This is a genomic window from Geomicrobium sp. JCM 19055 (assembly GCF_000698185.1).
Classification (GTDB): Bacteria; Bacillota; Bacilli; order Bacillales; family Marinococcaceae; genus Geomicrobium_A; species Geomicrobium_A sediminis.
The window spans coordinates 57,672-113,377 of sequence record NZ_BAXL01000004.1; the positions used below are offsets into that span (position 1 = coordinate 57,672).

A 55,706-nucleotide genomic window follows, 5' to 3' on the forward strand; every position below is an offset into this window, starting at 1 on the left:
TGAATCAACTCAGTGAAAAAGAATTGATAAGGAAACTTGAAGAACGTCTCGTGCAAGACATTACAGACACATTTATTCACGGCGTTGACCTTAATGTAGACATTTATAAACTCAATGAGAAAGCGTTCCGTTTCCATCCAAGAACATGGACGTATGAGCAATTAGAAAACCTTGATGAGAATTTTCTAGATCATGTTGACATTACCGTTGAAATACTTGATGAAGGGAATTACCAATAAAATAAAAAACTGAGCCATCACTCCTGCGATGGCTCAGTTTTATGATTCAAGCAATGTTACAGAGACGCTGACGTCAAGGTTCTGATTACCGCCACGGTAAACACCTTGTACTGGACTTACATCCCCGTAATCTCGGCCGACCCCAACTCTTATGTGATTCTCCAAGGCCTCAACGTTATTCGTCGGGTCTAGGCTAATCCACCCGATTCCTGGTGCCATAAATTCAACCCAAGCATGGCTCGCAGCATCACCGACTAATGCTGAGTCCTCTCCAACATACAAATAGCCACTCACATACCGGGCAGGAATTCCTTGTGCCCGCAAAACACCGATCATGGCGTGCGCAATATCTTGGCATACACCACTTTTTAACTCGATTGCTTCTCTTGCAGTTGTGTTCACATTCGTGGAGTTTGAATCATACGTAAAATGTGCATATAAATAGTTCATGAGCGATTTTGCAAATTGGACCGGATTCTGAATGTCACCAATTTCATTTTTCACGTTGGTCACTTGATGAGGTTCTAAATACGTATAGTTCGTCTGACTTAAGAATGGTAAATATTGATCTCGAAACAATTGTGAACTAAAGATGTCTTGCATCGCTTTTGAATATGTTAGTTGATCGACAAATGGGCTTCGTTGGATACTAACGACACTTGTTGTCTTCACTTCTAGATGGGTGTGAGGCTCAGCGATGTAGAAGCTCTCCACCGTATTTCCCCAAATATCCGTATAGTGAGATGTTAATGAATGTGGTGTGATTTCAGTATGATATACGAGCAACCGTTGACACTCATCCGTTTTTGGCTCTAATCGAATGCTATTCATACTTTGGTCAACAGGCGTCTCGTAGTCAAAACGATTGATATGAATGATCTCGTATTTCACTACGCTATTCTCCCTTGCTGTCGATTTAACCCTTACACTTTTAACGGTGTGTAGTAAGGTTGTATGTCTTGAAATGCTTGATCTAAGTCAACGTCCTCAAACGACAGCTGCATCACTCTTTCGATGATGATATTGATTTCTTGTACGAGAAGCTGCGTGTATGACGAACCTTGATCCCCTTCTAACTTTACGATGGCGTCCGTTGCCCGTTTTAAGCAATATTGAATTGAACCGGGGAAATTCGGCTCCGAGATCATGAAATGTAAAACATAACTCGGTTCAATTGAAGCGTTTCTATGTTGCAAAAACGCCTCACTCCCATTAATCATCTGTAAAGCAAGTCGCATGAAATACCGCGATGAGCTAGAATCTTCTTCTACTTTTTCACTGATTGCTTGTAGCATGCGTTGCGTGTATTCAGCACGCTCCACCCATTTACCAATCTTCATCATTTGGTAAGGCATTCCTCGCATCGTCGTAGACTCAATGACACCTTGCGCAGAGAGTGACGTCATTTTTACTCGTTGCAATAAGCGTTGCATCTGATAATCACTGTAGTCATCAAACTTCGCAAATTCAACGTCTAAGAAGAACACATTAATGATTTGCCATAAATCATCGTTAATATGATCACGGACACTTCTTGCATTCTCCCTCGCAACTCGTACACAGTTCATCACAGAATTAGGATTTTCCTTTGCGAATAACAAATACGACAAAACCTGATGCAGAGCAATTGTTCCTCTAGCCTTCAACCGATCGGCTTCTTCCTTTGATGCAGCCACATTTACAGCCGTATGCAACTCTTCTTGTACGAGCAAATCTTCTTCCTGGGATTCTAACACTTGTAGAACTTGAACAGACAATAAGCTTGCGGTCTTCTCCGAGCGCTCCAAATTCCTCGACATCCAATACAAAGCATCTGCTACTCGAATCAACATTATACTCTTACTCCCTTTTTAAGCACCCACGTATCTTTACCACCGCCACCTTGTGAAGAATTGACGACGAGAGAACCTTTCTTAAGAGCGACTCTAGACAACCCGCCTGGAATGACTCGGACTTTCTTTCCACTCATTGCATACACACGTAAATCAACATGGCACGGATAAAACTGATTATCTTGAAATGCAGGTGCCCGTGATAACTTGATTGTCGGCTGAGCGATGTATTGCTCTGGGTTTTCAATAATCTTCTCTCGAAATAAATTCAATTTCTCCCGGGTAGAATGAGGACCAATCAACATGTCATAGCCACCTGATGACCCGACATTTTTAATGACGAGCTGATCGAGTCGTTCTAACACCCACTTGCGCATAGAAGGTTTACGGAGTGAATACGTATCAACATTCTTCAAAATCGGTTCTTCGTTCAAGTAGTAGCGGATAATGTCTGGAACAAAAGCGTAAAGCGCTTTGTCATCAGCCACACCATTTCCCATTGCATTTACAATCGCAACATTCCCAGCACTCGCTGCACGATAAAGCCCTTTTACACCGAGTAAAGAGTCTGACCGGAACTGCTCTGGATCTAAGTAGTCATCATCAATTCGCCGATAAATAACATCGACTTGTCGCAGGCCATGAATCGTTCTCATGTACACAGATTCACCTTTAACAACGAGGTCACTACCTTCTACAAGCTGAATACCCATTTGTTGAGCTAAGAAGACATGGTCATAGTAAGCTGAATTGAATACACCTGGGGTCAGCAGGACTGCAACGGCGCTTTTCTTCCGTGAACTATAATCCATCAACGTCTGTCTTAAGGGGTCTAATTGCTGCTCAATCTTATACAGCGTATGTTCCTTAAAGAATTCTGGATAAACGTGACGCATCACGAAGCGGTTTTGGTACATATAGGAAAGTCCTGATGGATTACGTAAATTATCTTCGAGAACGCGGTACTCTCCACGATCGTCACGAATAAGATCAATACCAGCTAAAAAGATATGATTCGTTAACGGAAAAGGAAACCCTTTTAAATGCTCAATGTAATAAGGGTTATCTTTAATTAGGTATTCAGGAATAATCCCTTCCTTAATGATTCGCTCTTCACCATAAATGTCTTCTAAAAATGCGTTCAGACCTTTAATTCTTTGTTCAATGCCCCGTTCAATTTCGACCCAATCTTCACTCGAAATAATAATGGGAATAAAATCAAATGGCATCGTTCGTTCAGTACTAAGGTTATCTTGGTAAAGCGTAAATGTGATCCCTTGGCGCAAAAACGAGGCTTGCGCTTGTTCGTGTTTTAACTTTAGTTCTTCACGGTCAAAGGAACGAATGGTATTATGAAGCGTTCGATAATGAGGTTTCACCTTACCTTCTGAAGTAAACATTTCATCGAAATACGTTTCTGTTTGATAAGGTTTTAATTGTTCCACCGTATATTGTTCACTCCCTTAACGTACAAGTTACATTATGATTCCCTTTTTTTGGATAATCGAAACAATGATTCCGATAGTTTCTTATTATTTGAAATATCTTATTGTTTACCCGAACTCTTTTTCGGGTAAAGCATGGTGAATATCTCTGTTGAATGGGGTTGGATTGTGGATGGAAATTGCCTCTTCTCTTCTTATAGCTATTGCATATGGTACAATCCTATGGTCAATCTACCAAATATTATTCAAAGACGATGATACTGTAACTGAAGGTCTAGTCGGCATGTATTATATGATTTTACCTATATTTGTTGGGCTCCCAGCATTTTTGTTAGTCAGTCAGTTCTTGCATACGGTTACATTTCCTTTAACGATTGCTATCGTACTTTTACCGTTTCTTTCTATTCTTTCTACAATTATCATGATTTTATTCGTATACCGTCATCATTTCACATCATAAATGCATAATTCCCGTACCTTTTTGACAATCTATACGTCAAGGAGGGGATGAATCATGGGTCACAAAAGCAACAAAAATCATAAGCACGATCACCAATTCCGTGAAACGAGCAACCATGGCGAACATCGCAACGGTCGCCTCAGTCAGTTTAAGAATTCAACCTCAGGTGAGGACGATCACTATAATCAATACGTCAGCAGTAAAGACAACGATTAACAACGGACAAAAGCCCTCACACGCATGATGAGGCTCTTGTCCGTTGTTAATGTAAAGAGGCAAACCTTTGAGCAAACTGCTCTAATTGTTTCTTTAAATGCCATTGATCATTTGCAAGCATACGAATATGGATTCCACGGTCTTCTAAACGAGTGACCCCTGCTTTGCAATTACTTAACCTCATAAGCTCATCATGAAGCTCCTGAACATCAATCGAAGAGGCTTTTTCCGAAAAGAACCAGATTGAACCGACATACCGATACTCTCCAAGCACGCCAAAGCACTGAATCGCTTCTTTCTCTGGTTGAAACCGAAAGGCATCAAGCGCTAGCAAACGTCCGTCTAGGTAAACCTCCATACGTTGTTCAAGTTCATAATAACGAAAGCTCTCCCCTCGATGTTCTCGACCCGGTGCAATAAGATCTGCCCAAATTAACGAGGAATTCGAATGTAATTGTACGACGGTTTTCGTTTTGAATCTCGACTGTTCAAATGGAATCACTGCTTCAGGAAGATAGGTAACCGATGCCTCTTCACCTACGGTAATATGAAGTTCTTGTACACATGGCTGTTCATTGTGTGAAGGGTAGATCTTAGTAGCAGACTGGGGAATTAGTGTTACATTCGCTTTTTCTTTTGCATTTATGCGAAACGTATTGCAATCACCAGCAACCATTCCCCCGGATGATTCCATTAAGTACACATAAGCATGTCCAGGGTTCTCCTCATCAAGACGCAATACGCGACTGACTTTTAATGGTGGTTGCTGGAACGCATGGATCATCTTCGTTTTGTCTCGATGATAAGCAAATGAAGCTTCTAATACACCGTCATGCTTTGGTCTTTGCATATTCCATCCCTTCAAACAACAAATCCTTTTGGATCCACTCAATTATCTCCTCGACACCTGTCCCGCTTTTCACATCAGCGAATACATATGGGCGTCCATCTCTCGCTAATTTGGTATCGCTCTTCATGACCTGTAAGTCTACCCCTACGTGAGGTGCGAGTGTCGTTTTATTCACGACTAAAAGATCTGATCTTGTCACCCCAGGACCGCCCTTACGAGGAATATCGCCACCTTGGGCGACATCGATCACATAAATGAAAGCATCAACAAGTTCTGGACTAAATGTAGCGGATAAATTGTCCCCACCACTCTCTAAAAACAGAATCTCCAAATCTTCAAAGCGATCACAAAGCGTATCAATCGCTTCAAAATTCATGGACGCATCCTCTCGAATAGCTGTATGGGGGCACCCTCCCGTTTCAACACCTAGAATACGATCCTTCGGCAATACCCCGTTTTTCGTTAGAAACTGGGCATCCTCTGTTGTATAAATATCATTCGTAATGACGGCGACAGAATATTTCTCATGCATCTGACGTGTTAATTGTTCAATCATCGCAGTCTTTCCTGACCCTACTGGACCAGCTACACCAACTCTAACCGTTGCCATCGTTGTCTCCTCCTTATGAAATAAATAATCTAGATCGTAAAAACTGATGGTTCATCGATGAAATATCAATGAGTAATGCATTGTTAGCAATGTCATCAATCGACTGATTTTGAACCCTTGTTGTAAGCTCATAAATTAGCGGAAACATCGCGTGAACCGTACGAACACCCGCTTGCTGCCCAAGAGGAATCGCTCTCACTGCATTTGTGATGAGACTATTCATCGATGAATACAAAAACGTAGAAATAGCAACATCAATAGAGACCCCTAAAAGGCTCGTATACATCCCAAACACGACCGGATAATGACCGTCAATTTGCTTTTGCTTTAATCGCTCTCTAAACGCTACGAATTGGGCGTCATCATGCAATGGAGTAACCGTTTTAATGAATTGCCTTCCCATCATTGCAGATCCTTTTCTAGCTTCTTCTGTTATTTTGAAAGCATGACAGCGACGATCAAGCTCTATGAGTTGCTCCAACTCGCTTTTAGAAGCTCGTTGATAGGCTTCTTGCACAAATAATGCGTCTCCTGTTGCAACACTGTTCGTTAAATAACTCGACAAATACTCCACAAGCTCATGTTCATTCGTAATTGCTTCGTCTTGTATGAACGTCTCCATTCCAAAAGAGTGTGTATACCCGCCAATCGGAAAGGCAGAGTCAAGGATATGGAGCAATTGCAACATTTGCCCATTAGTGGTGGTGGCTTCTGTATTTGAATGGGGCATTAAATCGTTGTGATTCTTGCTCATACTGCACCCCTATCTCATCAAATAATCGTTCGAGTGTAGCATCGTACCGAACCGTTATCCGATCTTCTTCGACCAAGCACGGTGTATGACGATTGCCTAATTCAAATGAAGCTTTACCCATTTCTTGCATCGATTTAGGATATACGACAAACACAGGCTCCATTTTCGTACGTAGAACAATTTGCACGTCATGATCTTCATACAAAACATCCCCGACATGTAAATGCTGTGCATCCTCTAGCTTAATTGCTATCTCTCTTCCTTGATCTGTCGTTCTGCGCATTCTCCGTTTGTTTAACTCTTCCCACTCAACTTCAAGCCATTCTTTCATCTCTTTTTCTGGGTGTCCGTTCTGAATATTTCCAAGTACTTCAGTAATAATCATGTTCGATCCTCCACTATCAAAATAAAAAGTATCGTTGTGCTAGTCCGACTTTTTCAACCGGCTCACACGTCATAAGCTCACCATTCACTCGTACCTCATACGTTTCAGGGTTAATCGTAATCTCTGGCGTTGCGTCATTTAACTTCATCGATTTCTTCGAAATACTGCGGCAACCTTTCACAGCTACAACACGCTTTTTCAGTTGTAGGCGTTCAGGTACCCCAAGATCAACAGCACTTTTTGACATAAACGTTATACTCGTTTGCTCTTTCGCTTTCCCATAGTTCCCAAACATCGGTCTCATATAGACCGGTTGAGGTGTCGGATGGACGCATTTGGATCACCCATTTGGCGTATGCAATCATTCCGCCTTTTATAATTTGTTCTGGTTTTACGCCGAAGAACGCTGGTTCCCAAAGCACCAGATCAGCTAACTTACCTACTTCTATAGAACCTACCTCATGACTAATTCCATGTGTAATTGCAGGATTAATCGTATACTTGGCGATATAACGCTTTACTCTCGTGTTATCATTGCCACTACCTTCGTCTTCAACGAGTGAACCACGTTGAAGCTTCATTTTATCTGCCGTTTGCCACGTTCGGATTAACACTTCGCCGACTCTGCCCATCGCTTGAGAATCTGACGAAATAATGCTTAAAATGCCTAAATCATGAAAGATATCTTCAGCTGCAATTGTTTCTGGGCGAATGCGAGAATCCGCGAATGCAACATCTTCAGGAACATTGCCATCTAGATGATGACAAACCATTAACATATCAAGGTGCTCGTCGATTGTATTTACGGTGAATGGTCGAGTTGGATTTGTAGATGATGGCAACACGTGGTCAAGACCGGCTATTTTCATAATGTCAGGAGCATGCCCTCCGCCTGCACCTTCTGTATGGTACGTATGAATAACACGACCATCAATTGCAGCAATTGTGTCCTCGACAAATCCAGCTTCGTTTAGCGTATCCGTATGAATAGCAACTTGAATATCCATTTCGTCAGCGACTGTAAGGCAATGGTCAATTGTGGCTGGCGTTGTTCCCCAATCTTCGTGTAACTTCAAGCCAATGACGCCAGCATCAATCTGTTCTTCCAACGGTGCGTGACCAGAAGCATTGCCTTTCCCTAAAAACCCTAAATTCATTGGGAAATCTTCTGCAGCCCGTAACATTTGATGAATGTTCCATTCCCCTGGAGTAACTGTTGTGGCATTTGTTCCCGTTGCAGGTCCTGTACCTCCACCAATCATCGTTGTTGTGCCTGATGCAATGGCCGCTTCAATTTGTTGAGGACTTATAAAGTGAATGTGTGCATCAATCGCTCCTGCTGTGACGATTTTGCCTTCGGCAGCAATAACTTCCGTAGCAGCACCAACAACCATATTGTCCGTCACACCAGTCATTACGTCAGGGTTTCCTGCCTTGCCGATTCCGACAATTCGTCCATCCTTTACACCGATGTCCGCTTTTACGATGCCACTATAATCAATGATTAAAGCGTTCGTAAAAACTAAATCCAATACGCCATCTTCTCTCGTTCTCGTACTATTCTGTCCCATCCCATCGCGAATGACCTTGCCGCCACCAAACTTAATTTCATCACCATAATGTGTATAATCATGCTCAACCTCAACCCAAAGGTCCGTATCCGCAAGGCGCAGCTGATCACCGGTTGTTGGTCCAAACATACTACTATAGGCTTTACGAGACATCTTCATGAATGATCACCTTCCGCAATGAACTGACGCTCTTTTGCACGCCTCACGAATTCTGTTACGTCGCTACTTCCCGCCGTTAAATCGTTGAACCCATGAACAACTCCAGATCCGCCAAACATGACGAGATCTACCTCCCGTTCTTCACCTGGTTCAAATCGTACAGCGGTCCCTGAAGCAATATTAAGACGCATGCCAAACACCAATTCTCGATCAAATGTAAGCATCCGATTCACTTCCGAAAAATGATAGTGGGAACCTACTTGAATCGGACGATCACCCTCGTTTCTTACTCGAATCGTTACTGTCTTACGATTTACATTGCATTCAATGTCTTCCTGACGAAGACGATATTCACCTGGTATCATCGACATTCTCCTTATTGAATGGGCTCGTGGACTGTGACGAGTTTCACACCGTCTGGGAATGTTGCCTCGACTTGTACGTTTTCAATCATTTCTGGAATTCCTTCCATTACATCTTCAGCCGTTAAGACATGTTTCCCTTCTGACATTAACTGTGCAACGGTTTTCCCATCTCTTGCTCCTTCAAGAATAAAGTTGCTAATCAGTGCAATTGACTCTGGGTAATTCAGTTTCACTCCACGCTCTTTACGCTTTAATGCCAGCTCACCTGCTACAAATAACAGCAGTTTATCTTGGTCGACTGGAGACAATTTCACTTCGATCACCCTTTATGTAAAATAAAAACATTCTAATTTGTTGATTTCTTCATCGTATCTTTCTGACGAAACTTTCTCAATATTTTTGTAAGATAATCTAACAATAGCAAACAAATGATAGATTGAGCAATAAATAGTAAGTTTTCAGTTATCTCGTTTCTATTTGTGATAGTATTCTAACTAAGTATTGAAAGGGAGGAAGAACATGACAACATTACAAGACGTATTTCCGAAGATCGTTGAGTGGAGAAGACATTTACATATGCACCCTGAACTCTCCTTTGAAGAGGTTGCGACACCTGAATACATCGCAGAAAAACTTGAATCACTTGGTCTCGAAGTTACGACACACGTTGGTGGTCGCGGCGTTGTAGCTAAGTTACAAGGTAAACATAATGGACCAACGATCGCGTTTCGTGCCGATTTCGACGCTTTACCGATTGAGGAAGAAAACGATACAGAATATGTTTCTAAAAACCCTGGCGTGATGCACGCTTGTGGTCACGACGGACACACCGCTGCATTACTAGGTGCAGCGACCATCTTAACAGAGTCCAAAGACCAACTAAGTGGCACGATCGTCTTCATCTTCCAACATGCAGAAGAGCTTCCACCTGGTGGAGCAAAAGAGATGATTGCTGATGGATGTTTAGACGGTGTGGACTACATTTTTGGAGCCCACGTACAATCTGGTCTTTCACTCGGGCAAGTGAATGTTCGTCAAGGTCCTTCAATGGCTGCTGTGGACCGTTTTAAGATCCGGATTCAAGGTAAAGGCGGGCATGGCGCTATGCCACATACGACTGTCGATTCAATCGTTGCGGGATCAAAGCTCGTACTTGATTTACAACAAATTGTAGCAAGAAGAATCGACCCGATGGACAACGCCGTTGTAACCGTTGGAGTATTCGAAGCAGGCAAGGCATTTAATGTTATCGCGGACTCGTCAACGATTCAGGGAACGGTGCGCACGTTTAAGCCTGAAACGAGAAAACAGATTGAAGAAGACATTCGTGGAATTGTACGAGGGCTTGAAGCAAGCAACCATGTCACGTGCGACATTGACTATTTAAATGGATACCCTGCTCTCGTAAATCACGCAGAAGAAACCGCACTTGTCGGTTCCCTCATCCAAGAGACATTTGGAGAAGACGCGTGGATTCAAGGTGAACCAGTCCTTGGTGGTGAAGATTTTGCGTATTATTTAGAAGAGAAGCCAGGTTGTTTCTTTCACGTCGGCAGTCAAACCGAAGAAGAATGGACAACATTCCCTCACCATCATCCACGATTTGACTTCGACGAACGTGCGCTACTAAACATCGGAGAACTATTCTTAAAGATTGCTCATCACTATGTAGTCGCTAAGTAGCTGGTCGTAAACTGTTCAACCGTCGTTTTATAGGGGGCTCCGCCTTGAGCAAGTTGCTTTTGGCCCCCTCCTTTTCCACCAATCGTAGCTAAAAAAATCTTTCAGACATTCATTCATATCTAGATCTACGTCGTTTCCTCTTGCGAACACACACTGTACCTTTTCGTGGGGTATGACAGTGAACAAGCGTACCGTAAGTGTAGGTTGCTCTTGAGTTGCTAGCTTCGCAAGAAGCTGCAAGTCCTTAATTGACCTATTTTCATATACCCGTTCAATAACCGAATGCGTCCCATCCACCCACTCGCGAACTTCATAGTGATGCAGTTGCTCGTGTGCTTGCTCAAGCTGATTAGACCGGTCTTCATTTACTCGGCGTAACTCTGTGAATTGTTCTTCCATTTTCTTAGTTTCTATATTCCAACGTTGGACGGCTCTTAGACCGCATACGAAGTGCAATCGTACGCTTTTTCGAACCTTTTCGGTTTTTAGTAGCTTGATGATGCCCACTTCACTTGTTGTAAGAGGATGCGTTCCTCCACATCCGTTATAGTCGTACTCAGGAACGATGACAAGCCGAATCTGTTCGTCTACCGTTGGCGCTTTACGTAATGGATAATGGTGCAATTGATCGTTTGTTACAAAGCGGGTTTCAACGTCCAGATTTTCAAAAACGATAGAGTTCACAACGCGTTCGACATGGACCATCTCTTCGTTTTGAAGCGAAGGAATATCAAGATCGATCGTGACCGTTTCTTTACCTAAGTGAAATCCGATCGTTTTATAGCCATACACATCGTCAAACGTTGCACTGAGAAGGTGTTGCCCTAGATGTTGCTGCATGTGATCAAACCTTCGGTGCCAATCGATGACACCTGTCACTGTAGCACGTTCTATCGGCTCCTTGATGTAATGACGAATCTCCCCATCAACTTCTTGAGTGTCATACACTCCAACGCCAGCCAAATGCCCGGTATCACCAGGCTGTCCGCCTCCTTCTGGATAAAATGCGGTTTGATCCAGTACAATGTAGTCACTCGTCGTTTTAATCACATTCGCTTCAAATTCTTTCAAGTAAGCATCATCATAATAAAGTTTGTGTGTCATCATAATCCCCTTTTCTACTAATTATTGGAGGTTTTTCAATGAGTTTTTCAAAGCGTATTCGACAGACTGCTGATTCAATTTGGCAAGCAAGTCATCAACATCCATTCGTTCAAGGCATTGGCGATGGTTCTCTAGATCTTGAATCGTTTAAGTATTACATGAAGCAAGATTATGTCTACTTGATTGATTATAGTAAAGTGATGGCTAAAGCAGTCGTACTTGCACCAGACTTAAAAACGATGACTCTATTCTCACATGCGTTACATGAAACGTTAGCCATTGAAATGGACTTGCATAGAGCCTACGCCAAGCGATTAGGAATTAGCGAGGAAGAATTAGAAAGCACAACTGCGGGTCCAATTACAATTGCTTATAGCGGTGCAATGCTCGCTGAAGCAGAAAAAGGATCACTTGCTGAATTAATCGTAGCCATTTTACCATGCGCTTGGAGTTATTACGAGATTGGCACAGCGCTCGCCAAAATCCCAGGTAGTACAGAGCACGAATTTTACGGGGAATGGGTTCAGATGTATAGCTCAGAGCAATTTGGCGAAATTGCTACACACCTTATAAACCTTCTCGATGAACTGACACAATACAAGTCTGAGAAAGAACTGGACAAACTTGAACAAATCTTCTTAAACACGAGTCGATATGAATATCTATTTTGGGATATGTCTTACAAACAAGAAGGTTGGCCAATTTAACTAAAAAGACTCCCACCAAAGCAACCTTTGGTGGGAATCTTACCATTTACGACGAAAGTTTTTGTTTTACTAATTGAGCTAATGGCTCATCTTCAGACAGAGCACTTACGTTCAAAAATGCCTCATAAGCGCCATGCTCTTCAATTAACGCTCGTAATTGTTCGCTTTCAGGATCATCGTCTGCATAGAACTCAAGCGCGTTCACAATCGCTTGTACGAGATGCTCTGGATTCCCTTTACGAGCAAAAGCTTTCGCAGGCTTTACGAGTCGATCATTAGGGCCAAGTTTGCGAATCGGTCCACGTCCAACACGAGCAACCGTATCTTGCAAATACGGGTTTTTGTAACGTTCTACAATCCGTTCAGCATATTTTCTATGCTCGTCTTCATCGAACCCATAATCTTCAACGAGTATGGTTGACGTTTCACGAAGCGCACCGCGGACATGTTCTTCAATATCGTGATCGAGCATCGCATCAACAATTCTCATTTTCCCTTGCTTCATTCCAGCGTATGCTGCTGCTGCATGACCTGTATTTACCGTAAAGAGCTTGCGCTCTAAATAAGGATCAAGTTCGTCAACGAGCTTCGCTTCCCCAAGGGTCAGATCGCCTACCAACATCGGCGCTTCTACAACCCACTCGAAAAACGGCTCAACAGTAACTGCTAGAACATCCTCCGAGGGAACACTCGGTACGATTCGGTCAACTGCAGCATCTGCAAAGCCAATCCAATCTGGAACTTCCGTTGCATGTTCAAGTACATAAGACTTCAACGTGCTCGTCGCACGAATTGCATTTTCACACGCTATAATATTTAACGGAGTCGCTGTGATTCGCTTCTCAATACCCTTTGCAATGACTGGAGCGATGCGTGGTAAAATGTTCGGTCCAACCGCAGTTGTGACGAGATCTGCATTCGTTATCGCAGCAATAACCTCATCTTCTTCCGTCAGGCTATTCAAACCGTCAACACCATTAACCTGAAAACTTGATTGCTCTTCTGATGCAATGGTTACGGTATACCCTCTTCTAGACTTAAGAGCGTTAATAACCTCTTCATTCACATCTACGAACGTAACTGTGTAGCCTGCTTGTTGCAAAAGCGCACCAATAAATCCTCGGCCAATATTCCCTGCTCCAAAATGCACGGCATTCATTTACGCATTTACCTCCGAGAAGAAGTTCAGAACATCTTCTGCAGATTTAGATTGTAGAAGTGCATGGACGTTCTCTTCTTCAGAACAAGCAATCGCAATCTTAGATAAGATCTCTAAGTGTTCGCCGTCTTTCCCAGCAATTCCGATAACAACTTGTACATCATTTCCATCCCACTGAACTTTTTCGTCAAGGAGTAGAATGCTAAGTCCAGACTCAATTACTTCATCTCTTGCATCTTCTGTTCCGTGTGGAATTGCAAGCAAGTTGCCCATATACGTAGATGTCAACGCCTCACGAGCATGCATCTTCTCAAGGTAGTCTTGTTTCACATACCCTTCTTGTACAAGCACTTCTCCTGCACGGTCAATGGCTTCATCTCTTGATACAACCTCTACGTTTAGTTGGATATTCCCAGCTTTTAAAATCATAAATTTAATCTCCTTCACGAATAAAATTAATGAGATACTGCTTTGCTTTTTCTTCTAATAAAGCAAGTAGCTCGTCTCGTTTCCCTTCACTAAAGACCTTTACATCTTGCTCTGAACCAATAAATAACGTACTCACGTAACTTAAAAAGGACAAATGATGAGGTGTAATCTCCTTTGGAGCTGCGTAAACAACGATTCGCTCCACCCACTCATGGCCATCCACCATCGACGGTAGTGATCTAGCTTCCTCTAAATCAATGACATTGAAAAAGGGGTCACGAATCGCATCATCACGTCCGTGATACAAGGCGATATCCGTGTTCGGAATGGCGAGGCCACCCACTCGTTCCCGATCTTTAAGCATCATCACAACTGCATCAATGTGATTAACATAACCAAGCCGGTGCATCTCTTTCACGCTCTCTTCAATTCCTTGCCACATGTCACGATGGGAGAAAAACCGAATCGAATCGAGTAATCGTTCCATCATCGTGCTTAACGAAGAGATATGTTGAAATGCGACCTTCGCCCCGACGGATTGATCATGAGTTTTTGAGGGATTCTTTGTTGGCAAGCCACGAATGTACTGTCGGATTTCTTTCACTTCCTGTTCCGTTAATACCGGACTTACATGAAAGACTGGATCCATATCATCAATATTCACCGTTGAGATAATCACATCGTAATTGGCTTTTTCCTTACTCAGTTCTAACAATGAAGCATTTTTAATTGTTGAGATTTCAGGAATTTCTTGCTCAATTCGACTCGCTAACATTTTTGCAGAACCGATGCCACTAGGGCAAATAACTAGAGCAGACACGTGGTGGCTACGCTTTCTCCTCTCAAGAACCGAACCAAAATGCAAACACAAATAACCAATCTCTTCGTCCGGTAACTGTAATGGCTCAAAAGCAACCTGTGCTTGTCCACGCACGATGTTGAACAACGTTTCATAATCATTTTGTAATCGTTGAAGCAATGGATTTGAAATGTGCATTCCTTGACGAATTCGATAAAGCGCAGGCTTTAAATGGGCGAGTAAGTCCTGAACAAGTGTTGGACCATAAATCGAAGTATTTAGCTCTTTTTCAACACCATAAATGAGTGTCTTAATTCGACCGATTAACTCCGCATTCTGTTCTTCAAATGGCAAGCTTTGACTCCCACTAATTCGAGCTCCTCGCAAGTGCATAGCAAGGTACCCTACTTCTTCATCTGGAATGCGAATGTTCATTTGTTTCTCTAACGCTCGGGCAAGCATCGAAGCCACTTCAAACTCTTCCATTTTGCGCAATGCTTCTAACTGATCGGCATCCATCATTATGATTTCTCCAAGTTCTAACCGCTTCACAGCAAGCGTCGTATGAACAACTAGAGCAATTAACGATTGATCAGCTATATGCGGAAACAATGCAGGCTTCTCTGTTTGAATGACATGGGAGACTTCTTTGACCCGTTCGACATCAACGATATGAAGTAGTCGTTCAGCAATTTGATTGTGAACCTTCTCTTCATAAAGCACCTCATACAATTCACTTTCATTGAAGTGAATTGAAATGATGCCACTAAGTGCTCGTCGTTTACGTTCTTCAGCACCTTGAATCTCAATGCCGTATCCCCTTTTCCTAACCACTTGTAGACCATATGTTTCGAGCCATTGTGACGCCTTATCTAAGTCTGAGCTGATTGTAGCAGCTGTCACACGTAACTCTGATGCAAGTGTAAAAAGCTTTACTGGCTCACGCTCTTGTAAGAGCCGAACAAGTAGCACCTGCTGCCGCTCATCACTCGTGTAATCACGATGGGTATCCGTTTTTACATACTGAGATAATACGTGTGTGTCGCCTCGAAGTTGGACGGTTTGGTCAGATAAACGTTCAAGGTTGACATTAATCTTTGCGAGCTCTTTTTCTATCCCTTTTAAGTCTCTTTGAATCGTACGTAAACTAACAGAAGTAGCCTCAGCAAGTGAGGCTTGAGTCAACGGTGAAGACGCTGCTAAAAGCAGTGTCACTACCTGTCTTTCTCTTGCGGTAAGTTGCATTTGGCTACCTCCTTTATTAGTTTTTCAGACGTTCAACGAGTTCCGTGTATCTCGGACTGTTTAAGAAGTTATCAACCGAGATATGCTCAGCATTTGGCTGTTGCTCTTTTGCTCTTGTCGTTAAGTCTTTATGCGTAATCACAAGATCCGCATCACTCGGAATATTGCTAATGGATGTGTTTGACACATGGATCTCTGTTAATCCTGCTTTTTTTGAACTTATCTTTTAGGATTGAGGCACCCATTGCACTTGAACCCATTCCAGCGTCACACGCAAAAATGACTTTGTTAATTTCTTTGTCATCCACCGCGTCACTCTCTTGAACAACCTCGTCTTCGTTGCCTTGTAACTTATCTATAATCTCTTTATAGCGAGGGCTGTTCATGAAATTATCGACGGATACGTGTATCGCATTCGGATGCTGTTCCTTCGCTCGTGTCGTCAAATCTTTGTGCGTAATGACAAGATCTGCGTGTTCAGGAATGTTACTAATGGATGTGTTGCTCACATCTACACCTTCAATTCCTGCTTTTTTTAACGCGGTCTTTCATAATGGATGCGCCCATCGCACTTGAGCCCATGCCCGCATCACAAGCAAAAATGATCGTAGAAACTTGGCTGAATTGATTTGCCTTTGGCTCTGCTTGAGTTGCTTCATTGTTTTTGCCAGATTTCATAGCCGCTACTTTCGCTTGAGCCTCTTCAATGTTTTCCACTTCACCTTTACGATCAAACTTCAAGATTGGGGCTGCAATCGCGAAGGTAACAGCAGCTGCAACGAGTACAGAAATAATTGCACCGAGGTGACTTCCGCTAGCCGCAAACGCCAGGATCATAATAATACTTCCTGGTGCTGGCACACTTGTTAACCCAACATCCAATAACTGCACCATAAACACACCACTCATACCACCTGCAATGACCGCAACAATAAGAAGTGGTTTCATGAGGACGTATGGGAAGTAAATTTCGTGAATACCACCGAAGAAGTGAATGACACCCGCACCGTAAGAGGAGGCTTTCGCTGCACCTTTTCCAAAAATCATAAAGGCTAGCAAAATACCAATACCTGGTCCAGGGTTTGCCTCAAGCATGAATAGCATCGACTGTCCATACTCATACACTTGGCTAGTCGCAAGTGGACTAATAATTCCATGGTTAATCGCATTATTTAAGAAAAGAATCTTGCTGGCTCGATAAAGAGAGAGACAAGTGGTAATGCACCGATTGAAATCATCGCATCAACACCCGCACCGAGCGCCACTGTGAACCCTTGTACAACAGGACCGACCGCAAGCGAACCAATGATCGCGAGTAATGCACCGATAATACCGGCGGAGAAGTTGTTAATCAACATCTCAAAGCCTGGACGCACTTTACCGTCCATAACTTGGTCAAACTTCTTAATCACATAACCCCCGAGAGGTCCCATGATCATTGCTCCGATAAACATCGGTATATCTGCCGCTACAATAACACCCATTGCGGCTGTTGCACCAACTACACCACCTCGGAAATCGTGGATCATTCGCCCACCAGCAAACGCAATAAGTAACGGTAGTAAGTAGAACACCATTGGATCTACGAAAGCTTCTAACATGCCAATTTCAGTCGGTACGGCAATTGCGGTTAGGATACCCCAAGCAATAAATGCCCCGATGTTCGGCATAATCATACTACTTAAATGACTACCAAACCGTTGAATACGTGCACGGATACTTTTTTTTCTCAGACACGTACGGTTCCCCCTTTGCTATGTTGTTCATTTTATTAATTCAAGTGTAGCGTGCCCTAACGCGTGCAACAATAAAAGGAAAATGCAATCTTGTCGCCAACGCCACGACAAGATTGTATTTGTTGAAAGCGTATACATGAAATTTATATTGACAAAATCACACGCCCAGTCATATAGTTAGTTACATAACCAACTAACCAATTAACTAAGTCGTTTACGAAGGCGGTGATGTCGATTGCGACCGACATTAGATGATACTCGACCGATCTACTTGCAAATTAGAGAAATGATTGAAGATGAGATTATTGAAGGAAGACTACTCGAAGAAACACAAGCACCTTCTACGAACCAGCTCGTCGCTTTTTATAAAATCAACCCAGCCACGATTTTAAAAGGAATCAACCAGCTCGTAGATGCTGGAATTCTGTATAAGAAACGGGGAGTCGGGATGTTTGTTGCTTCAGGTTCCAAACAACAATTACTTGAGAAAAGAAAAGAACATTTCTTACGAGAATACGTTGAACCGATGCACAAAGAAGCAGAACGTCTAAGCATTTCTGAAGATGAATTGCACTCATTGATATTCAAAAGAGGAGGACATCCAAATGAAGATTAACTTTAATCAAGTCTCGTTTACACGTAAACAAAAAAACGATTCTGCATAATATTTCATTTCAACTTGAAGGTCCCAAAATCGTTGGGCTTCTAGGTCGGAATGGCGCTGGTAAAACAACCTTATTATCCATTCTCACTGCTTTTCAACAAGCTTCAAACGGGACAGTAACGCTTAATAACGAGACTACGTTTGAAAATGAACACGCAGTGGAGCAAATGATCTTCGTTCGTGACCATAACTTCGAATATGAAACGGAAAAAGTAGGCGATTATATTGAAACCTATGCGAAGTTCCGTCCTAATTTCGATCACGACTATGCATCAACTATTAAAACGGTTTCGGGTTTCTAAAGACTTAGAAGTGGCCAAATTATCCAAAGGAATGGCCTCTGCAATGCAAGTGGTCATCGGTTTAGCCAGTCGAGCTCCTGTGACCATTTTTGATGAAGCCTATTTAGGGATGGACGCTCCAGCAAGGGAGTTGTTCTACAAAGAAGTGCTAAACGACTTTATGGAACATCCTAGGCTGATCATTCTATCCACTCACCTTATTTCTGAAATGGAGACGTTATTTGAAGAAGTCATCATCATTAAAAACGGAAGACTTTTCACTCACGAAGATAAGGAAGCATTTCAACAGCGCGGATACCGCATTACCGGAGACGAACAAAGCGTAAATGAGTTCTCGAAAGACAAAACGATTGTCGCCACCCAACAGCTCGGACCGACGAAGTCCGTCATGATTTACGGTTCATTTACTGACGATGATCAGCGTCGCTTAGCTGAGCTGAATTTAGAACGCTCATTCGTTTCCCTTCAAGATCTTTTTATTCACTTAACGGAGGAGGAGAATGAAGATGACGAGTAAACAATCTCTCGCCATTCGTACTCAAACAAAAGAGTTCTCATCATGGTCATTATGGTATATTAGCATCTATTTACTCATCTATATTGGGATTAATGTCGTAACATACTTTACTCAAGGCGAAATTACGTGGACGTTTATTGAAGGGTCCTTTTCATCAACCACTGTATTCATGCTCATTGTCGGACTACTCTCAATGGGAGGCTTTTTGAACCACTACCTTTCCACAGGACTTACACGTCGGATTTACTTTCGAAGCGTACTCTTTTCAGGAATCCTCGTTACGGTCGTGATTGTGATCTTTACAATCTTACTCTCGTTCTTGATACACGGAGTGCTGTTAGCAACCGGATGGGATCAACTGTATTCAGATAGAATTATTGAAAATCAAAGCATGTTTCCTTCAATCGTAGAGTCTTTATCTTATTCGGCGAGTATCCTACTATTCTTCCTAATCGGATGGTCGATTAGCTTCGGATTTTACAAACATTGGGTTCAGGGTGCACTATATATCGCATTAGGTGTTGCAATCACTATGATTACGAGTCATCCGCTTTTCGAATCAATCTTACCGATTTACTTCACCCTCTTCTTTATTGGGTTTTACGTATTCCTACTCCATCGTGGTACGAGAACACTCGATGTAAGTCCGTAACGATTGAAACGCCGGGATTTTTTTGTCCCGGCGTTTTTTTCAATTAGTTAGCATCAAGTTGCAACACTGTATGAAGTAAGACTTCTACTCCATTGTGTAAATCATGATCATGGCTTAATTCATCTTCCCGGTGCTAACGCTTGAACGCTCGGAATGAAGATCATTCCCGTTTTCCCGAAATACGGCATGTATTTCGAATCATGTCCTGCCCCGCTATATAGTTTCATTCTCGTTAAACCGAGATTATCCGTCGATTTTTCAATCGCTCCCAACACATCTTCATCAAATAAAACGGCTGGACTCGCCCACAACTCATTGACTGTAACCGATGTTCCATCAAGCGCTGCTTGTTGTTTGAGAGCATGACGCATCTCATCAAGTGCAGTCATTCGCAACGTATCGTCTTCATGACGAACATCAAGTACCCACTCCACGTTGCCAGGTACGACATTCGCCACATTTGGGTGCACGTGTAGCTTCCCGACCGTCGTTTTTAAACCGCTATAAGAATTTGTTATTTCATACAATGTTGAGATCATACGCGCCGAACTCGCTAGGGCATCTTTTCGGTCTTCCATCGCAGTTGGTCCTGCGTGATTTTTTTTCACCGATGACGTTTACTTCTAACCAATCCATCCCTTGAATTCCACCAACAACACCAATATTTTTGCCGTTTCGTTCAAGCATTGGACCTTGTTCGATGTGTAATTCTAAGTAATATTCTGCTTCTTTTAGACGGTACTCTTCTTTCCCAACATAACCGATCTCTTGAAGAGCTTGCTCAAATGTTATGCCTTTTTCGTCTTGAATCTCATAAACAAATGACTTATTAAAATGCTCGGTAATAGCGCCACTCCCGAGCATCGGTTGCGGAAACCGTGCTCCTTCTTCATTTGTGAAATTTACAATTATGATTGGACGCTCTGTTTGAATGCGTTCGTCATTCAATGATTCAACGACTTCTAATCCAGCTAATACGCCAAGAACTCCATCAAATCGTCCCCCATATGGCTGTGTATCTAAATGTGAGCCGATCACAATCGGTTTTAAATGAGGGTTTTTCCCTTCTCTTCGACCGTACATATTCCCAAAGTCATCAACCGTAGTCGTTAACCCCGCTTGCTCAAACCACACCTTCAGTTGGTCACGAATTTCTTTGTCAGCCTGAGATAACGCTAAACGGTGCAACCCATTATTGTCAGTTCTCCCGACTTCTGAACTTCGTTTCACATAACGATTAAACCGTTCATGATTGATCTTTTTGCTTAGTTTGTTAGGCATCAGTCACCCCTCCTAAGCTTCTACAATGCAATGATTATGCCAATCGGGCCAAAATCACGCCGATGAAGGTCTTCCATACAAGATTCAGTCACAGATCCTACTTGCTACGCAATATTGGCACGATAATACCGATGACGAGAGTCGGAGCAACAGTTCCTTACTTCACCTATTTTTTACACGCAGCACGCAATTTGCTTAAACAACGAAGATAATTGAGTCAAATATGAATCAAATGCACATCTCCCAGAGGATATTGATTCATATTTGAATATAATAGCGTTTTATCTTTCATGATTGAATCAAATTGTACAAATAAACAAAGAATTCACCCTAAAAAAAGTCATATTCTAAATGTTTTCGTTGGCATCCTTCTTGCAATAACAGAATACAAACCAAATGATGCAGGAGGATTATTCATGACAAATCAATCAATCGAACGCGTGAATCAAGCCATTGAAGAGCTATGGGACGAGCAACTTTTGTTCCTAAAATCACTGACCTCTTTTAAAAGCACACTCGGAAACGAGGCACAAGTACAACACTTCATTCGTCATCAACTTGATGATATGAAACTTGAAACAAACGCCTTTGATCCTGATCCAGAACGCCTTCGCAAATACGAAAACTACGGTCCTCCAGAATGGGACTATACGAATCGTCCAGTCATTGTTGGAGAGTGGAAAAATGACGGCAAAAAAACAGGTAAGAGTTTAATCTTGCAAGGACACATTGATGTTGTTAGCGCTGAACCTGAGCATCTATGGACACACGCTCCTTACCAACCTGCCATTGTAGAAAATCGCCTCTATGGTCGTGGTGCTGTCGACATGAAAGGCGGCGTGTCCGCCATGGTTTACGCATTAAAAGCAATTCAAAAATCAGGAATTCAACTCGGTGCTGACGTTCAAATCCAAACGGTTATTGAAGAAGAATGTACTGGAAACGGTGCCCTTGCCTTGCTTGATGCAGGTTACGTTGCTGACGGTGCGTTGATTCCAGAACCTACAAACTTACAAGCCATGAAAACTCAACTCGGTGTTATGTGGGTCCGCGTGAATGTTCGTGGTCAAGGCGCTCACGTTGAACGGGCAGAACGTGCTCAAAACGCCATTAATAAAGCGAGCAAGCTCATCGCCGCACTTGATGATTATCGTGAGCACATTAATCAACGACCGAAACATAAACACTTTGAAAACCATGCACACCCTCTAAATGTGAACGTTGGCGTCATTCATGGCGGTGATTGGGCATCAAGCGTACCGACCGAATGTTATTTTGAAGCACGGATCGGATTTTACCCAGATCAAAAGCCTGAAGAAATTCAAGCTGAAGTAAAACAGTGGATTCTAGATGCTGCAGCAAAAGACGAATGGTTAAAAGAACAACCACCTACTGTTTCCTTCTTTGGATTTAGCGCACCAGGGCGTGAAGAAGAGGGCGATACCGAGCTATACGATGTTCTAGAAAAAGCACATATCGCAACGACTGGAACGGAGTTACAACGACTGGCGTTTACAGCAACGACAGATGTTCGTGCATTTGAGGAATTTGGAATTCCATCCACGTGCTACGGCCCAACGGGCGAAAACATGCATGGGGTTGATGAGTACATTGATTTGGATAGTCTAAAGACAGCTACGAAAACCATTGGCGCCTTTATCTTAGATTGGTGCCAAGAAAACTAAACGATAACGGGGAATTGGAATGTACATCACTGAGTCGACACAGCCAATCTTAATAGCACTATTAGTTGCTTACGTTTTAATTATTTTGTTGTACTCGTATTATTTCTATCGAAAAACGAATACGTACGAATCATACAACATGGGCGGAAGAGCGATGCCGTTAATCCCAATGATTTTAACGATCATCGGCGCTGCAGTTGGTGGCTCAACCGTGCTCGGATTTATGACAGATGCGTATCAATTCGGACTTGGTCAAGTATGGCTAGTCGTTTCTTTAGCGCTAGCACTATCAATTTTTACGCTCTTTTTTTGCAAAGCGCATTCGCATTCTAGGGGACAAGCATAAGCTCTTCTCAGTAGGTGATTATGCTGTACTACGTTACGGAAGTGCCGCGAGGTACCCCGCTTTCATCGGGAACATCGCCGCTCTTGGAGCTCTCACAGGTCTGCAGTTCGTCGCGCTTGCAACGGTACTGAATTTAATTTTCGGTCTTGATATGACCGTAGGGATTATCGTCTCTTGTATCATCATTACACTAAAAACCTACCTTGGTGGACTCACAGCTGTCATTTGGACAGACGCAATTCAAGGTACGATTCAAACACTCGGTATTTTGACGATGTTTTTGTTCGTCTACTATTACACAGGTGGTTGGGACAATGTTGTAAGCAATGTTGAAACTAGTCCAGTCATTGCAAATGATTACTTACAAATGTTCAACATGCCTCTCGCTGAGTTTCTGATGCCGTTTGCAACCATTGGTGCTGCAATGCTCGTAAGACAAGATACGTGGCAACGTGTCTGGGCTGCTCGGAATCTATCAACCACATTAAAAGCAAACTGGGTTGCTGTTATTCTCATGTTCGTCACCGGACTAATGATTATTATCATTGGGGTAATGGCTCGGGCAGGACTTGGCATTGAAACGGATCGACCTGATCTCATTTACTATGATGTCATTTTCGGAGCGTTACCGTTTTGGCTCTCAGCATTAATGTTCATCACACTCGTTGCCATCATTATGTCTTGTGCAGATTCCTTCTTTATTGCGGGCTCAACGATCATGGTAAGCGATATTATAAAACCGGTATTCAACATAACCGATGACAAAAAGTTACTGTCTGTTAGCCGTCTTATGGTCATTGCTATGACCATCTTCTCGCTTAGCCTTGCGTTATTAATCCCAAGGCTTGTAGAACTATGGATGACAGGGTCCGCTATTCTCGTTGCCGGACTGTTCGCTCCTATCTTGATCGGTCTGTTCTGGTCACGGCCAGATAAAGTTGCCGGTCTTGCCTCAATGTGGACAGGCCTCATTCTTGCTGTATCTTGGCAACTGCTCGGTCACCCATTCGGCATTCATCCAGTTTTTATTGGTTTGCCACTATCTTTACTCGTATTACTCGTGCTTAGTTTCCGAAAGAAAGCAGCATAACTTAACGCGCAGCGGATCGTTCCGCTGCGCGTTAGTTGTTATTTTTAATCGCATAAATGATCTGCTGTTCACCGAAACGTTCGATCGTCGTTTCTTTTTTCATTCCTACACTTTCTAGCAAATGACAAGATCGAGTGTTTGCCGCTTGCGTTTCTGCAACGATCTTCATCAAGTGAAGGTTTTGAAATGCATACTTTATAACGGCGCTGACTACTTCTTTCCCATATCCCTTTCCCCACCATTCAGGAAGTAGTTGATATGAGACCTCATCATTGATTTGATCATGATGTAAAGCGATTGAAACCGTTCCAATAAAAGATCCCGTCCTCTTCTCAATGACAGCTGCAAAACGCCCCTCATCCGGCTCGTCTAAGCGTTTAATCAAACGTTTAATTAACGCTTCCTCCACCGGCCCACCTAAATACCTTCGAACTTGTTCATCTTGATATACTCTCAAAACACCTTGTCGATCGCACGCTTTTAAAGCACGAAGTTTACACCGATTCGTTTCAAGATTCATAGATATTCCCCCTATAAAGTTGATCTTCTTCAACCATACAGCGCATGGAACTATGCTACACTAAACGCTATACAAAAGACGAGGAGAGTAGTGAATGCAGTACAACCAGCTATTTCAAAATAAACGTTTACAAGCAGTTCTTGATCAACTTCCTATTTCTGTATTCGTTGCCGACCATGAAGGCTTTGTCGTTTGGAATAATCACATTAGCGCTGAAGGCATTGGCCTATCTCAAGCTGAAATGGCTGGCAAACATGTCAGTGATTTAGAAAAACAAGGCATCCTCAACCCTTCTGTTACACGTCTCGCACTCGAACAGAAAAAGCAAATTACTCGTGTACAAGTCATCAATGAACATCTGAAACAACTCATGGTTGCAAAACCAATTTACAACGAAACTGGACAGATCGAATTAATCATCTCCATTAGCCAACAATTCGAACATATCGGACAAGATGATGAAAGCATTGATGAAATCAACGACCTCATTCAAACGTATATTCTCGAATTGCACCGCTTTTATATGCAAGCGCCTTCAAGAGAATCTAATAAGCGCGCCGTTACGAAAAGCAAGGCGGCGAAATCTTTAGAACAGAAGGTAACGAGAATATCATCCTTGCCATCTACAGTTCTTTTGACAGGTGAAACAGGCGTCGGGAAAAACTATACTGCACGTACCATTCATGATTACAGCCAAAGACGCTCGAACTCTTTTTTTAACGCTGAATTGTAGTACCATCCCAGAATCATTACTCGAAAGTGAACTGTTCGGTTACGTAAAGGGAGCGTTTAGTGGTGCCAATTCTACCGGCAAGACAGGGCTCGTTCAAATGGCTGAAGGAGGCACATTATTTCTCGATGAAATCGCTGAACTTCCTTATGCCATGCAAGCCAAGCTGTTAGAACTCGTCCAAGACAAAACCTTTTTGCCAATCGGAAGCACCGAAAAACGGCGAGCAGACATCCGAATTATCGCAGCCACAAATCAAAACCTCGAAACGTTAGTACATCATAAGCAATTTCGATCTGATTTGTACTACCGATTAAACGTGTTCCAAATCGAAGTTCCTTCATTAAAAGAACGACTTGAAGACCTTCCACTGCTAGCCTATCAATTCGTTCAAAAATTTAATGAAGAATATCATCAACAGAAAAAAACTCTCGCGTGAAGCCATCGAAACATTGACACACTATTCTTGGCCAGGGAACATTCGCGAACTCCAACATGCCATTGAGCGCGTGTGTGTGTTTGCTGAGAACGACACGATTTCACCTGACGACTTTAAGAAAGAGCTTCAATTTACAGACCCTGAACAATCACTCGCTTTTGAAAAGCACGAAAGCGAAACACTCCGCCAATTTCTAGAACGCATCGAGAAAAACGTCATCTTGCAAGCCGCAGACGAACATAGAAACTCTAGAGAAGCCGCCAAAAGCCTTGGTATGTCACAACCTACCTTTTCTAGACGTGTAAGAAAATACGAAACGTGAGTCATGCTAACTGGCGCTCGATCTGTCTCATTCTATCCTAACTACACACCGTACACAGCTTCTTTTAACGTTGTGACTGCTTCTTCCATCTGTTCTTCACTTAGCCGCGCAAACCCGATGACGAGGCTCGGATGCGTTGATGTGTAGACTTGTTGATAAAAACGGCTTGTCCCGTAAACTTCTAAACCGAGCGCCTTCGCGCGCTCTAAAATCTCTCGTTCGCCTCGCTCTAATTTAACTGTTACAACAAAGTGCAACCCTGAATTAGCACCAGTAATTTCGATTGTGTGTTCGAACGCCCTCTCAAGTTCTTCAATTAAACGCTCTCGCCGCACTCGGTAAAGCTTTGTCATTTTTTTAATATGTTTCTGGTATTCCCCTGTCTCAATGAAGCGCTGCAATGTGAGTTGCGCGAGTGTACTACATGAGGACATAAGAAATGCCAGTTTGTCACGATACTTTTCAAGAAGAGGAACCGGCAACACCATGTAGCTAATTCGAAGACCGGGTAATAACGACTTTGAAAACGTACCGGTATAAATGACGCGATTGGAACCATCTAGGCTTTGTAGTGACGGTACGGCATCGGCGTCATAAATAAATTCGCTATCGTAATCATCTTCAATAATGTACCGATTCTCGTTCGTTACCGCCCAGTTCAAAAGCTCGATTCTTCTTGAGATCGGCATAATGATTCCAGTTGGAAATTGATGAGATGGTGTCGTAATCACCGTCGAAACGCGACTCTTTTCTAAATATGACACAGAGACACCTTGGTCATCGAGTGGGACGTATGCCACTGAACGACCCTCACTTTCTAGCAGATGGCGCAATCGTTGATACCCAGGTTCTTCAATGCCATACGTTGTATCTGGATTCATAATAGAAGAAAGCTGCCGCAACAATTGCTGAGTTCCTGATCCGAGTACGATTTGTTCAGGACGGCATTTCACACCTCTCGTTAAACGTAAAAACCGAGCTAGCGTTTGCCTGACGGTATACAACCCTTGTGGATGCACGTAGTTCTCTAGTTGTTTTCGTTGCGCCTTTAGTGCCTGTTGCTCACACTTCAACCAACTATCTAACGGAAACGAAGCATGATCAGCACTCATATGCGAAAACGAAGCAATGTGCTCACTGACCTTCTCACTTTCACGTAAATGCTCTGGAACTTCTTGCAACGCTTCATTTGGTTCGACTTCAAACATCGTGATTTCTTCAACAAAGTAACCCATACGTTCCTTTGCGTACACGTAACCTTCAGCGACCAACTGTTGATACGCCGCATTCACTGAATTAAAGCTCACACTTACATTCGCAGCAAGCTCTCGCTTTGACGGTAACTTATCGTGTGCTTTTAGATTTTTTTTGCAATATCGCTTGCTTTAGTTGCTCGTATAGTTGTTGATACAAATACGTTTTACTTCTCGTCCGATCGATTTGAAAGGTAATCATCGTATCCCCTCATCTGGTACCATCAAATTTTTATTTTTGGTGCTTTTTATTTTACAGATATACAGTCAAAATAAAAAGAAAATACTACTTATGGGAGGCATTTATCATGACAGTTCAAACAAACGTAAGCACGGCTGAATGGCAAGAAAAACGAGATCGTTACGTTGCACGAGGTGTTGGAAACGGTAACCGAAACATCGCCGCAAAAGGTGAAGGTGCAATTGTTTACGACCAAGATGACAACCGGTACATTGATTTCGCAGGGGCAATCGGTACGATTAACGTCGGTCACAATCATCCGAAAGTCAACGAAGCAATCAAAGCGCAAATTGATCAATTCATTCACCCTGGGTTTAACGTCATGATGTACGCACCGTATATTGAACTGGCAGAAAAACTCTCTCACCTCACACCAGGAGATCACGAGAAAAAAGCCTTGTTCCTAAACTCTGGTGCTGAAGCCGTAGAAAATGCGGTTAAAATGGCTCGTAAATACACTGGTCGTCAAGCGATCGTTACGTTTAACCGAGCCTTTCACGGACGTACGAACATGACGATGAGCATGACGAGTAAAGTAAAGCCTTACAAGTTCGGGTTCGGTCCCTTTGCTCCTGAAGTGTATCAAGCGCCTTACCCGTATCTGTACAAGCGCCCTGAGGAAATGAGTGAAGAGCGTTACACAGACTTCATCATTGAAGAATTTAACAACTTTTTCGTATCACAAGTTGCTCCTGAAACGGTTGCTTGTGTTGTCATGGAGCCAGTACAAGGTGAAGGCGGGTTTATCGTTCCTCCGAAACGCTTCGTACAACACGTCGCTCAATTCTGTAAAGACAATGGCATCGTTTTTGTTGCTGATGAAATCCAAACAGGATTTTCAAGAACGGGTAAATTGTTCGCATCTGAACACTTCGATATTGTTCCAGACCTAATGACTGTCTCGAAATCAATGGGAGCAGGCGTTCCAATCAGTGGCGTAGTCGGTCGTTCTGAAATCGTTGATGCAGCAGATCCTGGAGAGCTTGGCGGTACGTATGCAGGAAGCCCACTCGGATGTGTCGCAGCACTTGCTGTTCTTGACATTATTGAAGAAGAAAAATTAAATGATCGCGCCGAGCACATCGGTCAAACGATTGAAGATCGTGCGAACGAATGGATGAAAACAGATAACGGAATCGGAGAAATCCGCCGTCTAGGAGCGATGGTGGCCATTGAGCTCGTCACAGATCGCGAGACGAAGACACCTGATAAAGCGCGTACAGCAGCGATTGCAAAGTATGCAAATGAAAATGGATTGCTTCTTCTTACTGCAGGTGTGAATGGAAACGTCGTACGCTTCCTGTCTCCACTCGTCATCACAGATGAGCAACTTGCAGAAGGTCTTGATATCGTTCAAGCTGCATTTCAAAACGCGTAAGGAGTGTCATACATGACAGTTACAACAGAGACGATTGAAATCAAAAACCCAGCGACAGGTGAGATTGTAGATACAATCTCTCTGCAGTCTGAACAAGACGTTAAAGCAGCGATTGAACGTTCTGAAGCAGGCTACCGCACTTGGTCAAAAACGACCGCTGAAGATCGTAGCAAACGACTTCGTACTTGGTATAACTTAATTCTTGAGCACAAAGCAGAACTCGCAGCGCTCATTACAGCTGAAAACGGTAAGCCTTTAAAAGAAGCTGAAGGCGAAGTCGTCTACGGAGCTGGCTATATTGAGTGGTACGCTGAAGAAGCAAAGCGTGTGTACGGTCGAACGGTTCCGGCTTCTTCAACGGAAAAGCGAATTGTCGTCACTCGCCAAGCCGTTGGTCCTGTCGCTGCCATTACACCGTGGAACTTCCCTGCTGCGATGATTACACGTAAAGCAGCACCTGCACTAGCAGCAGGCTGTAGTTTCATTATTAAACCGGCCCCAGACACACCACTTACTGCCATTCGACTCGTTGAATTAGGCCACGAAGCAGGCATTCCTGAAGACGTTTTGCAAGTGGTGAACGGCGATAGCGTCATGATTGGGAAGCAGTTTACGGAAAGCACAATCATTCAGAAAGTAACGTTCACAGGCTCAACAAACGTCGGTAAGCTTCTCATGAAACAGAGCGCAAGCACCGTGAAACAAGTATCCATGGAACTTGGTGGTCATGCGCCATTAATTATTGATGAAGATGCAAACCTTGATCTTGCAGTTAAGCAAACTGTTGCATCGAAGTATCGCAATGCGGGGCAAACGTGCATTTGCGCAAATCGCCTTATCGTTCACGAAGCGATTAAAGACGAGTTTGCGTCCAAATTAGCTGCAGAAGTAAAATCACTAGAAGTCGGCATCGGTACAGATCCCACAACAGACATCGGCCCGATCATTAACAAAAACGGATTCGATAAAATCGTTAGCCAAATTAACGACGCGAAAGAAAAAGGTGCAAGCGTACTCGTAGGTGGTTCTTTTGTTCAAGACGAGGAAAAAGGAACCTACTTCGTGCACCCAACCGTGCTTGACGGTGTAACGGATGAGATGGTGATCATGCATGAAGAAACCTTCGGTCCCGTTGCACCGATTACGACCTTTACGTCAATTGACGATGCAATCGCGATTGCCAACGACACGCCATTCGGCTTAGCTGCTTACTACTTTACAGAGAATTACCGTCGTGGACTCTACATTGCCGAAAACTTAGATTACGGGATTATCGGCTGGAATGACGGTGGTCCGTCTGCTGTACAAGCTCCGTTTGGAGGAATGAAAGAAAGTGGAATCGGTCGCGAAGGTGGCCCTGAAGGAATCGAAGGATACCTCGAGACGAAGTATCTATCGATTGGACTCTAATAGAGTGTGTACGAAAGCCCAGATCATATGATCTGGGCTTCTTCTTAATTGGATCCACGTTTCTTCGCAATCATACCTCTCCCTAGCTTCACCTATTGCGAAACGCTTGTCTTCGTCAAACGAACGACTAGAAAATAAAGCCTGCACCTAGGAATAACAATGTCGCGATGATGACCCCTAATACTACGTAAGGCATAATCGTTCGTACTTGCAATACTGGGGATACACCTGTCCCGGCAGAGGTCATAAAAATGGCATCTGAATAAAAACACGCCTGACTCCCGAGAGCAACCCCTGACATAATCGCTGCAATCATTAAGGACGGATTCACACCCATCTCAAACGACAAAGGCATAAAGATTGGAGCAACAAGTACGATTAACGCCCAGAAATTCCCTGTAATAAACGCAATGAACCCACACGCCAAAAAGGCGATTAAAGGTAGTAATTGAGGCGATATGAAAACCGTGAACACTTCAATCATATATTCAGATAAACCGAGCTCTCGATTTCCTTCACCGAGTGCTAATGCGAGAAGAATAATAAACGCAAGCGTCGTCATCGTTGTCAGACCTTCTCCAAAGTTGGTCATAAACTGAGTCGGTGTCATGATTTTTTGCGATATGTACATGATTGCTTGAACGACGAGCGCAGCAATAATTCCGTGTATGAGATCATTATCAAAGTACATCATAACAACCACTAGAACGATAATTGGAATAATGAAATTTAACGGGCTTGATTTCTTTACATCCGTATTGATCGTAGCTTTAACAATTGCCGAACCTTTTTCCTCAGGCATCGTCGGACCACCTTGTTCCACACGTTCATAAGCTTTTTTCATTAGCCCTACTTTCGGTAAGAGTCCTACAGCTAGAAGCAATGCAATAATGACTGCAGCAAGCGGATAGAACATGAACGGAATCGCTGCAACATAATCTGAAAATCCGAGATTATAATCATTCACAACACCAACTGCAAAAGCTGACCAGCTCGTAAATGGTACTAGCACACAAATACATGCACCAGTGGCATTGACGGTATATGCTAAATGTTCACGGGGCACTAGCTTCTTGTCAGTAATGCTTCTCATGGATGACGACACAGCTAATGCATTCAGATAATCATCAATAAATATAATTAAACCGAGAAACCACGTCGTTAATAGACTCTTCTTAGGAGTTGTCGCGAATCTCGCTAACGTACTCCCGAACCCAAGCAACGACCCTGACTTCTCAAAAATAGCAATCATCGCACCAAATCCAAAAATAATCAACACAAGAAATTGAAACGTATCACTTGCCATCGCCATATACAGGAGTTCAATGAACCCAGTAAAAAAAACCTGTCCCATAGAGTAGTAACGCTGATACAAATACCGATAATATGAGCATTTCCTGTAATCGCTTCGTAACGATAATGCCCACAATTAAAATGAGAATGGGTATAACTGACATGATTCCATACTCCAAAATGTTTCCCCCTTATACCTTTTCCTAAGTAAACTGCAAATTATATGCCAAACAAAACTTGATTCAGCAAGGGAATACTCTCATTTAGTATGTATATATGCATAATGCATGTGTTATCGAATAGCTAAGGCAACGTGTCTTCTGATCGCTTCATTTTTCCTCAAATTTACATCCATACAAGTAAAAAGCTTATGCTTTTATGTTTATATTCGATCTAAAGAACCGCTATAAAGCAAGGGGGAAACGAGTTTAGTAAAAAAAATTCACTAAAATTGCAATAATTTTGGTTTCAATTATGCTATTTAACGGGTAATATGTACGTAATAGTACTCGTACTTATCTTAATTTCTCTGCTAGTGATTTTTTCTTTAAGGGGGGAACCGGATGCAACCACTCGTACAAGTAACGAACAACATCGACCTACTCCGTAATGAAATGAACACACTTGCCCAAGAGAAGGGCCTGAATAACCCCGACGTACTAGAGAAATCCAGAGAATTAGATCAATTAATTTATGAATTCCTGATCGTGAAGAAGAATTAGGAATTTTTTAAGGGAAGCCGATGGCTTCCCTTTTTTTACGCGCCTGTATTCTTCCATTCCATTAACGTTGCGTATTCTAAAGACTCATGGTCCTTTGGCAAATATCCTTCAAGCACTCTTTGAAATTGAAAGCCTTGCCCTAGTTGAAAGCTCATCACCGGGTCTTGTAAGTCTCCATTAATGACTCGCTGACAGTATTCCTCCGCAGACAACTCTTGAGCATAGCGATGATAGTGAGGGATTCGTCCACCGAACATAATCCCTTTTAGCTCTAACTCTCTACATAGCTGTCTCCGTTGTTCATAAAGACGATGTCCAATTTTACGTCCACGATACGACGGATGAACCACTACATCTGCACCGTAAAGATGGGTTCCATCACCGTTATGATTGTGGAAATAGCCATTACCCGTAATCTCTGATATTGTATGCTGTTTCGCATAATCACTCATATCCACGATGAGACTCGAACAAGAACCGACAATCTTCCCTTCTAATTCCGCAACAAACTGACCGTTTGGAAAATGCTCAAGGTGCTTTTCATAATGCTTTTCTTTGAATACAATCTGTTCGTTCCCGAATCCCTTTGCAGCTAATGCTGCGACATCTATAATATCATTCGGTTTCATTGCTCGTATTAACGGTTCATCCAACGATTCTGTTTTAAGCATGATTATCCTTCCTCTTTTCAGATTTAGCGACGATCTTGATGCTTATAATAAAACTTCATCAATGAAATCCCTTTTTGATAGTGTTGATGGAATGGAATCGTCTGCAATTGGCGTTTCGCTAGCGGAATGGACACGGGCGTATGAGAATAAATGGCTTCAGCTAGTTGTTTACCGAGCATCGAAGACATTGCAGCACCATGTCCTGCATAACCAAACGCATAATATGTTCCATCGTCTAATTGACCGATATAAGGCAACTTTTCAGTCGTAAATGCAACTTTTCCGCCCCATTCGAATGCAATCTTGCGATCATACAATTGTGGGAAAACCGTCAACATCCCTTTGTGTAAATTTTCGAACAATCGCTTTTGATCTCGTTTTGATGAGCTTCTTCCTGACCCTCCAAAAGCAAGCCGATTGTCTGCCGTACGCCTGAAATAATATAAGAGGTTCTTAGAATCAGCAACGGCACGATCATGTACAATTAGCGTTTCTACAAGCTTTTCTGGCAGTGATTCTGTAGCAATCATAATGCTTTCAACCGGGACGACCGATCTTTGAATCGTTTTATGCAAGGGTCCAGCATAGCCATTCGTGGCAATGACAAGTTCCTTTGCCGTCACCGTGCCCTTCTCAGTTTCAATGATGACTTGTTGTTTCGAACGCTTGATGGCTAAAGCTTCCGTACGTTCAAAAATCGTTCCTCCGTGACCTTCGACTGCTTTTGCAAGACCGACCGCATAGTTAAACGGATGAAAGTGAGCGCTTTTTGGATCTACCCTTCCTCCGACGTAAAACGATGTCGCAAGTTCGTTTCGAAGTTCGTTTCGTTCAACGATCTCTACCGTATGATCAAAGTGCTTGTGTAGCACTTCTTGTTCGGCTTTCATCGCATCTAAATCTGCTTCTTTATAAGCCGCATAGAAATCACCATTACGCTTGAAGTCACATTGGATGTTTTGTTCGCGAATGATTTGTTCCACGAGGTCAATCGCATCTAATGAGAGTTGGAACATTTCCTTTGCCGCCTGTTCTCCCTTTTTCTCCATCCAATGCTTCATTGAACCGTGATAACCCGTTAACACTTCACCCCCATTTCGACCACTCGCTCCAGAGCCGACATAACTCTGCTCGAGAACAACCGTCTGAATGCCTTGTTTTTGCAAATGGTAGGCGGTCGATAACCCTGTATAACCTGCACCAATTATGACAACATCTGTCGATACATCTTGATCTAACGATGTGCGATGTAGGCGCTGTGTTGATGTTGCTTCCCACATTGATAAAGTTTCCATATTTCCATCTCCTAGATTAAACGATGTGTTAACGTGTCGCTTTCTTTGACCGACTAGACGTAAAGCGTGTGAAAATTAATACAGACAATAATACGAGTGCCATGAGTAAGATGGATAGCGCAGAACCTAACTGCCAATTCATTTCAACGACGAAAGCGTCACGAATCACATTTCCGATCATGACTAAGCGGTTTCCTGTGAGTAAGTCCGTAATTACAAAGACACTAACTGCCGGAATAAATGTCATAAACACACCTGCAATCACCCCAGGCATCGTAATCGGCAATGTTACACGCAAAAACGTCGAAACAGGACCTGCTCCCAAATCTTCTGCAGCTTCTAGATACCTTCGATCTAACTGCTCAATTGACGCATAGATTGGCAAGATCATAAACGGCAAAAACCCATAAACCATCCCAACGACAATTGAAAATGGAGTATATAACATTGTGATTGGCTCTGAGATCAAGCCAATCGATAGCAAGAACTGATTAATCACCCCTTCATTATTTAATAAAATGACCCACGCATATAAACGAATTAACAAGTTACTCCAAAAAGGAATCATAACGAGAATTAACAAGATATTCTTCCATTTACCTGAGTGAGCAATAAAGTAAGCAAACGGATACCTACGACTAAACAAATGACGGTGGAGACAAACGCCCACACGACCGATTGCCAAATAATCTGTAAATAAAATGGATCAAAAGCTTGAATGTAAGCATCTAAGCTAAACTCATAAATAATGAGACCGTATCCACCGTCTGTTGAGAAACTGATCACTGTGATCAGCGCCACCGGAACGACTAAAAAGAGTGTTAACCAGACAATCGCTGGAGAAAGGAGAGCGTAAGCATTCCGAATCGGTTTCATGAACGATCTCCCCCTCTTGATTGAATTTGAATGAGTACTCGTCCAACAATGAGGACGACAATGACGATAAAGATGAGCATAATCGTCGATAAGGCGTTAATTTCAGGAGAGACGCCACGTCGAACCATTGAGTAAATAAGAACAGGTAATGTATTAGAACCAGGACCTGTTGTGAAAAACGCAACAACAAATTCATCAAGAGAAATCGTAAACGCGAGCAATGACGCTGCCAGCACTCCAGGAAAAATCAGCGGAAATGTAACACGCCAAAATGTTTGCCATTTGTTTGCGCCCAAGTCTTTCGCAGCCTCTTCCATCGCAGGGTCAAATCCATGTAACCGTGCCATAACAACGAGCATAACAAAGGAAGTCGCCATAACAACGTGACCCGGAAAGACCGTATTTAAGCCGAGAGTCATCCCGACCATCGCATAAAGCGCGAGCAATGATATGCCGACAACAATTTCAGGCATCGCAACTGGAATGTAGAAGATTACATTCAAAAATCGCTTGCCCGGGAAGTTATAGCGATACAGAGCAATCGCTGCTAACGTACCGAGGATCGTCGAGATAATGGTCGTAACAACAGCAATATAAAGACTATTTTGCACGGCACTTAGAATTTGTCGATTAGAAAAGAGTGATTCATACCACTGCGTTGTAAATCCCGTCCATACCGTACCTACACTCGAATCGTTAAATGAGAATGCCATCACTACAAACAAAGGTATGTAAAAAAACAAAAACACCATAACTGAGAAAATACCGAGTATAATTATCGTCTTTTTTCTCATTGTCCACACCTGCTATTCTTACGCCGACAATACGATCGCATGCTTCGCATCCCAACCAATAATCATCTCATCTCCCTCTTTTACTGTACGCAACCGATCGCCACTAGCTTGAACGATTAATCGTTGCCCACTCGTTGTTTCGCATATGAATTTAATAATCGCACCGGCGTAGATGATTTCTTGTAACGTTGCTGATACAGTAAACGGTGTCGCATTGGACTCATAGAATTGAACGTTCTCAGGACGAATTGAAAAAAAGAATCTCATCTCCCTTTTTCACGTCTGGATTATGATTAGCGATCACAAACATGTCTCCGATTGCAACAACAACGTGGTCAGCTTGCACTTCTTGCACCTCACCCGATAATACATTGGCTTCACCAATGAAGCTTGCGACAAATGGTGTTCGTGGATGTTCGTAGATTTCTTGAGGCGTCCCTAGCTGCTCAATTTCACCTTTATTCATAACAACGATTCGATCTGACATCGTTAACGCTTCTTCTTGATCATGCGTGACATAAACAAACGTAATCCCTAAGCGTTGTTGCAATTGTTTTAATTCCAACTGCATTTGTTTGCGTAATTTCAAATCAAGCGCACCGAGTGGCTCATCAAGCAATAATACTTTCGGATCATTAACGATCGCTCTTGCGATGGCGACCCGTTGCTGTTGACCACCACTAAGTTGCTTTGGGCTTCGATCAGCAAACGATTCGAGCTGGACGAGCGCCAGCGCTTCTTTCACTTTTGTTGCGATTTGATCCTTTTTCATCTTCTTCATCTTGAGACCAAAAGCGACGTTTTGAAAAACAGTCATGTGAGGGAATAGCGAGTAGCTTTGAAAGACGGTATTCACGTCGCGTTGATACGGTTCTAATCGCCCCACTTCTTTGTCTGAAAGCCAAATCTCACCTGAGGTAGGTGTTTCAAAGCCTGCAATCATCCGTAACGTCGTCGTCTTCCCACACCCAGACGGTCCAAGAATTGTAATAAATTCCTTTGCACGAATGGTTAAATTGAGATTATTGACTGCAATGCCTTCATCAAATGCTTTTGTTACTTGTTTAATTTCTACCATCGTCTCATTCAACCTGAATTCTCCCTTCTTAAAGAAGCCTTCTATATCACTAGAAGGCTGTTGACTCGTATTCCTATTGCGCTCGAACTTCGTTCCAGATTCGGTTGATTGCTCTCGTTTCATCTTGTGTAGGATCAACATAGTATTCTGATGACTCAGGAATGTCAGGGTACGAAGCTTGATTCGATAACTCTTCTTCTGACATGAGCTCTCTAGCAGCCGCGTTTGGGTTACTGCTCGGAATGTAATCGGTGAGCATCTTACTTACTTCTGCATCTAACATGAAGTTGATAAAGACCTCTGCTGTATACTGACTATTCGCATTCGATGGGATTGCGAAATTATCCATCCAAAGCATGCCACCATCTTCTTCAGGTAAGACATAAGCAATTGCGTCATTCTCTGCCATCGCAATTCCAGCTTGATCGGAATAAGCGAGTGATGCGACCGACTGTCCACTAATAAGTTCTGCTGCTGGTTGAGTCGTATACTTCAAAACGTTCGCATTAAGGTCACCTAAAATCCTTGTGCTTCCTCTAAGCTAGCATCGTCTAAATCGTTAATGCTTTTACCGAGTCTTTGCAAAGCGAGCGACACAAAGTCTCGAGATGTGTCATGCGCGGTTACTTTGCCAGCATATTCTGGGTCCCAAAGTACTTCCCAACTTGTCGGTGGTTCTTCAAACACTTCTGTGTTGTACGCTAAGCCCGTGCTGCCATAAAGATAAGGAACAGAGTAACGATTCTCTGGATCGAACTCTAGATCTTGAAACTCCTCTGCGATATTTTCAAAGTTCGGAATATTTTCCATGTTAAGCTCTGCAAGTAGATCCATCTGAATCATTCGATCAATAAAATAGTCTGTCGGGATGATAATGTCATAGGAGATTGCACCGCTATTAATTTGGGTAAGCATTTCTTCATTGGACGCATACGTATCATAAATGACCTCTACACCGAACTCTTCTTCAAAATCAGCGAGAATTTGCTCATCAATGTTATGACCCCAGTTAAAGAAATACAATTCTTCAGCAAGCTCCTGCTCACTACCTGCAACGTCAGAATCTGAGCTTCCACCATTACCACATGCACTAAGAACAGCCATCCCTAGAAACAATGTACCGATTGCAAACTTTTTCATTTTAAAGACCCCCTTATTTCAAATAATAGGCTAGCAAAGAAAAACTGCGGACACCTCCTTACTTTCATGTATGATCGACTTACGCTTCATAAACGACTTTTCCATCCATGATCGTAAGTGCTGTTTTGATCTCCTTCAATTCGCTTTCAGACGATGTGAAGGGGTTTTGCTTTAGCACAATAACGTCAGCAAGCTTGCCTACTTCTAACGTTCCGAGCCGGTCCTCAGTGAAACTTGCATGTGCAGACCCTTTCGTATAGTGTTGCAACGCGTGTTGAAGTGAAATTTTTTTCTTTTGCATTCCAACCCTCTTCAGGAAGACCGTCATCATGCTTTCTCGTAACCGCTCGATAAATTTCTAACCAAGGATCGAGCCCGACAACTGGGAAGTCCGTACCAAAGGCAATTGCTGCTCCTTGGTCTTGCAACGTTCGAATCGGCCACGTTAAAGATTCTCTTTCTTTTCCTAAACGATCGACATACACATTGTCGTGAAAGTGTTCTGCTGCTGCTAAATGTTCCGGTTGCATAGACGCAACCACCCCGAGTTGTGCTACCCTCGGTAAATCCGTTTCATGAATGACTTCAATATGCTCAATTGTATGCCTTGAATCTCGTACACCATTTGCAACTTGTGCAGCTTCGTAACAGTCTAGACCGAGTCTAACGGCCCCATCACCACATGCATGCAAGCGCACTCGAAATCCTTCACTATCAGCCTCAACAACCCAATCCCGTACAACATCTGACGGAATTAATGTATCCCCAACGGTATTTTCATTATCTGAATACGGTTCCACTAAAAGCGCAGTATACGCAATGGGTACACCATCAAGAAACTGCTTTAGCCCATTAAACTTTAGCTTGTCACTTTTGTACATGTCACGAAGGTGTTTCGGTAGATTTAAATCTCCATCCAATGCGGACATAAAATGAATCCGCGTCGTAAGTATCCCTTCTTCTTCGAACGTTCTGTACATCTCTAAATCTCCAAGCGATAACCCTGGTAATGGGAGCATATCGCTAACAGATGTAACCCCATAACTTGCAGCCTTTTCTAGAAATGTCTGCAGCAGATGTCTTCTTTTACTTTCTGACAGCGAATCAAACGCTTGTTGAGCGAAACCCATCGCAGTCTCATACAAAAAGCCAGTCGGTTCTCCATATTCATCTTTAACAATTTCACCAAACGGGGGATTTTCACTTTCTTTAGTAATTCCTAAAATGTCTAGCGCTTTGCTGTTTAACCATGCACCGTGACACTCATCGTTAAACAAGAAGACGGGTCGATCTGGAATAAGTCGGTCAAGAGTCGCTTTTGTTGGCAACTCATGACGGTCCCAATAAATATGATACCAACGAAAACCGAAAATCCATTCATCTTCAGGGTGCGCTTCAGCAAATACTTTCACCATTTGTGCAGCTTCTTCTTCTGACTTTGCTGCATGAAGTAACACACTTTGCTCGGATAAACTGCCTGCAAATAGATGAACATGGAAATCGTGGAACCCTGGCATGATCAGTTGATCACCGTATTCATACACGGTCGTTTCATCCGTTATGTAAGATTGAATCGTTTCGTCCTTTAGAACAGCGACGATTTTATTCCCTGAGATTGCTAGACCGCCCGCAAACGGCTGTTCTTCATTTCCAGTAAAGATTGCACGGCTCTTTAATACGATGTCTGCGTTATTCATGTAGACCCCCTGAACCCAACGGCATTTTTTGTAAAATTCCCACTAAAGATGTCGATTCTTCTACGAAAGCGAATGTGTTTATAGTTCTATTACTATAGCTTCCTCGTTCAAATGTCCAGTCATTTTTTTCAAAAAAAGATCGTGCGATAATCTGACATTAATGACATTTCGTCATTTCAAAAGCGCTTTTCTTCATGATGTACGAATGCATATAACGTTTCATTAACAGGTACAGGAATTCCGTGTTTTTTTGCCATCTCAATGACACGTTTTGCAAAATAATCATTCTCACTTTTTCTTTTCGCCTCGATATCTTGCAACATCGATGTTTTTCCACTGTACCCTACTTTCGTCCAAACGTTTTCAAAGAACTCATCAACCATACGTTCTGTAAGATCAATGTTGTTTGCATTTGCAACCTGAATAACTTCATTCATCGCCCGCTTACTCACATTCAATAGTTCTTCAGAGTCACGCAAAACTCCGTGTGTCGAGCGCGAGATTGCACTCACTGCATTTACACCGACATTCACCATAAATTTATGCCACAATTGACGTTCCATATCGACGGGGACAACCGAAGGGATTTGCGCTCGCTCAAACACAGCTTGTAACTGTTGTACACGTTCGGTGATCTGTTCATTACGTTTTTCACCAAAATACAGAGTTCCAGGATATGTATAGAACACGTCATGAAGGTTTTTTGTTGCATCAATTCCATTCGTCAAGCCATACAATACACGATCTTCACCAAACCGCTCAGATAACTCTCGTTCACTATCAATCCCATTTAATAGCGATAAAAACGTCGTACGTTCATCAACAATGGACTGAGCGAGATCCATTGCAGCGTGAAGTTGTGTATTCTTAACGGTAAAAATCACGTAATCGATCCCTTTATTTACCTCACTTGGTGTGACGTAGTTCAAATTGGTTTCTTTGCCGTTTACGTTCATCCCTTCTCGTACGTATCGCTCTTTTCGTTTATCATCCATCACGCAATAAAGTTCTGTCGTTTCGTCTTGGTTTAATAGATTTGCGTAAACAGCACCTACTGCGCCAATCCCGATCATTGCAATGGTCATCATGGAAACCCCTCCTCGTTCTCGTTTGCTATTCGTAATTCTACCATGATAATGTGACATACATAAAAGGTCGATCTCTCATTCATTGATTCTTAAAACTACTACAGACACTCTCACGAGTCTCTGTATGTATTCAAATTGGAGGAACAAAACGTGTTTACAATTCCACCTCACGTATTAACATTACCGAGTCTGTTCACCCCATCTGAAGGTTCGATTTGGACAAACGAACACATCTCCAAAAACATGTTACAAGCACACCTTGATCCTTCGTTTGAGGGTGCTACCCGAAATCACCACTTATTGATAAATCCGCTGCATTTATCTCGACAATCGCTGGCCCACGAATCATTGATTTCGGATGTGGACCTGGTCTTTATACGAAACGCTTTGCAAAGCTCGGGCATAACGTGACTGGACTTGATTTTTCTAGTCGCTCAATTGAATATGCAAAAGCTCATGACAGTCAGAGCACCTATTATGTGCACGATTACCTTCAACCACCTCCAACCGAGATGTTTCATGATTTCGCAACAGTAATCTATTGTGATTATGGCGCCTTATCTAAAGAAAACCGCAGAACATTACTGCACAATTTAAAACAAACGCTTACTACTGAAGGTCAGTTATTTCTCGATGTCTTTTCAATGCATCAATACGATGCATTTGAAGAAGCGATGACTTGGGAACATCATCCATCCCCAGGATTTTGGTCCAATGAACCACATCTTACGTTAACGAAAAATACCCGTTACACAAAAAAACATTACGCTCGAACAAACAGTGGTTACAACAGAAGAAGAAACGGTCGTTCACTACATTTGGAATGAATACTTCACTTTGAAACAACTAGAGCAAGAGCTCACTGACGCTGGATTTCTTGTTGAAAAATATTTTGATGATGTTTCAGGTACGACTTATACAGGACAAGCATCAACGATTGCAGTCCTTGCCCGAGTCGACCACACACGCTCATAAAAAAACAGCTGCCGCCGGCAGCTGTTTCCTTGTTCGATGTAAAGTTTCATACAGATTCGTTGTCATCCATTGAATGTTCTAAATGAGGCACCTCAAAAGTGATTGCTTCATTGTCATCTTCTACTTGAATACTTTCTTTTGCGATCAGCATACCTGCAAATGCCGCAAAAAGAAACACACTAATCATACCTACATTCTTCCACACGTTCGTTCACCCAAACTATGTGCTTACAACTTACAGTATACTCATTCTAAATGGAGGAACAATGGAGCCAATGTGGAGATTATGTGTAGTTTTTAGCTCGTCTTCGTTTTGAACAACAGTAAGGTTAACAACAAGCCAACTAAAGAAAAGACAAACGCTGCTAAAAACGCCGCTTGTACCCCTTCTAAAAAAGCGATCGGATTCGCACCACCCGCTTCTGGGGCAGCTCTTGTAATAAACGAAATAATAAAGATAAGACCGATCGAACCACCGAATTGTCGTACGGTATTCGTAATTGCTGTTCCGTGAGAAATCCATTCATTCGGAAGTGCATTTAATGCAGCTGTCGTAAGCGGCATATTAATCATCGCAATGCCTGCCATAAAGACCATGAACAACAATGCTGTGACGACGACGGGAGTCTCTTGGGACAAGATGAATACGTAACTTATTGAAGAGCTACATAACAACACAAACCCGATTAGCGCTAGACGAAGTCCTCCATAACGATCGAACCATTTCCCTGCTACGAGTGACATAACAGCGAGCGTAATCGCTCCAGGAAAGATAATTAATCCCGAATGAAAAGCTGAATACAACTGAACATTTTGTACATACATCGGCAAGATCGTCTCTCCAGCGATCAATAAACTAAATGACAGCGTTGTAATGACAATGACCAATGCAAACAATGGCGAACGAAACGTACGCAACTCAAGTACGGGGGTTTCAAGTCTAAACTGACGGATGACAAAGAGGATGAGCGCCAAAAACCCGACCCAAATTAAAATCGTAGCCAATGCAGAGTCATCGGTACTGTTCACTCCGTACAAAATCCCACCAAAAGCGAGAGTAGATAGTAAAATCGACGATATATCAATGCTCGTCGGACGCTGCTTCGTAACGTTTTCCATAAAGAAATAAATAAGTACGAGTAAAAAAAGCGCGAGGGGCAACGTGAGAACAAATACCGCTCGCCACGTAAATGCTTCGATTAGCACGCCTGAAATGACTGGACCAATTGCAGGAGCAACGTTAATGACGAGTCCAACGAGCCCCATTGCATATCCCCGTTGTTCTCGAGGATACACGAGTAACAAAATCGTCTGCATGAGTGGCATCATCATGCCAGATCCAGCGCCTTGCAACACCCTCCCGACGAGGAGCGTTTCAAAATTCGGTGCTATCGCTGCAACAAACGTTCCTGCCAAAAAACTCAATACAGCAGCCATTAATAGCGCTCTCGCTGTAAAGCGATCGATTAAGTACGCTGTAATCGGAACGAGAATCGCGATTGATAACATAAAAATTGTCGTTAACCATTGAACTTCTGTTGCGTTAATTTGAAAGTCAGACATAATCTGTGGGAAAGCGGTGATTAATAAAAACTGATTTAGTACACTCAAAAAAAGACGTGGATAGTAAAATCCCGACGAGTAAACGCCTCTTCTTCGGAGTCAAATGCCTCACCTTCCCCTCATAAAGTTGCTTTGAACACGTAATTCAGCCCATTAAAAAAAAGGCAGAGACCTTGTGATCTCCACCTTGCTTTTACGATGTGCCACGCTCGACGAGTTGCAACAGCTCTTTATCAGGACCGTGAAAAAGGATCATCACTCCGCCATCTAACGTTGGTTTAGGTGCATCCGTTAGAAATGTAATTCCTTTTTCTTGCAGCTTCTCTACTTCCTCATCTAAACGCTCAACTGTAAATGCAATATGATTGATCACACTCTTCGTTTCGTAGTTTCCTAAATCTACTTTATCCCGAATCAATTCAATTTCAACGTCTGGCTCATCTTCTAAATAAAGAAACGCCATTTCACGCGTCTTATTCTCTCCTTTAAGCCGTACGTTAAATCCAAAACAACGATGATAAAATTCAATGGAACGAGCTAAGTCATGAACGACGAGTGCAACATGTTCGATTTTTCTAATCATCTAAGGTCCTCCTCACTTCCACTTAATTACTCTTTCTTCTTCTTGCTAACATGACATACGCCCCTAATGCGAGTAGCGAAGTACTAAACAAAAGCAGTCCCATCGGTACTGCTGAACCTTCGTTTAATCCAACAATTGGCGCAACGATAGCTCCAATAAGTAGCGGAAATACACCAAGCAACGCGCTTGCAATCCCTGCCCGGTGGCCTTGTTTTGCAATAGCTAACGTAAATGAGCTCGTCAAAATCATTCCCATCCCCGTCATATAGACAAAGATTGGAATCACAATGGCAGCGAGTGGTGCTTCAATCGCCGTCATGAATAACAAAATGAACGTAGCGCTCACACCGATGACAAGCGCTGTAAACAACAGCGTTCTCTCACGAATGACGCCACTAAAGCGCCCAATAACAAACGAACCAATGATCATCGCAAGCCCATTAATTCCGAACAACACGCTAAACAGCTGAGGGCTCACATCGTAAATACCTTGGTAGACAAACGGTGTTCCTGCTACATATGCAAAGCTCCCGCCATGGGCAAACCCTAACGCAAGAGCAAACCCCATAAACGTCCGGTCTTTTAACAACTCATAAAAGGTTGTCACGATATGTTTCAAGGAACTTGGTGAACGCTTTGTTTCTGGCAGTGTTTCTTTTAAGTTGAAATAAACAATTCCAACGACAATCAAGCCGAGGAACGACAACGTATAGAAAATTCCGTCCCATTCAAACGCTGGAATTGCAAGGAGTGCACCACCTGCAATCGGCGCAACAATAGGAGCAACGGCATTAATAACCATCAGTAATGCAAAGAACTTCGTTAACGCTTTTCCATCGAACACGTCTCGAACCACGGCTCGAGAGACGACTAAACCTGCTGCCGCTGTGAACCCTTGAAGAAAGCGTCCAACAATAAGGGTCTCAATGTTTTGGGCTAGCGCACAGAGCAATGAGGCAAGCACAAATAACAACACAGAAATCATAAGCGGCATTCGACGCCCTTTTGCATCACTGATCGGTCCAATGACGAGCTGTCCGATTGCAAGTCCTAATAAACAAGCCGTTAAACTTGCTTGCACAAGGGATTGTGACGTCGACAAATCGCTGGCAATGTCGGGAAAAGCAGGTAAGTACATATCGATATTAAGCGGTCCGAGCACCGTCAACATGCTCAAAATTAACGCTAATGCGTACCGTTTCTTCCCGGTCGGGTTTTCATTCATTACTGGAGTTACCTTTCTTTTTGAACTATTCTATAAGTGTAGCATGCAGCTTTATTGAAAAGGGGACAATCATGACAAAAAAAATAATCGTAGACGTCGACACTGGCATTGACGACGCTCTTGGCCTATTACTACTCGCTCATCAACCCAATGTAGACGTTCTTGGTGTATCGGTCGTATCCGGCAACATCTCACTACATAAAGCCATTTGCAACACACATAAAGTATTGGATTTGATTGGCTTAGACGTTCCGATCTTTGCAGGTGCCAATCAACCACTCGTACGACAAGCATTTTTTGAACATGCGGTTCACGGTGATGACGGAATCGGAGGTGCCCTCCACGACGCACCGTTTATCGATCGCACTGAGAAAGAATCCGCATGGGACTATCTCATTCGCATCACGCATGATTATCCTGGTGAAATTACCCTCGTTCTTACCGGACCAATGACGAACTTTGCGCTTGCCTTACAGCAGGATCCTTCAATCGCACATCGCCTAAAAGAAGTCGTCTTTATGGGCGGCGCTGCAAATGGGAACGGCAATGTAACTCCTGCTGCTGAATTTAACATGTATGTTGATCCAGAAGCTGCAAAACTAGTCCTTCATTCCGGTGTTCCACTGACAATGATTGGTTTAGATGTTACAGAACAAGCCCTTATGTCAAAAGAGGACGTAGAGTCTCTAAAAGGAACGAGTTATTATACATTTATTAGAGAAGCAACAGCTATTTATTTCAACGTTTCCTGGGAGCGAAATCGTTTAAAAGAAATTGCGATGCACGACCCACTCGCCATTGCCGTAGCAATCGGTAAACCTTTCGTGTCGACGTACCCTTACTACGTCGATGTTGAAACGAACAGCACACTTTGTGACGGTCAAACGGTCTGTGATTATAAAAACGGACTACAGCGAACCCCAAACGTGCACGTCGCAAAACACGTCGATGCGAAAGCATTTATTAAGGATTACATCCAGCACGTTGGTTCACGCAAATAAATCTGGCGCTCACGATTTCGTAATCGTGGGCTTTTTTCATGATTATAATAACAGTATCTTTATTTCACCCAACTTTTTTTGACGCAAAATGAATGCAATGAATAATTTGCGAAATGCTTTATTTATAAAGGCTTTTCTCTCTTTTCACTGTCAGATTATCTACCTTCTTCACAATTTATATCGTAAATTTTTTTATTATTTAGAAGGAGATTTCATTCGCAAGACAAATACTAACGGTAACGTATTATTATTTAGGAGGTATAGTATGAGTTCCTCAGAAGTGAAGATTAGAACCGAAGAAAAAGCCGCAGATTTAATCGTTGAAGAGTTACTACGAGAAGGTGTCGAGTGCGTTTTCGGAATTGTCAGTATTCATAACATGCCGATGTACGATGCGCTCCTTCGAAGCAATAAGATTAAAATCGTCAACGCTCGTGGCGAAAGTGGTGCCGTAAATATGGCTGACGGATATGCTCGCTCTACCGGAAAGCTCGGTGTCGTTCTTACGAGTACAGGAGCTGGCGCTGGCAACGCAGCTGGTGCGTTGACAGAAGCCTGGAATGCAGGTACACCACTTTTACACCTTACAGGAGACGTGGCAAGTGCATTTGTCGGAACGTCTAAACGGTACATTCATGAATGCAAAGATCAATTAAAAATGATGGATGGTGCATGTAAAACGGCCATTGCAGTGACTGACCCGACGAACATCCAGACAGTCGTACGTGAAGCAATCAAACAGACGAAAGCACAGCCTACAGGACCGATTACAATTCAAATTCCGATTGATATGCAATCAAAACTCGTCAATCGTTCCATCATTCAACAAGAACCACAACTAAATCGAGGAACATTTACGCTCGATTCAGAAGTTCTTTCGAAGATTCAATCAGCAAAGCGACCTGTGCTTTGGGTCGGTGGAGGTGTCGTGAAAGCTTCTGCACATCGATTACTTACACAGTTCGCAGAGCAAATTGGTGCAGCTGTTATTACGAGCGAGTCTGGAAAAGGTGCCATACCAGAAGATCACCCACAATGCATCGGAAATTATGCGGCAACCAAACCGACAATCGAGCTTTTGAAGTCAGCCGATTTACTGATCAGTATTGGCGTACGCTTTCGCTGGAACGAAACGGGAAACTATTCTGTCCCTATTCCAGATGAGCACATTACGATTAATGCCGACGCCCTATCGATCAACCGAAACTATGATTGCCAACATGCACTCATCGGTGACGCTTATGACATACTCGATGCCCTTACAAAGCAATTTGAAGGAGAATCATTCATTGATAAATCAAGCTTCTTAGCTGAAGTAACAGCAGTCAAAGTTCAAGTAGACCGTGAGCTACGCGAAGCGATGAGTCCATATGGAGAAATTGCCGATCATATGCGCCGTGTCATGCCAAAGGACACCATCTTTGTTCGTGACATTACACTTCCAGCTTATCAATGGGGGCACCGACTTATCCGATTTATGAGCCTAGAACGTCCATCCACGCGACAGGAGGAGGAATCGGGCAGAGCTTACCTACAGCGATTGGCGCACAAATTGGACAACCAAACCAAAAATGCCTCGTATTCGCTGGAGACGGTGGTTTCATGGTGAATTTAGGTGAGATGGCAACCGCTGTTGAAGAAAAGCTCCCGCTAGTCGTCGTTCTCTTTGATGATCACGGCTATGGCGTATTGCGTAACATCCAAGATGCAACATACGGACGCCGTGTTGCTGTCGATTTGCACACACCAGACTTCGTTCAACTTGCCCAATCTATCGGCTTTCAGGCAACTCGCGTGAAAACGACCGATGATTTTGGAGAAGCACTAGAAAACGCCATTCAAGAACCAGGTCCTACAATGGTTGTCGTCGATATGATTAGCATTGGCCCACCTGCAAAAGCTGGTGGTATATCCCCTGCTGTAGCAAAAGAGTTCGAACCTAAATAGCAAAATCTAGTGAGAGATGAGGAGGAGAATCTATGAAAGTCCAGCTTTCCGCAAAGGAAAGAATTGATCACTATATTAACGAAAACCAGACAGAGTTAATTGAAGCCATTCAAGAAGCTGTACGTATTAAGAGCGTCGTTGGCACGGAGCAAGAGATGATTCATTTTATGAAACAAAAATATGAAGATCTTGGGCTAGAGACCGTCACCGTTCAGCCAGACTATGAAAAGATTCAAGACCATGAAGGCTTCTCCAGTTCGGGCCTTTCCTTTGATAACCGTTACAATGTGATCGGCATCTACCATGGTGATTCCGTTAAACGATCACTCACACTCGAAGGTCACGTTGATGTTGTATCTGCAGAGCCAATCGAGTTCTGGACGAAAGATCCGTACGCCGCAATTATTGAAGGAAATCGTTTATACGGTCGCGGTTCTATGGATATGAAATCCGGTCTCCTCGCGAACTGGTTTGCACTAAAGGCATTACTTGATCTTGGCTTAAAGCCGCTGGAACCGTTCAATTGCACAGCACGATTGAAGAAGAGTCCGGCGGTGCAGGTGGTGCGCTCACTTGTCTTGACGAAGGGTACGTCACTGACGGATTTATTACGACAGAACCTCACAGCCTAAACGTCACCGTTTCTCATACTGGCGTAATGTACTTCCGCGTAAGTGTGTACGGTAAAACCGCCCATGCAAGCCGAACCCAAGATGGCGTCAATGCGATCGGTAAAATGTATCCGATTTATCATGCGCTTCAACAGCTTGAAGAAACCCGCGCTGAAGAAGTTCAATTTGAACTTTATCAACGTGGTTCTGATAAGCAATCCGTCAACTTAAATATCGGAACGTTCCAAGCTGGTGACTGGGCGTCCAATGTTGCAGGGAAAGCAACCATTGAATGTCGCATCGGTTTTATCCCTGGTGAAACACGAGAACAAATTCGTGACTTAGTGGAGAAGACGATCTTAAACGCTGTCGAAGATGATGAGTGGTTAAGAAAACACCCCCCACAAATTGAGTGGTACGGTTGGACAACAGAAGCATGGTATCAAGATCCTGATAATGACTATGTACAAGAGTTTCTTCAAACAGCGAAAGACGTGCTCGATACGAATGACGTACAAATCATCGGCAGAACAGGCGGGAATGATGCACGCTTCACACAATACTACGATCGACCAGGTATCGGTTTTGGACCCGTCGGTTCAGGCGCTCACTCTCCTGATGAATACGTTGAAATTGATAGTGTCCTTAAAACGGCGAATGTACTTGCTAACCATATCCTTGAATGGACAGCGAAAGATCGCAAACACGACTCTAACTAAAGGTAGGGATGACAAACATGAAAAAGTTTCCTAGGTTTGCTTTGGTTACCATGATTGGCACTGTTCTTCTATCCGCATGTGGGAATGACTCAGGAGATTCAGAAAGTTCTGCTGAACCGACAGAAGGAGCAACGACTGGAGGAGAGTTGAAAGTTGCTTACTCCGCACAACCTCCGATTCTTGACGTACATGAATCATCCGCTATTGCAACGTCAGATATGATGCGACACGTCTATGAAAGTCTCGTAACGGTCGATTCCTCGTACAACATCGAACCGATGCTGGCGGAATCCTATGAATTAAGCGAAGACGGTACTGCCATTGAGTTCGTTCTGCGAGAAGATGTTCTTTTTCATAACGGTGAAACGATGACCGCTGAAGATGTAGTTGCTTCAATGGATAAATGGCTAGACTCCCCAGGTAACGGCAACAAGCTTCCAGATGAAGCAACTATTGAACAACTTGATGACAAGACGGTCGTATTAGATTTAGGTGAGCCGATGGCAACTGCTCTGCCAATCCTTGCTTTTAACAGCGTAGGATTCCCAGCCATTATGCCTGCTGAAATTGCTGAAGAAGCTGATGGCACTGGTGTTAAAGAGTACATTGGAACTGGTCCATTTAAATTCGATGAATGGATTCAAGACCAACATATTAAACTCGTAAAGTTTGAAGACTACGCTATCCGGGATGAACCAGCTGATGGTCTTGCAGGTGCGAGAGAAGCTCTCGTTGATAAATTGCTTTTTGAATTCATTTTGGATTCTTCTACCCGTGTTTCAGGAATGCAGTCCAGACAGTTTGACGTCGCTCACGCGGTGCCATTCGATAACGCCGACCAGCTTGAAAGTGATCCAAATTTAACAAACCATACGTATCCAGGCGCCTATTTGACAATTCACTTCAATAAACGAGAAGGCTTCTTTACAGAACAAGATGCAAGACAAGCCTTAGCAACGTCCATTGATAGTGAAGCCATTTTAACAGGCGCTTATGCAAGCGATGACTATTACGTTCTCAACCACAACATTATGATGTACCATCAACTCGAACAATGGCCAAGTGATGTCGGTCAAGACATCTACAACACGAACGACCCGAGTAATATGGACGATTATTTAAGTGACATCGGTTATGACGGCGAAGAAATTACGATTATTACGACACGTGATTACGAAGATCAATACAACGGCTCAGTCGTTCTCCAACAACAGATGGAACAAATGGGTCTCAATGTAGCGATTGAAGTGTACGACTGGCCAACGTTACTTGAAATGAACCAAGATGAAAATGCGTATGACATTTTCGTATTAGCAAACGTTTCCGCAGCAGAACCAGGTTCAAATGTTTTCATGAACCGGATTATCCAGGTTGGAGTGAAGTACCTTCGGTTGTCGACGACTTCCGTGCTTCTTCAACGCTTGAAGAAGCACAAGACAAATACGATGAGGTTCTGGAATGGTACTGGGAGTATGTCCCGGTCGTCCGTATTGGCGATTTCAAACGCGTAGCAACAACCCAAGAATATATTGACAACTTCCGTTATCAAGATGGATTTGTCTTCTGGGGTGTTTCTAAAAATGATTAATGCTCTTGCTCCCACAAGCTTGTGGGAGTTTTTTGCGTTGTAGTCGTGAAGGCGACAAATACTAAAACGGCATCACTCATGATGAGCGATGCCGTTTTTTGTTATCAATTTATTCGATGACTTTTCCATTCCGTAATGCTCGTATCAACCGCTTCTTTAGCCTCGTCTACGCCGTTCATCATATGAATAAAGCTATGCACAAGTCCTGAATAATTATGGATGGCCGTCTTTGTCCCTGCTGCTTGTAATTGTTCTGCATAGCGTAGTCCATCATCACGCAGTGGGTCGTGCTCTGCGGTTATAATGACAGATGGTGGTGCACCGGATGCAGAACCTAATAGCGGATTTGATTTCCAACAATGGCTAGGCGCATAACATGACTCGTACCAACGAAGTTGAGCGGTCGTTAGATTTAATCCTTCGCCATGAACGAGATGAGCGTCAGACTGATCATTAAGAAGGAGCCACGGGTAATACAACAACTGTGCATCAACTTCAAAATCGTTATGAAGTTGATTGTTCAACATCACACCGACTGCCAAATTCCCACCAGCGCTATCACCTGAAAGCGTTAATCGCTTTGGCTCTCCTCCGTACTGCTGAGCATTTGTTGCTACCCACTTCGCTGCCACATAAGCATCTTCGAAAGCTGCCGGAAACGGATGCTCTGGAGCAAGTCGATAATCGACGGATACGACAATCGCTTCACTTTTGTAACAGAGATATCGACAAAACCCATCGATCGTTTCAAGATCCCCAACGACAAAACCGCCACCGTGGTAATAAACGATCACAGGAAATGGTCCCGTACCTTCTGGTGTATACAAACGAACCGGAACAGAGTGTTCACCATCTGTTGCAGACAAATCCTCAGTTGAGGCTACGATCGCTTCGGGTACACTACTTGCATGTCGCGCTTTAACATAGTCACTTCTTAGCTGTTCAATTTCTTCTATAGAGGACGGTAATTGTTCATGCTGACTACGTTCAATGACCTCTCTAATCGCTGGATGTAAACTCATAATGGTCGTTGTTCCTTCTCCATAAAAACAAACTCTGTATCCTCAAAATCAAATTTACCCGTACGATAGACGCTATAGCCAAGCTTTTCATATAAAAAAAATGTTTTTTTCAGACTTTGCACCCGTAAACAACCTGTACACGACTGGATCAAACTTAGCTTCAATTTCTTCCATTAACGCTTGACCAATTCCTCGATTGCGACAAGCAGGGTGAACCATTAATTTATTAATGTAACAGACGCCATCCTCTTGAAACGCACGAACAGAGCCGATCATTACGTCGTCTTCCACGTACTTCAACACGATATTTTTCTCAAACGATTTCTTCGCTGTCTCAAGATCTTCTTTTAGTGGCATAATGGTGTAGTCATTGTAGATCTCCGCTTCAGAAACATACGCTAGCTTTTGCAAATTCAAAATGTGACAAGCATCATTAACTGTTGCCTCAACAATCTTTTCCATGACTGCTCCACCTACTTTCGATTTAATCCCAAGTAAATTAATGTGATTAATCTATATTATACCCGATTTATTGAAAAAGGTGAAGCGATAACAAAAAAATCTACGCTGAAGTTCAGCGTAGATCGACTGTTGAGAAACTTAAACACACTAGATACGTACTTCCAATGAGTAAGCGGCGGTTGTCGTAATTATGAGGGGAAGAATCTTGAAAACCCCAACATCAAGCTCCAAAATCGCCACATCAATCTTTTTATGACGGGATTTCGTTCTTATAGTAAAACTAAAAGAGTCAATCTCCCCACAAACACCATTCCACTGAAAAAGCCCTGGTCTTAGACACAGGGCTTTCCGACAGTCTGATGCGATGATGTTGCTTATGCTTTCGTTGTAATGGTCTCTACGTACGAAGCCGCTGTTTCACCACTTAATTTACCAAATACCGCACCCGACATTAACCCAGAACCGCCTGGGTAATTCTCATAGAACAAACCGCCAACCATCTCACCTGCTGCATAGAGACCACCAATCGGTTGCTCTTCTGAATTGAGTACTTCTGCTTGGTCATTCACTTTAATACCACCGAACGTAAAGGTAATTCCACACGTTACTGGGTAAGCATAGAATGGGGTCTCATCAAATGTAAGTGCCCAGTTTGATTTAGCTGGAGTTAACCCTTTTGTAGACTTGCCATCCTTTACACTTGGATCGTAGTCACCTTCTTGAACGGACGCATTGTACGCGTGAATTGTTTCCAAGAACTTCTCTTTCGGTACGTTCATTTTCTCTGCAAGCTCTTCTAAAGAATCAGCTTTCACAACGGACGCTTCTTCCAATTCATACTCTACTCGAAGAAGAGGACGTACTTTTTGATCGTAAAGTTGGAATGCCTTTTGTTCAGGTTGCTTTAATGTTTCTTTTCCATATTTAGCATACGTATAGTTTCTAAAATCCGCACCTTCATCAACGAACCGGACACCTTCATTGTTCACGATCAAACCAAGGGGATACGATGACTTCTTATAAATGTCCCCTGGCTTCTCAAAGTCACCAACTCGTGGTGCATTGTAGTCCGTCGTATGTGCGTGACACGCTGACCAATCTCCAAATGGCGTAGCCCCTGCTTCAATCGCCATATCAAGTCCATCACCCGTATTATGCTCGGTTCCACGTACGACCGCATTTTTCCATTCATCACCGATGTATTTCATACGTTTTTGTTCACTTGCTTCAAAGCCACCACATGCAAGGATCACGCTTTTTGTTTCGATTTGCATTTCCTTACCGTCTTGCTCAACAACAAGTCCAGTAATTGCGTTGTCAGACTTTACGAGTGAAGTCCCCTTCGTGTTATACAGAACATCAACGCCTAATTCGTCCGCACGCTTCCACCAAGCCGTCATAAGACCGATGCCTTTTTGGTACGTTTTAACCGGTAGCCCGCCCCAGAAGCTCATTTTGTTATCTTTTTCGAAGTATTGATTTTCGTTAACGATAAACTCCACACCGTGTGATTGCATCCACTTGATCGTCGGATACGATTGTGATGTTAGAACCTTCGCCAATGCGGGTTGGCTTTTACCATTTGTCACTCTCATAATATCATCGTAATATTCTTTCTCACCATATACAGGCATATCAACACGGTCGTAGTCGTCATCTTTTAAGTCACTATATACAGAGCGGAGCCCTTCAAGATCACCATAAGCCATGCGAATCGCACCATCTGTAAAGTACGAGTTACCCCCGCGTTTATCTTTTGAACCTTTTTCTACGACGAGTACACTCGCTCCCTTTTCACGTGCAGAAATCGCTGCGCTAAACGCTGCATTTCCTCCACCAACAACAATGACATCATACGATTTAGAATAGCTTTCCATTGTAAGTCCTCCTCATAAGCAGTACCTCTTTGTTACTTCTAGTATAAGAAAGCACTTACAATAAATGAAATATCAATATTTTAGAGTATCTCATAAAATATTTTTATCAGATTTGATTGTTTTTAAGGTATTCAATGAAGCGATGTACAATCGATAGATTTTGAGTTTGAGGATGATACATTAAATACGTATTTCTCGTAACGGGTTCCCCGTTCTTTCTATAGATGCCTTGTTTATACAACTGATCTGACTCAAGAAGACAAATGTCAGGCACAATGGCAAATCCGAAATTCTTTTTGACCATTTCTTTACACGTTTCAAGTCGGTCGACTTCCATCTCAACTGTAGGAGGATTCTTAAACTGGTCGATCCACCATCCATTAATGGTTTCTTTTAATGAGCGATCCGTTTCATAATTAATTAACCTTCGTTCATCAAGTGAATTAAGATCAATTCTCTCTTTGGAAATGACTTGTAACTGTTCTTCACGCAGGAGATATTTCTCACCGTGCCATGTATAGTCATTACGTACAATCGCTACATGAACTTGTGATTGTTGCAACATGGCATAGACTTCATTGCTTAGTCCAGATTGCACGTGAAACTGGACATTAGGGTAAAGCTCAGAAAACCGGTGCAGCATCTCAGGCAATACATATTGAGCGAAGTTACTCGAGACTCCAATTCGAAGAGTCCCTTGGACGTTGCTTTGTAAGTTTTGTAATTCGTCTTTCGTTCTTTGCAATGCCTCCAACATGTCTTCGGCATATGAGACGAGATGCTCTCCCTCTGTGGTGAACTCCAACCCACTTTTCGTTTTATAAAACAACGTGACTCCAAATTCTGACTCGAGGTTTTTCAATCGATAGCTCAGAGAAGGTTGGGACACGTATAGCTTCTC

At 42.9% G+C, this 55,706-nt stretch carries 64 protein-coding genes and 4 pseudogenes (2 of these 68 cut by a window edge); 25 read left to right on the plus strand and 43 right to left on the minus strand.

Annotation, left to right across the window (positions count from 1 at the left end):
* Nucleotides 1–239 carry the end of a Ger(x)C family spore germination C-terminal domain-containing protein gene (locus JCM19055_RS04835; RefSeq protein WP_081833444.1) on the plus strand. 385 nt of this gene lie to the left of the window's left edge, so 239 of the gene's 624 nt are visible here — the last part of the coding sequence; its start codon lies off the left edge, out of view; it ends in the stop codon at nt 237–239.
* A 39-nt stretch (nt 240–278) separates the two neighbouring features.
* On the opposite strand, the gene JCM19055_RS04840 is transcribed toward JCM19055_RS04835, so the two are convergent.
* Genes JCM19055_RS04840 through JCM19055_RS04850 form a run of 3 tightly spaced genes read right to left on the minus strand, consistent with a single transcriptional unit; the run spans nt 279 to nt 3,471 of the window.
* Nucleotides 279–1,130, minus strand: coding sequence for a transglutaminase family protein (locus JCM19055_RS04840; RefSeq protein WP_042358801.1), 852 nt, complete (start codon nt 1,128–1,130; stop codon nt 279–281).
* Between the two features lie 32 nt (nt 1,131–1,162).
* Nucleotides 1,163–2,071, minus strand: coding sequence for an alpha-E domain-containing protein (locus tag JCM19055_RS04845; RefSeq protein ID WP_042358803.1), 909 nt, complete (start codon nt 2,069–2,071; stop codon nt 1,163–1,165).
* Entirely contained in the window at nt 2,071–3,471 is a 1,401-nt protein-coding gene (locus JCM19055_RS04850) for a circularly permuted type 2 ATP-grasp protein (protein WP_042358891.1), read from the minus strand. Before JCM19055_RS04850 ends, JCM19055_RS04845 begins: the two co-directional genes overlap by 1 nt.
* A 217-nt stretch (nt 3,472–3,688) precedes the next feature.
* Between JCM19055_RS04850 and JCM19055_RS04855 the strand changes: the two genes are divergently transcribed.
* On the plus strand, nt 3,689–3,976 hold the full coding sequence (locus tag JCM19055_RS04855; protein ID WP_042358804.1) for a hypothetical protein: 288 nt from the start codon (nt 3,689–3,691) through the stop codon (nt 3,974–3,976).
* Between the two features lie 54 nt (nt 3,977–4,030).
* Entirely contained in the window at nt 4,031–4,192 is a 162-nt protein-coding gene (locus tag JCM19055_RS27070; protein WP_193745312.1) for a hypothetical protein, read from the plus strand.
* 46 nt (nt 4,193–4,238) lie between these two features.
* Here the strand turns inward: JCM19055_RS27070 and JCM19055_RS04860 are convergent, their stop codons facing one another.
* The 7 genes and pseudogenes from JCM19055_RS04860 to ureA form a co-directional block, all read right to left on the minus strand.
* Nucleotides 4,239–5,042: an urease accessory protein UreD gene (locus tag JCM19055_RS04860; RefSeq protein ID WP_042358805.1), complete on the minus strand. Its 804-nt coding sequence runs from the start codon at nt 5,040–5,042 to the stop codon at nt 4,239–4,241.
* Nucleotides 5,023–5,652, minus strand: a complete 630-nt coding sequence (gene ureG, locus JCM19055_RS04865) for an urease accessory protein UreG (RefSeq protein WP_042358806.1) — start codon at nt 5,650–5,652, stop codon at nt 5,023–5,025. The genes JCM19055_RS04860 and ureG overlap by 20 nt, the downstream gene beginning before the upstream one ends.
* 13 nt (nt 5,653–5,665) lie before the next feature.
* Complete coding sequence (locus JCM19055_RS04870) at nt 5,666–6,406, minus strand: urease accessory protein UreF (RefSeq protein WP_081833446.1); 741 nt, start codon at nt 6,404–6,406, stop codon at nt 5,666–5,668.
* Complete coding sequence (locus tag JCM19055_RS04875) at nt 6,348–6,791, minus strand: urease accessory protein UreE (protein WP_042358808.1); 444 nt, start codon at nt 6,789–6,791, stop codon at nt 6,348–6,350. The genes JCM19055_RS04870 and JCM19055_RS04875 overlap by 59 nt, the downstream gene beginning before the upstream one ends.
* Before the next feature lie 16 nt (nt 6,792–6,807).
* Nucleotides 6,808–8,521, minus strand: a pseudogene (gene ureC, locus JCM19055_RS04880) (urease subunit alpha).
* The gene (locus tag JCM19055_RS04885) at nt 8,518–8,886 is read right to left on the minus strand and encodes an urease subunit beta (protein ID WP_042358809.1); all 369 of its coding nucleotides are present in this window, start codon (nt 8,884–8,886) and stop codon (nt 8,518–8,520) included. The pseudogene ureC and the gene JCM19055_RS04885 overlap by 4 nt, the downstream one beginning before the upstream one ends.
* Before the next feature lie 11 nt (nt 8,887–8,897).
* Nucleotides 8,898–9,200: an urease subunit gamma gene (gene ureA, locus JCM19055_RS04890; RefSeq protein WP_042358811.1), complete on the minus strand. Its 303-nt coding sequence runs from the start codon at nt 9,198–9,200 to the stop codon at nt 8,898–8,900.
* Between the two features lie 205 nt (nt 9,201–9,405).
* Here ureA and JCM19055_RS04895 point away from each other — a divergent pair, with 205 nt between their 5' ends.
* Nucleotides 9,406–10,569, plus strand: a complete 1,164-nt coding sequence (locus tag JCM19055_RS04895) for a M20 family metallopeptidase (RefSeq protein WP_042358812.1) — start codon at nt 9,406–9,408, stop codon at nt 10,567–10,569.
* A 27-nt stretch (nt 10,570–10,596) separates the two neighbouring features.
* Here JCM19055_RS04895 and JCM19055_RS04900 read toward each other — a convergent pair whose 3' ends face one another.
* The gene (locus JCM19055_RS04900) at nt 10,597–11,673 is read right to left on the minus strand and encodes an alanyl-tRNA editing protein (protein ID WP_052365941.1); all 1,077 of its coding nucleotides are present in this window, start codon (nt 11,671–11,673) and stop codon (nt 10,597–10,599) included.
* Between the two features lie 38 nt (nt 11,674–11,711).
* On the opposite strand from JCM19055_RS04900, the gene tenA reads away from it, so the two are divergent.
* Nucleotides 11,712–12,380 carry a thiaminase II gene (gene tenA / locus JCM19055_RS04905; protein ID WP_042358813.1) on the plus strand — a complete coding sequence of 223 codons (669 nt, stop codon included), beginning with the start codon at nt 11,712–11,714 and terminating at the stop codon, nt 12,378–12,380.
* Nucleotides 12,381–12,426: 46 nt separating this feature from the next.
* Here tenA and JCM19055_RS04910 read toward each other — a convergent pair whose 3' ends face one another.
* The 6 genes and pseudogenes from JCM19055_RS04910 to JCM19055_RS31295 form a co-directional block, all read right to left on the minus strand.
* The gene (locus JCM19055_RS04910) at nt 12,427–13,539 is read right to left on the minus strand and encodes a mannitol-1-phosphate 5-dehydrogenase (RefSeq protein ID WP_042358814.1); all 1,113 of its coding nucleotides are present in this window, start codon (nt 13,537–13,539) and stop codon (nt 12,427–12,429) included.
* On the minus strand, nt 13,540–13,968 hold the full coding sequence (locus JCM19055_RS04915) for a PTS sugar transporter subunit IIA (RefSeq protein WP_042358815.1): 429 nt from the start codon (nt 13,966–13,968) through the stop codon (nt 13,540–13,542).
* A gap of 4 nt (nt 13,969–13,972) precedes the next feature.
* A complete protein-coding gene (locus JCM19055_RS04920; RefSeq protein WP_042358816.1) occupies nt 13,973–16,012 on the minus strand; it encodes a BglG family transcription antiterminator in 2,040 nt (679 codons plus the stop codon).
* A 16-nt stretch (nt 16,013–16,028) separates the two neighbouring features.
* Nucleotides 16,029–16,521, minus strand: a pseudogene (locus tag JCM19055_RS31285) (hypothetical protein).
* 10 nt (nt 16,522–16,531) lie between these two features.
* Entirely contained in the window at nt 16,532–17,137 is a 606-nt protein-coding gene (locus JCM19055_RS31290) for a PTS transporter subunit EIIC (RefSeq protein ID WP_370543004.1), read from the minus strand.
* Between the two features lie 47 nt (nt 17,138–17,184).
* The gene (locus JCM19055_RS31295; RefSeq protein ID WP_193745314.1) at nt 17,185–17,682 is read right to left on the minus strand and encodes a PTS mannitol transporter subunit IICB; all 498 of its coding nucleotides are present in this window, start codon (nt 17,680–17,682) and stop codon (nt 17,185–17,187) included.
* 301 nt (nt 17,683–17,983) lie between these two features.
* Here JCM19055_RS31295 and JCM19055_RS04930 point away from each other — a divergent pair, with 301 nt between their 5' ends.
* From JCM19055_RS04930 to JCM19055_RS04940, 4 genes are all read left to right on the plus strand, one after another.
* Nucleotides 17,984–18,364, plus strand: a complete 381-nt coding sequence (locus JCM19055_RS04930) for a GntR family transcriptional regulator (RefSeq protein ID WP_081831660.1) — start codon at nt 17,984–17,986, stop codon at nt 18,362–18,364.
* A gap of 77 nt (nt 18,365–18,441) precedes the next feature.
* A complete protein-coding gene (locus JCM19055_RS31300; protein WP_370543010.1) occupies nt 18,442–18,714 on the plus strand; it encodes an ATP-binding cassette domain-containing protein in 273 nt (90 codons plus the stop codon).
* The gene (locus tag JCM19055_RS31305) at nt 18,680–19,231 is read left to right on the plus strand and encodes a hypothetical protein (RefSeq protein ID WP_370543005.1); all 552 of its coding nucleotides are present in this window, start codon (nt 18,680–18,682) and stop codon (nt 19,229–19,231) included. The genes JCM19055_RS31300 and JCM19055_RS31305 overlap by 35 nt, the downstream gene beginning before the upstream one ends.
* Nucleotides 19,221–19,883, plus strand: a complete 663-nt coding sequence (locus tag JCM19055_RS04940) for a hypothetical protein (protein ID WP_042358817.1) — start codon at nt 19,221–19,223, stop codon at nt 19,881–19,883. The genes JCM19055_RS31305 and JCM19055_RS04940 overlap by 11 nt, the downstream gene beginning before the upstream one ends.
* Before the next feature lie 119 nt (nt 19,884–20,002).
* Here JCM19055_RS04940 and JCM19055_RS28560 read toward each other — a convergent pair whose 3' ends face one another.
* Complete coding sequence (locus JCM19055_RS28560; protein ID WP_265181820.1) at nt 20,003–20,410, minus strand: hypothetical protein; 408 nt, start codon at nt 20,408–20,410, stop codon at nt 20,003–20,005.
* Nucleotides 20,403–21,164 carry a hydantoinase/carbamoylase family amidase gene (locus JCM19055_RS28565; RefSeq protein WP_265181821.1) on the minus strand — a complete coding sequence of 254 codons (762 nt, stop codon included), beginning with the start codon at nt 21,162–21,164 and terminating at the stop codon, nt 20,403–20,405. Before JCM19055_RS28565 ends, JCM19055_RS28560 begins: the two co-directional genes overlap by 8 nt.
* Before the next feature lie 416 nt (nt 21,165–21,580).
* Here JCM19055_RS28565 and JCM19055_RS04950 point away from each other — a divergent pair, with 416 nt between their 5' ends.
* From JCM19055_RS04950 to JCM19055_RS04955, 3 genes are read left to right on the plus strand one after another with little or no spacing between them, the layout of a single operon-like run.
* Complete coding sequence (locus tag JCM19055_RS04950) at nt 21,581–22,849, plus strand: ArgE/DapE family deacylase (RefSeq protein WP_042358893.1); 1,269 nt, start codon at nt 21,581–21,583, stop codon at nt 22,847–22,849.
* A 19-nt stretch (nt 22,850–22,868) separates the two neighbouring features.
* On the plus strand, nt 22,869–23,195 hold the full coding sequence (locus JCM19055_RS25190; protein WP_081833448.1) for a hypothetical protein: 327 nt from the start codon (nt 22,869–22,871) through the stop codon (nt 23,193–23,195).
* Nucleotides 23,176–24,285, plus strand: a complete 1,110-nt coding sequence (locus JCM19055_RS04955; RefSeq protein WP_265181851.1) for a sodium:solute symporter — start codon at nt 23,176–23,178, stop codon at nt 24,283–24,285. Before JCM19055_RS25190 ends, JCM19055_RS04955 begins: the two co-directional genes overlap by 20 nt.
* 31 nt (nt 24,286–24,316) lie before the next feature.
* On the opposite strand, the gene JCM19055_RS04960 is transcribed toward JCM19055_RS04955, so the two are convergent.
* Nucleotides 24,317–24,805 (minus strand): GNAT family N-acetyltransferase, encoded by a 489-nt coding sequence (locus tag JCM19055_RS04960; RefSeq protein ID WP_042358818.1) that lies wholly within the window; start codon nt 24,803–24,805, stop codon nt 24,317–24,319.
* A 94-nt stretch (nt 24,806–24,899) separates the two neighbouring features.
* On the opposite strand from JCM19055_RS04960, the gene JCM19055_RS22805 reads away from it, so the two are divergent.
* From JCM19055_RS22805 to JCM19055_RS22815, 3 genes are read left to right on the plus strand one after another with little or no spacing between them, the layout of a single operon-like run.
* Entirely contained in the window at nt 24,900–25,538 is a 639-nt protein-coding gene (locus JCM19055_RS22805; protein WP_052365942.1) for a sigma 54-interacting transcriptional regulator, read from the plus strand.
* Complete coding sequence (locus JCM19055_RS22810; protein ID WP_052365943.1) at nt 25,489–25,974, plus strand: sigma 54-interacting transcriptional regulator; 486 nt, start codon at nt 25,489–25,491, stop codon at nt 25,972–25,974. Before JCM19055_RS22805 ends, JCM19055_RS22810 begins: the two co-directional genes overlap by 50 nt.
* Nucleotides 25,975–25,987: 13 nt before the next feature.
* The gene (locus JCM19055_RS22815) at nt 25,988–26,296 is read left to right on the plus strand and encodes a helix-turn-helix domain-containing protein (RefSeq protein WP_052365944.1); all 309 of its coding nucleotides are present in this window, start codon (nt 25,988–25,990) and stop codon (nt 26,294–26,296) included.
* Between the two features lie 41 nt (nt 26,297–26,337).
* Here the strand turns inward: JCM19055_RS22815 and JCM19055_RS04970 are convergent.
* Nucleotides 26,338–27,751: pseudogene (locus JCM19055_RS04970) on the minus strand (PLP-dependent aminotransferase family protein).
* A gap of 106 nt (nt 27,752–27,857) precedes the next feature.
* Here JCM19055_RS04970 and gabT point away from each other — a divergent pair.
* Both gabT and JCM19055_RS04980 read left to right on the plus strand, forming a co-directional pair.
* Nucleotides 27,858–29,168: a 4-aminobutyrate--2-oxoglutarate transaminase gene (gabT, locus tag JCM19055_RS04975; protein WP_042358820.1), complete on the plus strand. Its 1,311-nt coding sequence runs from the start codon at nt 27,858–27,860 to the stop codon at nt 29,166–29,168.
* A gap of 12 nt (nt 29,169–29,180) precedes the next feature.
* Nucleotides 29,181–30,578, plus strand: a complete 1,398-nt coding sequence (locus tag JCM19055_RS04980) for an NAD-dependent succinate-semialdehyde dehydrogenase (protein WP_042358821.1) — start codon at nt 29,181–29,183, stop codon at nt 30,576–30,578.
* Between the two features lie 127 nt (nt 30,579–30,705).
* On the opposite strand, the gene JCM19055_RS04985 is transcribed toward JCM19055_RS04980, so the two are convergent.
* Together JCM19055_RS04985 and JCM19055_RS27090 are read right to left on the minus strand one after the other, a co-directional pair.
* Nucleotides 30,706–31,890: a Na+/H+ antiporter NhaC family protein gene (locus JCM19055_RS04985; protein ID WP_265181822.1), complete on the minus strand. Its 1,185-nt coding sequence runs from the start codon at nt 31,888–31,890 to the stop codon at nt 30,706–30,708.
* A 10-nt stretch (nt 31,891–31,900) separates the two neighbouring features.
* On the minus strand, nt 31,901–32,050 hold the full coding sequence (locus tag JCM19055_RS27090) for a hypothetical protein (protein ID WP_193745315.1): 150 nt from the start codon (nt 32,048–32,050) through the stop codon (nt 31,901–31,903).
* Between the two features lie 384 nt (nt 32,051–32,434).
* Between JCM19055_RS27090 and JCM19055_RS25195 the strand changes: the two genes are divergently transcribed.
* Nucleotides 32,435–32,593: an aspartyl-phosphate phosphatase Spo0E family protein gene (locus JCM19055_RS25195; RefSeq protein ID WP_081831659.1), complete on the plus strand. Its 159-nt coding sequence runs from the start codon at nt 32,435–32,437 to the stop codon at nt 32,591–32,593.
* Nucleotides 32,594–32,628: 35 nt separating this feature from the next.
* On the opposite strand, the gene JCM19055_RS04990 is transcribed toward JCM19055_RS25195, so the two are convergent.
* From JCM19055_RS04990 to JCM19055_RS05025, 12 genes are all read right to left on the minus strand, one after another.
* Nucleotides 32,629–33,264, minus strand: a complete 636-nt coding sequence (locus JCM19055_RS04990; RefSeq protein WP_052365945.1) for a GNAT family N-acetyltransferase — start codon at nt 33,262–33,264, stop codon at nt 32,629–32,631.
* Between the two features lie 23 nt (nt 33,265–33,287).
* Nucleotides 33,288–34,559, minus strand: a complete 1,272-nt coding sequence (locus JCM19055_RS04995; protein WP_052365946.1) for an FAD-binding oxidoreductase — start codon at nt 34,557–34,559, stop codon at nt 33,288–33,290.
* 28 nt (nt 34,560–34,587) lie between these two features.
* Nucleotides 34,588–35,142: an ABC transporter permease gene (locus JCM19055_RS05000; RefSeq protein WP_265181823.1), complete on the minus strand. Its 555-nt coding sequence runs from the start codon at nt 35,140–35,142 to the stop codon at nt 34,588–34,590.
* On the minus strand, nt 35,136–35,435 hold the full coding sequence (locus JCM19055_RS28570) for a hypothetical protein (RefSeq protein ID WP_265181824.1): 300 nt from the start codon (nt 35,433–35,435) through the stop codon (nt 35,136–35,138). Before JCM19055_RS28570 ends, JCM19055_RS05000 begins: the two co-directional genes overlap by 7 nt.
* The gene (locus JCM19055_RS05005) at nt 35,432–36,229 is read right to left on the minus strand and encodes an ABC transporter permease (protein WP_042358823.1); all 798 of its coding nucleotides are present in this window, start codon (nt 36,227–36,229) and stop codon (nt 35,432–35,434) included. The genes JCM19055_RS28570 and JCM19055_RS05005 overlap by 4 nt, the downstream gene beginning before the upstream one ends.
* A gap of 18 nt (nt 36,230–36,247) precedes the next feature.
* Nucleotides 36,248–36,496, minus strand: coding sequence for a TOBE domain-containing protein (locus JCM19055_RS26225; RefSeq protein ID WP_152549761.1), 249 nt, complete (start codon nt 36,494–36,496; stop codon nt 36,248–36,250).
* Complete coding sequence (locus JCM19055_RS05010; protein WP_305047332.1) at nt 36,468–37,319, minus strand: ABC transporter ATP-binding protein; 852 nt, start codon at nt 37,317–37,319, stop codon at nt 36,468–36,470. The genes JCM19055_RS26225 and JCM19055_RS05010 overlap by 29 nt, the downstream gene beginning before the upstream one ends.
* A 61-nt stretch (nt 37,320–37,380) precedes the next feature.
* Nucleotides 37,381–37,830: an extracellular solute-binding protein gene (locus JCM19055_RS22820; protein WP_081833452.1), complete on the minus strand. Its 450-nt coding sequence runs from the start codon at nt 37,828–37,830 to the stop codon at nt 37,381–37,383.
* Nucleotides 37,824–38,447 (minus strand): PotD/PotF family extracellular solute-binding protein, encoded by a 624-nt coding sequence (locus JCM19055_RS22825; protein WP_052365948.1) that lies wholly within the window; start codon nt 38,445–38,447, stop codon nt 37,824–37,826. Before JCM19055_RS22825 ends, JCM19055_RS22820 begins: the two co-directional genes overlap by 7 nt.
* Before the next feature lie 79 nt (nt 38,448–38,526).
* Nucleotides 38,527–38,778, minus strand: a complete 252-nt coding sequence (locus JCM19055_RS28575) for an amidohydrolase family protein (protein ID WP_370543006.1) — start codon at nt 38,776–38,778, stop codon at nt 38,527–38,529.
* Nucleotides 38,672–40,144, minus strand: a complete 1,473-nt coding sequence (locus tag JCM19055_RS05020; protein WP_265181826.1) for an amidohydrolase — start codon at nt 40,142–40,144, stop codon at nt 38,672–38,674. The genes JCM19055_RS28575 and JCM19055_RS05020 overlap by 107 nt, the downstream gene beginning before the upstream one ends.
* Nucleotides 40,145–40,320: 176 nt before the next feature.
* Nucleotides 40,321–41,232, minus strand: coding sequence for a ketopantoate reductase family protein (locus JCM19055_RS05025; RefSeq protein WP_042358824.1), 912 nt, complete (start codon nt 41,230–41,232; stop codon nt 40,321–40,323).
* Nucleotides 41,233–41,561: 329 nt separating this feature from the next.
* Here JCM19055_RS05025 and JCM19055_RS22830 point away from each other — a divergent pair, with 329 nt between their 5' ends.
* Both JCM19055_RS22830 and JCM19055_RS27095 read left to right on the plus strand, forming a co-directional pair.
* Nucleotides 41,562–42,059: a class I SAM-dependent methyltransferase gene (locus JCM19055_RS22830; RefSeq protein WP_265181852.1), complete on the plus strand. Its 498-nt coding sequence runs from the start codon at nt 41,562–41,564 to the stop codon at nt 42,057–42,059.
* Entirely contained in the window at nt 42,013–42,207 is a 195-nt protein-coding gene (locus tag JCM19055_RS27095) for a hypothetical protein (protein ID WP_265181827.1), read from the plus strand. The genes JCM19055_RS22830 and JCM19055_RS27095 overlap by 47 nt, the downstream gene beginning before the upstream one ends.
* A gap of 46 nt (nt 42,208–42,253) precedes the next feature.
* Here JCM19055_RS27095 and JCM19055_RS27100 read toward each other — a convergent pair whose 3' ends face one another.
* The 4 genes from JCM19055_RS27100 to JCM19055_RS05045 form a co-directional block, all read right to left on the minus strand.
* Entirely contained in the window at nt 42,254–42,412 is a 159-nt protein-coding gene (locus JCM19055_RS27100) for a hypothetical protein (RefSeq protein ID WP_193745317.1), read from the minus strand.
* Between the two features lie 92 nt (nt 42,413–42,504).
* Nucleotides 42,505–43,770, minus strand: coding sequence for a DHA2 family efflux MFS transporter permease subunit (locus JCM19055_RS05035; protein ID WP_265181828.1), 1,266 nt, complete (start codon nt 43,768–43,770; stop codon nt 42,505–42,507).
* A 193-nt stretch (nt 43,771–43,963) separates the two neighbouring features.
* The gene (locus tag JCM19055_RS05040; RefSeq protein WP_042358825.1) at nt 43,964–44,353 is read right to left on the minus strand and encodes a VOC family protein; all 390 of its coding nucleotides are present in this window, start codon (nt 44,351–44,353) and stop codon (nt 43,964–43,966) included.
* Between the two features lie 22 nt (nt 44,354–44,375).
* Nucleotides 44,376–45,578, minus strand: a complete 1,203-nt coding sequence (locus tag JCM19055_RS05045; RefSeq protein WP_042358826.1) for a Bcr/CflA family efflux MFS transporter — start codon at nt 45,576–45,578, stop codon at nt 44,376–44,378.
* A 71-nt stretch (nt 45,579–45,649) separates the two neighbouring features.
* Between JCM19055_RS05045 and JCM19055_RS05050 the strand changes: the two genes are divergently transcribed.
* The 5 genes and pseudogenes from JCM19055_RS05050 to JCM19055_RS05065 all read left to right on the plus strand — a co-directional run bounded on the left by JCM19055_RS05050 (nt 45,650) and on the right by JCM19055_RS05065 (nt 51,367).
* Nucleotides 45,650–46,579 (plus strand): nucleoside hydrolase, encoded by a 930-nt coding sequence (locus JCM19055_RS05050; protein WP_042358827.1) that lies wholly within the window; start codon nt 45,650–45,652, stop codon nt 46,577–46,579.
* Between the two features lie 265 nt (nt 46,580–46,844).
* Entirely contained in the window at nt 46,845–48,188 is a 1,344-nt protein-coding gene (locus JCM19055_RS05055; RefSeq protein WP_265181829.1) for a thiamine pyrophosphate-binding protein, read from the plus strand.
* Nucleotides 48,095–48,526, plus strand: coding sequence for a thiamine pyrophosphate-dependent enzyme (locus JCM19055_RS28580; RefSeq protein ID WP_265181853.1), 432 nt, complete (start codon nt 48,095–48,097; stop codon nt 48,524–48,526). Before JCM19055_RS05055 ends, JCM19055_RS28580 begins: the two co-directional genes overlap by 94 nt.
* A gap of 167 nt (nt 48,527–48,693) precedes the next feature.
* Nucleotides 48,694–49,856 (plus strand): annotated as a pseudogene (locus JCM19055_RS22840) (ArgE/DapE family deacylase).
* Between the two features lie 50 nt (nt 49,857–49,906).
* Entirely contained in the window at nt 49,907–51,367 is a 1,461-nt protein-coding gene (locus JCM19055_RS05065; protein WP_265181830.1) for an ABC transporter substrate-binding protein, read from the plus strand.
* A gap of 181 nt (nt 51,368–51,548) precedes the next feature.
* On the opposite strand, the gene JCM19055_RS05070 is transcribed toward JCM19055_RS05065, so the two are convergent.
* The 4 genes from JCM19055_RS05070 to JCM19055_RS05085 form a co-directional block, all read right to left on the minus strand.
* Nucleotides 51,549–52,466, minus strand: a complete 918-nt coding sequence (locus tag JCM19055_RS05070) for an alpha/beta hydrolase (protein ID WP_042358828.1) — start codon at nt 52,464–52,466, stop codon at nt 51,549–51,551.
* 87 nt (nt 52,467–52,553) lie between these two features.
* The gene (locus JCM19055_RS05075) at nt 52,554–52,928 is read right to left on the minus strand and encodes a GNAT family N-acetyltransferase (RefSeq protein ID WP_052365954.1); all 375 of its coding nucleotides are present in this window, start codon (nt 52,926–52,928) and stop codon (nt 52,554–52,556) included.
* Nucleotides 52,929–53,302: 374 nt separating this feature from the next.
* Nucleotides 53,303–54,805, minus strand: a complete 1,503-nt coding sequence (gene tcuA / locus JCM19055_RS05080; RefSeq protein WP_042358829.1) for an FAD-dependent tricarballylate dehydrogenase TcuA — start codon at nt 54,803–54,805, stop codon at nt 53,303–53,305.
* Between the two features lie 106 nt (nt 54,806–54,911).
* Nucleotides 54,912–55,706 carry the 3' portion of a LysR family transcriptional regulator gene (locus JCM19055_RS05085; RefSeq protein ID WP_042358831.1) on the minus strand. Its footprint extends 66 nt past the window's final position, so the window shows 795 of its 861 coding nt (coding positions 67–861); the start codon falls outside the window, past its right edge; its stop codon occupies nt 54,912–54,914.

What these genes read in the sequence shown, in the direction of transcription:
- JCM19055_RS04845 (WP_042358803.1), bottom strand. Translation starts at nt 2,071, where the DNA reads ATGTTGATTCGAGTAGCAGATGCTTTGTATTGGATGTCGAGGAATTTG.
- JCM19055_RS04850 (WP_042358891.1), bottom strand. Translation starts at nt 3,471, where the DNA reads ATGTTTACTTCAGAAGGTAAGGTGAAACCTCATTATCGAACGCTTCAT.
- JCM19055_RS04855 (WP_042358804.1), top strand. Translation starts at nt 3,689, where the DNA reads ATGGAAATTGCCTCTTCTCTTCTTATAGCTATTGCATATGGTACAATC.
- JCM19055_RS27070 (WP_193745312.1), top strand. Translation starts at nt 4,031, where the DNA reads ATGGGTCACAAAAGCAACAAAAATCATAAGCACGATCACCAATTCCGT.
- JCM19055_RS04860 (WP_042358805.1), bottom strand. Translation starts at nt 5,042, where the DNA reads ATGCAAAGACCAAAGCATGACGGTGTATTAGAAGCTTCATTTGCTTAT.
- ureG (WP_042358806.1), bottom strand. Translation starts at nt 5,652, where the DNA reads ATGGCAACGGTTAGAGTTGGTGTAGCTGGTCCAGTAGGGTCAGGAAAG.
- JCM19055_RS04870 (WP_081833446.1), bottom strand. Translation starts at nt 6,406, where the DNA reads ATGAGCAAGAATCACAACGATTTAATGCCCCATTCAAATACAGAAGCC.
- JCM19055_RS04875 (WP_042358808.1), bottom strand. Translation starts at nt 6,791, where the DNA reads ATGATTATTACTGAAGTACTTGGAAATATTCAGAACGGACACCCAGAA.
- JCM19055_RS04885 (WP_042358809.1), bottom strand. Translation starts at nt 8,886, where the DNA reads ATGATACCAGGTGAATATCGTCTTCGTCAGGAAGACATTGAATGCAAT.
- JCM19055_RS04895 (WP_042358812.1), top strand. Translation starts at nt 9,406, where the DNA reads ATGACAACATTACAAGACGTATTTCCGAAGATCGTTGAGTGGAGAAGA.
- JCM19055_RS04900 (WP_052365941.1), bottom strand. Translation starts at nt 11,673, where the DNA reads ATGACACACAAACTTTATTATGATGATGCTTACTTGAAAGAATTTGAA.
- tenA (WP_042358813.1), top strand. Translation starts at nt 11,712, where the DNA reads ATGAGTTTTTCAAAGCGTATTCGACAGACTGCTGATTCAATTTGGCAA.
- JCM19055_RS04910 (WP_042358814.1), bottom strand. Translation starts at nt 13,539, where the DNA reads ATGAATGCCGTGCATTTTGGAGCAGGGAATATTGGCCGAGGATTTATT.
- JCM19055_RS04915 (WP_042358815.1), bottom strand. Translation starts at nt 13,968, where the DNA reads ATGATTTTAAAAGCTGGGAATATCCAACTAAACGTAGAGGTTGTATCA.
- JCM19055_RS04920 (WP_042358816.1), bottom strand. Translation starts at nt 16,012, where the DNA reads ATGCAACTTACCGCAAGAGAAAGACAGGTAGTGACACTGCTTTTAGCA.
- JCM19055_RS31295 (WP_193745314.1), bottom strand. Translation starts at nt 17,682, where the DNA reads ATGCCGAACATCGGGGCATTTATTGCTTGGGGTATCCTAACCGCAATT.
- JCM19055_RS31305 (WP_370543005.1), top strand. Translation starts at nt 18,680, where the DNA reads ATGCATCAACTATTAAAACGGTTTCGGGTTTCTAAAGACTTAGAAGTG.
- JCM19055_RS04940 (WP_042358817.1), top strand. Translation starts at nt 19,221, where the DNA reads ATGACGAGTAAACAATCTCTCGCCATTCGTACTCAAACAAAAGAGTTC.
- JCM19055_RS28565 (WP_265181821.1), bottom strand. Translation starts at nt 21,164, where the DNA reads ATGCCTAACAAACTAAGCAAAAAGATCAATCATGAACGGTTTAATCGT.
- JCM19055_RS04950 (WP_042358893.1), top strand. Translation starts at nt 21,581, where the DNA reads ATGACAAATCAATCAATCGAACGCGTGAATCAAGCCATTGAAGAGCTA.
- JCM19055_RS25190 (WP_081833448.1), top strand. Translation starts at nt 22,869, where the DNA reads ATGTACATCACTGAGTCGACACAGCCAATCTTAATAGCACTATTAGTT.
- JCM19055_RS04960 (WP_042358818.1), bottom strand. Translation starts at nt 24,805, where the DNA reads ATGAATCTTGAAACGAATCGGTGTAAACTTCGTGCTTTAAAAGCGTGC.
- JCM19055_RS22805 (WP_052365942.1), top strand. Translation starts at nt 24,900, where the DNA reads ATGCAGTACAACCAGCTATTTCAAAATAAACGTTTACAAGCAGTTCTT.
- JCM19055_RS22810 (WP_052365943.1), top strand. Translation starts at nt 25,489, where the DNA reads ATGATTACAGCCAAAGACGCTCGAACTCTTTTTTTAACGCTGAATTGT.
- gabT (WP_042358820.1), top strand. Translation starts at nt 27,858, where the DNA reads ATGACAGTTCAAACAAACGTAAGCACGGCTGAATGGCAAGAAAAACGA.
- JCM19055_RS04980 (WP_042358821.1), top strand. Translation starts at nt 29,181, where the DNA reads ATGACAGTTACAACAGAGACGATTGAAATCAAAAACCCAGCGACAGGT.
- JCM19055_RS04985 (WP_265181822.1), bottom strand. Translation starts at nt 31,890, where the DNA reads ATGGCGATGGCAAGTGATACGTTTCAATTTCTTGTGTTGATTATTTTT.
- JCM19055_RS25195 (WP_081831659.1), top strand. Translation starts at nt 32,435, where the DNA reads ATGCAACCACTCGTACAAGTAACGAACAACATCGACCTACTCCGTAAT.
- JCM19055_RS04990 (WP_052365945.1), bottom strand. Translation starts at nt 33,264, where the DNA reads ATGCTTAAAACAGAATCGTTGGATGAACCGTTAATACGAGCAATGAAA.
- JCM19055_RS04995 (WP_052365946.1), bottom strand. Translation starts at nt 34,559, where the DNA reads ATGGAAACTTTATCAATGTGGGAAGCAACATCAACACAGCGCCTACAT.
- JCM19055_RS28570 (WP_265181824.1), bottom strand. Translation starts at nt 35,435, where the DNA reads ATGAAACCGATTCGGAATGCTTACGCTCTCCTTTCTCCAGCGATTGTC.
- JCM19055_RS05005 (WP_042358823.1), bottom strand. Translation starts at nt 36,229, where the DNA reads ATGAGAAAAAAGACGATAATTATACTCGGTATTTTCTCAGTTATGGTG.
- JCM19055_RS26225 (WP_152549761.1), bottom strand. Translation starts at nt 36,496, where the DNA reads ATGAGATTCTTTTTTTCAATTCGTCCTGAGAACGTTCAATTCTATGAG.
- JCM19055_RS22825 (WP_052365948.1), bottom strand. Translation starts at nt 38,447, where the DNA reads ATGAAAAAGTTTGCAATCGGTACATTGTTTCTAGGGATGGCTGTTCTT.
- JCM19055_RS28575 (WP_370543006.1), bottom strand. Translation starts at nt 38,778, where the DNA reads ATGATGACGGTCTTCCTGAAGAGGGTTGGAATGCAAAAGAAAAAAATT.
- JCM19055_RS05020 (WP_265181826.1), bottom strand. Translation starts at nt 40,144, where the DNA reads ATGAATAACGCAGACATCGTATTAAAGAGCCGTGCAATCTTTACTGGA.
- JCM19055_RS05025 (WP_042358824.1), bottom strand. Translation starts at nt 41,232, where the DNA reads ATGATGACCATTGCAATGATCGGGATTGGCGCAGTAGGTGCTGTTTAC.
- JCM19055_RS05035 (WP_265181828.1), bottom strand. Translation starts at nt 43,770, where the DNA reads ATGTCTGACTTTCAAATTAACGCAACAGAAGTTCAATGGTTAACGACA.
- JCM19055_RS05040 (WP_042358825.1), bottom strand. Translation starts at nt 44,353, where the DNA reads ATGATTAGAAAAATCGAACATGTTGCACTCGTCGTTCATGACTTAGCT.
- JCM19055_RS05045 (WP_042358826.1), bottom strand. Translation starts at nt 45,578, where the DNA reads ATGAATGAAAACCCGACCGGGAAGAAACGGTACGCATTAGCGTTAATT.
- JCM19055_RS05050 (WP_042358827.1), top strand. Translation starts at nt 45,650, where the DNA reads ATGACAAAAAAAATAATCGTAGACGTCGACACTGGCATTGACGACGCT.
- JCM19055_RS05055 (WP_265181829.1), top strand. Translation starts at nt 46,845, where the DNA reads ATGAGTTCCTCAGAAGTGAAGATTAGAACCGAAGAAAAAGCCGCAGAT.
- JCM19055_RS05065 (WP_265181830.1), top strand. Translation starts at nt 49,907, where the DNA reads ATGATTGGCACTGTTCTTCTATCCGCATGTGGGAATGACTCAGGAGAT.
- JCM19055_RS05070 (WP_042358828.1), bottom strand. Translation starts at nt 52,466, where the DNA reads ATGAGTTTACATCCAGCGATTAGAGAGGTCATTGAACGTAGTCAGCAT.
- JCM19055_RS05075 (WP_052365954.1), bottom strand. Translation starts at nt 52,928, where the DNA reads ATGGAAAAGATTGTTGAGGCAACAGTTAATGATGCTTGTCACATTTTG.
- tcuA (WP_042358829.1), bottom strand. Translation starts at nt 54,805, where the DNA reads ATGGAAAGCTATTCTAAATCGTATGATGTCATTGTTGTTGGTGGAGGA.